Origin of the sequence: Streptomyces sp. NPDC002057, assembly GCF_040296665.1 — a bacterium.
Classification (GTDB): domain Bacteria; phylum Actinomycetota; class Actinomycetes; order Streptomycetales; family Streptomycetaceae; genus Streptomyces.
This window is the reverse complement of sequence record NZ_JBEOXR010000016.1, coordinates 56,379-111,104: the sequence shown is the minus strand read 5'-3', so window position 1 is coordinate 111,104 and position 54,726 is coordinate 56,379. Positions and strand designations below refer to the sequence as shown.

Below are 54,726 nucleotides of genomic sequence, written 5' to 3'. Positions count from 1 at the left end.
CTCGACCTGACCGAGGCTTCCGTGAAGACCCGGAGCGGACCGCCGGACGACGGCGACTCCGAGGACGCGGCGCTCGGGCTCTGGGCGGGAGTCCTGCCGGTGGTGACCACCTTCGGTGCGCCGGTGACCGATCCGCTGCTGCCGGCCGGCTCCGTGCCGCCCGTCCACGTGGCCTCCCGCGCGGGGCGTGTCCTGGGGGAGTGAGCCGGGGCGCGCTCAGAGCCTGAGGTTCAGGTGGTCGAGGCGCTTCTGGTCCGCCAGGGCGTGGACGGCGGTGATCCGGCCCTCCAGGACCGTGAAGGTGAAGACGATCTTCGGGTCCCGCTTCGGCGGCCACGCCAGGCCGGCCGCCCCGTCCACCACGGCCTTCCCCGCCGTGCTCGTCCAGGCGACGAGCGCCTCCGCGACCGCCGCCGGGCCGTGCGCGCCCGGTACGCCGTCGCGTACGGCCGTCTCGTCGGCGCGCAGCACCACCTCGGGGTCCAGGAGGGCCCGCAGGGCGTCGGTGTCGCCGCTCCGCGAGGCCGCCAGGAAGGCGGCCACCACCTCGCGCTGGCGGGCGAGGTCGGGCTCCGGCATCTCCTCGGCCTCCCGCAGCCGGTATCGGGCCCGGCCGGCCAGCTGCCGGGTCGCCGCCGGAGTGCGCTCCACGACCTCGGCGATCTCCTCGTACGGCACGGAGAACTCGTCGTGCAGCACGAAGGCCAGCCGCTCCGGGGGTGTCAGGGCGTCCAGTGCCGCCGACACCGGCCGGTCCTCCGGGGCCGCGGTCGAGGTCGGGGCCGCCGTCCCGGCGGTGGTCGAGGTCGGGGTCATCCAGGGGTTCCAGGGGTCCCAGGGGTGGTCGCGGTGCGTCTCGTGGGCGCGGAGCCGGGTCAGGCAGGCGCGGGCCACGGCCTTCGTCGGTTCGTCCGCGGTGGTCCGGCCGGCCTCCCGGCGCCGCCAGGTCCTCCGCGCGTCCTCCACCGCGTCGTCCGCCTCCTCCGAGGTGCCGAGGAGGCGGTAGGCGATCGCCCTCAGCCGGGGGCGGTGTTCCTCGAAGAGGGTCGTGGTCAGGGTGTCCACGTCATCCACCGCAGCCTCGTCGTCCAGGTCATCCACCGGGCTCGACCTCCGTGTTCCGCGCCGGGCAGGGCGCGACCTCGTCGGGGTACCCGGGACGGGTACCCCGACGGGATGCGACAGGCATCGCCGTACCCGGTCAGTCGCCGTGTCCCGTGCCGCCGCTGCCGAAGCCGCCGCTGGAGATGCCGCCCCACTTGCGCTTCTCCTCGGTCGGCGGGTCGGGTGACGTCTCCGTGCCGCCCGATTCCCTGAGCTGGTACGGCATGAGGCGGTGCGCGCCGTCGGTGTGCGGCATCTCGCTCGGCCTGCGGTACTCGGACATCTCGCCGGGCAGCTGGTCCGTCTCGGGCCGGTGCGGCTGCTCATCGGCCCTGGGTGCCGCGGATTCGCGGTTGCGGACCCGGAAGCCCAGCCAGAAGGCCGCGATCAGGACGGCGACGAGAACGAGGCCGCCGAGAAGCTGTCCGAGGCCTGACTGCCAGACTCCCGCAGCCAGCGTGGGTGCTGCGCTGAGAGTGTTCATACTCCAGAGTTACCCGTTTTCAGCCCTTTTGGACGCATTGCGCGGAACAACCCTCGGATTTCCCTGAAACATTTGCGCGCCCCCGTCGCGTCAATGAGGTGTACGGCGACCACGCCACGTGACCGCGAGGGAAAGGAGGGGCATGAGAAAGTCCCGCGCGGACGAGTTCCTGGAGTTCGCCTCCGCACGCACGGGCCACCTGTTCCGCTCGGCGTGCCTGCTGACCAGCGGTGACACCCATCTGGCCGAGGACCTCACCCAGGAGACGCTGGGCCGGATGTACGCCCTCTGGGGCCGCATGGCACGGATCGGGAATCCGGCCGCGTACGCCCAGACCGTGCTCGTCCGCACGTTCCTCAGCCACCAGCGGCGCCGCTCGGCGACCGAGCGCCCCCTCGGCGAGCTCCCCGACCGGGCCCCCGACACCGGCGAGGACCCGGCCCTGCGCATCGCCCTGCTCGACGCCCTGGCCGGGCTCGCGCCCAAGGACCGTGCGGTCGTGGTGCTGCGGTACTGGGAGGACCGCAGCGTCGAGGAGACCGCCGACGCCCTGCACGTCAGCTCCGCCGCCGTCCGCACCCGTTCCGTACGGGCGCTCGCCAAGCTGCGGCAGCGGCTCGGGGGCACCATCACCGAGTTCGCCGCCCGCTGACCACGTTTCCCGCTTCTGCGGCGCGACCCGTCCCGTCGGTCGTCGCGCCGGCCGCTCCCACCCCCACCCCCGCACACCCACCAACCGGAGACGGTGAATTCGACATGCCCCAGAACGAAGCCCCCCAGCCCGACGGATTCGAGGAGGAGCTCGGTGCCGTCCTGCGCAGCACCGGCGACGGCTTCGCCGCCCACGACCGGCGCGAGCTGGTCTCGGGCGGACTCCAGCGCGGCCGCCGCCGGCTGCTCCGCCGCCGTCTCGCCGTGACCGGTGGCGCCCTCACGCTCGCCGCCGTCGGCATCGGCGGTGTCTACGGCGGCTCCCTGCTCTCGCCCGCCGGGAGCCCCGAGCGGGTCTCCGTGGCGGCGAGCCCCAAGAAGACCGCCGAGCCCGGCAGCGACGCGAGCGGGCAGGCCGAGGCCGCCGGGAAGCCGGGCGAGGCCCGGATCCCGGTCAAGGACCTCGCGGCCGTCCTCAGGGCCAACACCCCGGCCGGCTCATGGGAGATCGACAACCCGGACGGCAGGGGCCAGTCCGTCCTCGGCGTCTACGACGACGGTAAGGGCAGGGCCGCCGTCTCCGTCGGCCTCTACCGGAGCGGCACCGGTGAGGCGGGCGAGGACCAGGTGGCATGCCCGTCGAGGGTTCACGTCCCCTACGACGACTGCACCAGCAAGCGGCTGCCGGGCGGCGACCGGCTCATGGTCCTCCAGGGGTACGTGTACCCCGACAAGCGCGAGGAGACCAAGAACTGGCGGGCGGTCCTGCTCACCAAGGACGGCTTCCTGATCGACGCGAGCGAGTACAACGCCGCCGGGGAGAAGGGCGCCGCGATCACCCGCGAGAACCCGCCCTTCAGCGCCGCCCAGCTGAAGGCCCTCGTCACGGCCGACGGCTGGCGTCCGCTGCTCAAGCAGCTGCCCCGCAACCCGCACAACCCGGGTGGCCAGGTCGAGCCGGAGGCGTCCTCGGAGCCGAGCGGTCCCGCCGTCCAGGCCACCCTGCGCTCCCTCCTGCCCAAGGGCCTCACGGTCACCGACAAGGGCGGGGACGCCGGCTACGGCTTCCTCGTCGTCGACGACGGCAAGGGCAGGAGCCTCGTCCAGATCAACGTCCAGCCCGGCATGTCCGGTGCGGCCGGCGACCTCTTCGGCAGCGGGGACGTCACCGTCCTGCCCGACGGCCGCAGGGTGAAGCTCACCCAGCAGCCCGGCGAGAAGGGCGGCTCGGGCGTGGTGTGGTGGACCGCGGACACCATGACGCCCGAGGGGTTCCGGGTGGTCGTGTCCGCCTTCAACACCGGTGCGCAGCACCAGGACGCCACGCGTGCCGAGCCCGCGCTGACGATGGAGCAGCTGAGGACGATCGCGCTGAGCCTGAGGTGGCAGAAGCTGAACTAGCGAGGAGACGCGGGGGGATGCCGCCGGCGGGGGAGGGGCGGGGAGGGGGTGGTGGGTCCGTCGGGTCGGCGGGGCCGCCGCCCCCTTCCCCGTGCCTGCCCTTCCCCGTGCCCGCCCGTCTCCGCGTCCGCCCGTCTCCGCGCCTACTTGGCGTCCGCGTACCGCTCGACCGTGGCCGTCGTGAACGGGAACCGCACCGGCGTCTCCCCGAACGCGATCCGTCCCGCCTCGTCCCCCGCCGCCCGGATCGCCGCCGTGACCGCCTCCGCCTCCTCCGCCGGACAGTGCACGATCACCTCGTCGTGCTGGAAGAACACCAGCTCCGCCCGCAGACCGGCCAGCGCCCGGCGCAACGACGCCAGCATCAGCAGCGCCCAGTCGGCGGCGCTGCCCTGCACCACGAAGTTGCGGGTGAACCGGCCCCGCGCCCGCGCGTTGCCCGAGGCGTACCCGGGGACGAACTCGCCCTCGGACGCGACCGGTTCGCCGCCCTCCTGCGGAAGGCCCGCCTCCTCGGCCTCGCCCGCTCCCACCGCCCGGGGGCTCGTCCTGCCCAGCCACGTCCGCACGAGCCGGCCCTCCTCGCCCGCCTTCGCCGCGTCGTCGACATACGCCACCGCGCGCGGGAAGCGGCGCCGCAGCGCCGCCAGGTTCTTCAGGCCGTCGCCGCTGGTCTGCCCGTAGATCGCGCCCAGGAGGGCGATCTTGGCGTGGTCGCGGTCGCCGGAGAAGGCCCGGTCCGAGAGCCGGGTGTACAGGTCGTCGGGGTGCCCCGCGACCTCCATCAGACCCGGGTCCCGGGAGATCGCGGCGAGCACCCTCGGCTCCATCTGGTCGGCGTCGGCCACCACCAGACGCCAGCCCGCGTCCGCGACCACCGCCCGCCGGATCACCTTCGGGATCTGCAGGGCCCCGCCGCCGTTGGTCGTCCACCGCCCGCTGACCGTGCCCCCCGGCAGGTACTCCGGCCGGAAGCGGCCGTCCCGCACCCAGTCCTGCAGCCACGACCAGCCGTGCGCCGTCCAGATCCGGTACAGCTTCTTGTACGCGATCAAGGGCTTCACCGCCGGATGGTCCAGCTCCTCCAGCTCCCAGCGGCGGGTCGACTTCACCCGCACCCCGGCCTGCGCGAAGGCCTTCACCACATCGGCGGGCAGGTCCGGCCGGACCCGGCGCCCGAAGGCGGCCGACACCTCGTCCGTGAGCTCGGCGAGACGGCGCGGCTCGCCCCCGCCCGCGTACCGCTCGCCCAGCAGTTCGTTCAGCAGGTCCCGGTGCACGTCCGCCCGCCACGGCAGCCCCGCCCGGTGCATCTCCGCCGCCACCAGCATCCCCGCCGACTCGGCGGCCGTGAGCAGCCGCATCCGGCCCGGGTGCTCCGCCCGCTCGTGGCGCCGCAGCTGCTCCGCGTAGACCGCGAGGAGGGCGTCGAAGGGGACGGAGACCACGGGGCGCGGCTCGAAGAGGAAGTCCTGCGAGCCCGGCTCGGCGCCCCGCTGCGGGGGGTCGGGCGGCACCGGAGCGTTCCGCAGGCGCGCCCAGGCCGCCGCCGCCGATCGGGGCTCGCCGAGCCGCCCCTCGTGCCCCAGGAGCAGCTGCTCGGCGTCCTCCATGTCGTAGCACCGCTCGACGCGGACCCCGGCGGCGAGCAGCCGGGGGTACACCTCGGCCGTCGACCGCCACACCCAGCGGGTGACCTCGGGCCTGGCCCGCACGGCCGCCACCAGGTCCGGCTCGCGCCGCACGTCCCCGGCGGGCAGCCCGTCGGGGCCGAGGGGTACGAGCAGGGCTCCGTCCCCCTCCGCCTCGGCGGCGAGGGCCCACCTGTCGGTCATGGGTGCGAGTCTGGCAGGCGGCACTGACAGCGGGCGGTGAGGCGGGGTGGCGGCGCGGCGGCGTGACGGCCTCGCGCCCCCGGCTCTACGCCGCCGCGTGGAACAGCGCCGCCGCCTCGCCCCGGGAGGCGACGTGCAGTTTGTTCAGGATGTTGGCCACGTGGAACTTCACCGTCGACTCGCTGATGTGCAGTTCCTCGGCGATCCGGCGGTTGCGGTGGCCGAGGGCGAGGTGGCGCAGGACCTCGACCTCCCGCTCGCCGAGGCCGGTCAGCGGGTGGGCCGCCTCGACCGGGGCGGCGGGGGCCGCCAGGGGGAGTACCGCCGTGATCGTCGTGCCCCAGCCCGGGACGGCGTCCAGCTCCAGCCGCCCGCCGAGCACGTCGAGCCGGTCCCGGATCGTGCCCGCCCCCAGGTCGCAGGGGGCGAGCGCGCCCGCGCCGTCGTCCCGTACGGAGGCCCGCAGCTCGTGCTCGGTCAGCTGCCAGCCGACGTGGATCCGGCGCACCGCGTCCTGTTCGAGCACGATCAGGAGCAGGGAGCGGACGATCGCCCGCGCGCTGTGCGCCACGTCCGCCGCGAGCGAGCGCTCCGAGTCCGGCGCGCCCAGGTCGAGCCGGACCTGGCTGTGCCGCAGCATCGGCCGCAGCTCGGCGGCGAGCCGTTCGAAGGCGTCCTGGGCTGGCTCCTCCGCGACCGCCCGGTCCCGTCGCTGGGCGGCCCGCATCTCGATGAGCGCCGAAGCGGCCAGGTCGGTCGCGGTCGTCCGGGCCGTCGTGTCGTCGAGGGCGCGGCTGCGCAGGACCCCGAGGACCCCGGAGAGCGCCGCCGTGTGCGAGGCCGTCAGTTCCGCGATCACCCGGGCCCGGGTGTCGGCGGCCGCCCGCGACCGGGCGAGCGCCCCGGGCATGGCCTCCGTCGCGAACCGGTCGAAGTGGCCGGACACCAGGTCCCACAGGGCCTGCGCCACGGCGAGTCCGGCCGCGTCCGCCGGGGCGGCGCCGTCCTCCCGTACGAGCACGAGGACCGCCCCGCGCCGGGTCGCGTGGCTGGTGACCGCGACGGCCTCGCGCTCCCGGCCCCCGAGCGTCGCCCGGCCCTGCCAGGGGCTCCCGGGGACGCCGGCCGCGAGCAGCGGGGCGAGTTCGGCGGCGGTGAGCAGCTCCGTACCGCCGAGCGTCTTGAAGGGGGAGTGGGCGCAGTGGGTGGAGAGTTCGGCCGCGTCCACGTGCGGGACGAGCGGGGCGAGGGCGGCCGAGACCGCGGGGAGGATCTCCCCGAGGGGCTGCCGGATGATCTCGTACGCGGTGGTCAGCGTGAGCGCGTCCATGCGGTCGAGCGTACGCGGGGAGGGCCGGGTCCCGGCTGGTCTTTCGGGTGGGTGGGACTGGCCGTTGGGAGGGCGGGGCGCGGGTCGCCGCGGGCGCAGGCTGGGTCTCGTCGGAGAGCGGGAACCGTGAACAGGCGGCTGTGGAGGCTGAGATGGAAGCGATCGTGTACGAGGAGTTCGGCGGCGCGGAGGTGCTGCGCCACGCGACCGGCGTCACCGTGCCGGAGCCCGGCCCCGGCGAGGTCCGTGTGAAGGTGGCGGCCGTCGGCCTCAACCCGGTGGACTGGAAGCGCCGTCACGGCTGGGTCGAGGCGTTCTACCCGACGACGTTCCCGGCCGTCCCGGGCCTGGAGTTCGCCGGCACCGTCGACAAGCTCGGCGAGGGCGTCACCGGCCTCGCCGTCGGCGACGAGGTCCTCGGCTGGACCCGTACCGGCTCCTACGCCGAGTACGCCATCGCCGGCATCGTCGCGCCCAAGCCCGCCGGGCTCTCCTGGGAGGCCGCCGCGAGCCTCCCGGTGGCCGGCGAGACCGCGCAGCGCGTCCTGGACCTGATCGGCGTACGGGAGGGCGAGACGCTCTTCCTGCACGGCGCGGCGGGTGTCGTCGGCTCGGTGGCCGTCCAGCTCGCCGTCGCGGCCGGGGTGCGGGTGATCGGCAGCGCCTCGGAGTCCAACCACGCGTACCTGCGGGAACTCGGCGCGATCCCGGTGGCCTACGGGGAGGGTCTGGCCGACCGGGTCCGGGCCGCCGCCCCCGACGGTGTCGACGCGGTCTTCGACGCTGCGGGCCACGGCGTGCTGCCGGTCGCGATCGAGCTCCTGGGCGGGGCCGACGCGCCGAAGGAGCGGATCGCGACGATCGCGGACGCGGACGCCGAGCGGTACGGGATCGTCTTCTCGGGGGTCGTCGGCGACCCGGACGCCGTACGGGCCGGACTCACGGCCCACGCCCGTGCGGCGGTGGAGGGGACCCTCGCGGTCCGGCTCGCCGAGACGTTTCCCCTCAAGGAGGCTGCGCGCGCCCAGGAGTTGAGCGAGTCGGGGCACGTCCGGGGGAAGCTGGTCCTGCTTCCGTGAGACCCCCGGGGGCGTGGGACCCGCACGGGGACCGGTGCCCCGGACCCGGGAGAGAACCCCACCGGGCACGCGCCTCGGGAGTGAGAGGATCCCTCCGCCGTGAGAGCTGGTTCCGACCGTGGAGGGCGACGACGATGTACGCGATACCGCTGGGAGACGACGGCGCGGAGCTGCGCCCGCTCGAACCGTGGCAGGCCGACGAGTTCCTGGCGCACATGGACCGGGGACGCGAGTTCATCGGCGCGCGCAACGGACTCCCCGACGTCGTCACGGACCTGGAGTCGAGCCGCGCCTTCCTCCGGCTGTACGCGGAGAAGGTGGCCGCCGACACGGGGCGCATCCACGGCATCTGGTCCGACGGGACCCTCGTCGGCGCGGTGATCCTCCGGAAGCTGGACGTCGCGGGCGGCACCGCGGAGGCGGGCTGCTGGCTGGAGCCCGCCGGCGTCGGCAGGGGTCTGGTGACCCGGGCGGCGCGGACGCTCGTCGACTGGGCGATCGAGGTGCGCGGGGTCCACCGCGTGGAGTGGGTGGTGTCCTCCGGCAACGCGCCCAGCATCGCCGTGGCCCGCCGCCTCGGGATGTCCAGGGACGGCGTCCTGAGGGAGAGCTACTCCTACCGGGGCGAGCGCCACGACGAGGAGGTCTGGTCGGTCCTCGCACGGGAGTGGAGGGCGGCGAAGGCCGCGAAGGCGGCGTCGGGGGGCGGGGGCGTGCCCTCGTAGGACGGGCTTGCCGTCCGGGGCCGGGTCGGACGCGGGTCGGGGGGCGCGTCCGGGGCCGGATCGGGCGCGGGTCGGGGGGCATGTCGGAGGGTGGGGCCGGCCGGGCGGCCGTGCGGGTGGACGGGGCGGTGACCCGGCTCCGACCCCGGTCACCGCCCCGTCCGTCCCACCATCGCCGCTCAGCGCGTCAGGCGCCACGCGGGGAGGGCCGACGCGGCGACCGCCACCGTCGCGCACACGCCCGCCGCCGTGCCGACCATGCCCCACGGGAGGGCCAGGACCACCGGTGCCGAGAGGGCGGCGAGCCCCGCTCCCAGGGTGCCCAGGACGAGCGCGGTCACCGCGAGGCCGAGCACGGTGCCGATCGCCACGGCGAGCGTCGCCTCGCCCGTCACGACCCGCAGGACCTGGGCCCGGGTCGCCCCGGCCAGCCGGAGCGAGGCCAGTTCCCCACCGCGCACGGACGTCGCCATGAGCAGGGTGTTGGCGAGGCCGATCACCGTGTAGACCAGCGCGATGCCGAGGACGAGGAGCAGGCCGAGCCGGGTCTGCGGGCTGCCGGCCGGGGGGCGTTCGGCCTCGGCCCACGCGTCGGCGGTCCTGACGGTGCCGCCGCTCGCCGCGAGCGCCTCCACCGTGGCCGTACCGCCGCCCCGTGCCTCGATCCGGTCGGGGGCGGAGCCGGGGGCGTTCGCCCGGGTGACGTACGGCCCGTTGTCGCCGGTCCCGAGGGCGAGGACGGCCGCGATCCGGAGCCGTACCGGACCGGTCCCGTCCGCGCGCCAGACCTCGACGGTCTCGCCCACCCGGCGCCGCTCGAACTCCTCGTTCACGACGATCGACCGGTCGTCGAGGTCCCGCAGGTCCCCCGCGACCACGGGCAGCCGGGCGAGCTCGGCGAAGGCCGCCGGGTCGGTGACCGCCCGCGCCCCGTACTTGACGACGGCCGCGTCCCCGTCCCGTACGAAGACGGAGGTCGGCCCGGTGGGGGAGACGACCGCCCCGGGCGGCGGCGTCACCGGCCTGAGACCCCCCGCGCCGCCGTTCGCCGCCGCCGCGCCGGTCACGACGTACCGCGCGGCCGTCTGCTCCCGCGCCTCCACGCCCTTCGCGTGGGTGACGCTCGTCGCCGAGCCGAACAGCGTCCCGGCGAGCGCCACGGTCACGAGGACGGGGGCGGCGACGGCGGCGGTACGGCGTACGGAGGCCGCGCTGTTCTCCCGTACCAGCGTCCCCACGGCACCCCGCAGCCGCAGCAGTCGGGCCACCGGCCGGACGAGCAGCGGGGAGAGCAGGGCGATCCCGGTGATCAGGAGCATCGGCAGGGTCGTGTACGTCTTCCGCTTGAGCAGCGCCGACGGGTCCGTGACGCACGTCCAGACGAGGAGCCCGAGACCGGTCGCGACCAGTCCCGCGCCGAGCAGGGCCCGGCCGAGGGGCAGGGCGTCGGCGTCGACGTCCGCCTCCCGGAGCGCGGCCGTGGGGCCGACCCTCCCGGCACGCCGGGAGGCGGCGACCGCCCCGGCGAGGGCGACGGTCACACCTGTCCAGAAGGACGCGTGGAAGGGCCAGGCCGGCCCGCCGACCGAGAACCACTCCGGGGCCAGACCGCTGTCGACGAGGGTCCCGGCGAGCAGGGGCGCGCCCAGGGCGCCGAGGGCGCATCCGGCGGCCGAGGCGAGCACGCCGAGCACCGCGGCCTCGGCGAGGAGGAGCCGCCGGATCTGCCCGGGGGTGGCCCCCGCGGTCCGGAGGAGCCCGAACTCGCGGCGGCGCAGCGCCACGGCGAACGCGAAGGTGGAGGCGACGACGAAGACGGAGACGAAGGCGGTGACGCCGCCGGAGGTGCCGAGGAGGGCGTTGAGGGCGAGGAGCGCTTCGGCGTCCCGCTCGGGGTCGGGGTCGGCGCGCCGCCGGTCGTCGCCGGTGAGGACCTGGGCGCGGTCGCCGACGAGCGCCCGGACCTCGGCGGCGGGGGCGTCCACGCCCACCGCGTCGGGTCCGGTGGGTTCGGGTGTCCCGGATCCGGGCCCGCCGGAGGCGGAGGGGCCGGCGGCGAGGGTGCCGGAGGTGGTGACGGTCCAGCGGGCGCGGAGCTCGCGGAGCAGCTCACTGTCCACAGGCTGTGGACGGTCGAGCCGCTGCGCCACGGACACCGTCTCGGGCCCGCGCCGCACGTCGAGCGTCAGCCGGTCCTGACCCTGCACCACGACGGGCGAGGACGCGAACCGCTGGGGAGAACGCTCGGGCGCGTGAAAGGTGGCGGAGAGGCCGAGCCCCATGGTGGTGAGCAGCCCCACGCCGAGCGCGAGGGCGACGAATCCGCCGAGGAAGGAGGCCCAGCGGGCACGCAGGCCGGAGAGGACGACGGTCAGCACGAGGGGCTCCCGGCGGCGGTACGGGGGGTGAGGGCGGGGGCGGTGGGGCGGGCCGGGCCCACCGGCCGGGCCGGGCCCTCGGGGTGCGCAGGTCTTGTGAGTCCTGTGGGTCCCGTGGGTCGCGGCGGCTCCGGCAGGCCCGCCGGGACCGTCTCCAAGGTCGTCATGCGGGCCGCGACCGCCTCCACCGTCGGGGCGGGCAGTTCGTCCGCCACGCGGCCGTCGACCAGGAAGACCACCCGGTCCGCGCGGGCCGCCGCCACCGGGTCGTGGGTGACCATGACGATCGTCTGCCCGTCCCGGTCGACCAGCTCCCGCAGCATGTCGAGCACCTCGCGGCTCGTCGTCGAGTCGAGCGCCCCGGTCGGCTCGTCGCCGAAGAGGACGGCCGGGCGGGTGATCAACGCGCGGGCGATCGCCACCCGTTGCTGCTGTCCGCCGGAGAGCTCGCCGGGCCGGTGCCGCTCCCGCCCCGCGAGTCCGACCCGGGCCAGCGCCTCGCGCACCTCCGTACGGGAGGGGCGGCGGCCGGCGAGACGGAGGGGCAGGGCCACGTTCTGGGCGGCCGTCAGGGCGGGCAGCAGATTGAAGGACTGGAAGACGAAGCCGATCCGGTCCCGCCGGAGCAGGGTCAGACGCCGCTCGCTCAGCCCCTCCAGGGCGACCCCGCCGACCTCCACCTGTCCGGAGGTGGGCCGGTCGAGCCCGGCGGCGCACTGCAACAGCGTGGATTTGCCGGAGCCCGAGGGGCCCATGACGGCGGTGAAGGTCCCGGCGCGGAAGTCGAGGTCGACGCCGTCGAGAGAGCGGACGTCCCGGTGGTGACGGGTCAGTCGGCGGAGCCGTACGGCGGCGGTGGGGGCGGGCGGAGAGGGCTGTGCGGCGGCGGTCCGGGCTGTCGAGGTCATGCCCCAAGCGAACCGTCTTCCCCGCCGCCGATCACGACCACTGCCGGGTGTCCGGGGGGTAGGGCCAGGCCTACCCCGGGACGGCCCGGAGGGCTGCGCCGGACGCTCGCCGATCCTGCGCGGGAAGCCCGTCCGATCCTGCGCGGGAAGCCCGTCGGGCCCGCGCCGCGACGGTCACCCGCGCCTACGCCGCGGCGTCGCCGGAGGCTTGCCCCGCCCGTACCGCCTTCACGAACACGTCCAGCGCGTCCAGTGGTTCGCGGCCGTCGAGCAGGGTGCGCAGGTCGCTCTCGACCCCCGTACCGTCCAGGAAGCCGTGGGCGATCGCCGAGTACGTGCTCGCCAGCATCGGCACCTGGAAGGGCACCGCACCGGAGGCGGCGACGGCGGCGCGGGCGTCGGCGAGCGTGCCGGGGGCGTACGTGGCACCCAGGGCCGCCGCCAGGTCGGCGCCGCCCAGGGCGCGTTCGCCGACCAGTTCGTACACCCGGTTCCGGTGGGCGGCCGGGGCCGTCGCCACCGAGACGGCGACGTCGGCGAGGTCCTCGCGGGCGACGGCGGCGAGACGCCCCTCGCCGAGGGGGCCGGTGATCCGGCCGTCGGCGTCGGGCGCCGCGATCCAGGTGAGGAACTCGGCGTAGAGACCGTTGCGGAGGATCGTCCAGTCGAGCGTGGCCGAACTCCGCAGCCGCCGCTCGGTCCAGCGGTGCGCGAGCGCGTACGTGAGGTGGTCGCCGTCGCCGGACAGGCTCGTGTAGACCACGTGCCGGACGCCCGCCCGCTCGGCGGCCGAGAGCGCGGCGCCGTGGCGGGCGACGACCGTGTCGTCCTCCCCGTACCCGGCGGATATCAGCAGCAGCGTGTCCACCCCGGCGAAGGCCGCCGGCAGTGTCCCGGGGGCGTCGAAGTCGAGCCGGCGGGTGCCGGGCAGCCCCGCGCGCGTACCGAGGACGACGTCCTCGCGGCCGGCGAGCCGGTCGGCGACGAGTGAGCCGAGAGCGCCGGAGACACCGGTGACCAGCAGCATGTTTTCCCCCAGGGGTCGAGATGGCTGAGACCATCGTGGGGGGACGGAGAAGATCGCGTAAGGAGGCACATCCATGTCCGAGGGGCACACGGAGGTAACCACCGAGCCCTTGGTGAGCTGTGCGGAGGACTGTGGGGTGCGGGACGTCCAGGACCGGCTCGGCGACAAGTGGACCGTGCACGTGGTCGTCGAACTCGCTCCCGGGCCACGGCGGTTCAGGGAACTCCAGCGGCTGGTCACCGGGGTCTCGCAGCGGATGCTGACCCTGACCCTGCGCCGACTCGAACGGGACGGCCTCGTCTCGCGGACGGTCTACCCCACGACGCCGCCGCAGGTCGAGTACGCCCTGACGGAGACCGGCCACAGCATGACCCACCTGATCAAGCAGCTCGTCGACTGGTCGCTCGATCACCGCGCGGTGATCGCCCGGTCGCGCGAGGCATGGGACACGAGGACGGCGTGAGCACCACGGACGGCGTGAACACCACGATCGACAAGGCCTTCGAGGCGCTGTACGCGAGCGACGACGGGTCGCTCGACACGGCGGCGTCGCTGCTGGCCGCCGACCGGAGCGCGGACGCCGCGCTGACGCGTCGCGGCGAGGAGTTCGTGCGGACCCTGTGGGGGCGGGGGTGGCAGCCCGCGGACGTCGTGCGCATGGCGCGCCGCGACCTGGCGGACGAGCACCTCAGGGTCCTCACCGGCCTGATCCGCGGCGAGACCGCCCGCTACGAGCGGCTGCCGCACCGCTGGCAGGCGCAGCTCGACGAGCTGGACGCCGCCCCCGGACGGCCGACGGACCGCTTCTCGTACGCGACGACCGTCCTGGAGCTGTACCGGCTCCTGGTCCGGCTGCCGCGGCTCGACGCGGTCGGCCCGGTCCCCGGACAGGCGCTGCCGCCGGCGGTCGCGGGAGAGCCCCGGACGCTGAGCCGGATCAGGGCGCTGCTCGCGAAGGCGGAGGCGACGGGGTATCCGGAGGAGGCGGAGGCCCTCACGGCCAAGGCGCAGGAGCTGATGGCGCGCCACAGCCTGGACGAGGCGACGCTCGCGGCGGGCGCGCCGTCCCCGGAGACACCGGGGGCGATCCGGATCGGGGTGGAGCCGCCGTACGAGCAGGCGAAGGCGATCCTGCTGGACGCGGTGGCGACGGCGAACCACTGCCGGGCGGTGTGGAACGAGGCGTACGGCTTCTCGACGGTGGTCGGCTTCGAGGCGGACCTCGACCCGGTGGAGCTGCTCCACACCTCGCTGCTCGTCCAGGGGCAGGCGGCGATGACGCGGGCCGAGGCGGAGCAGCGGGCGGGCGGCCGCAAGCGCACCAAGTCCTTCCGGCAGTCCTTCCTCCTGGCGTACGCGAACCGGCTCGGCACCCGGCTGTCGGCGACGTCCCGCCGGGTCGCCGCCGAGGCCCCGAGCCTCCTCCCGGCCCTCGCCTCCCGCGACCTGGCGGTCACCTCCCGCACGGACGAACTCTTCCCGGAGACCCGCTCCACGCGGGTGCGTGCGGCCTGGGACGAGGAGGGCTGGACCCACGGGGCGTCGGCGGCGGACCGGGCGGGCCTGCACCCGGGGCGGCGGGGCATCGGGGAGCGGGGAGGGGACGGGCGCTGAGGCGGGGCGTCAGCGCCGCCCGTGCCGAGTCCCGCCCTCGGGCGGCAGCGCCCGTGCCGGTCCCCCGAGAGTCAGCGGCCGCGTCGCGTTCCGCCCTCGGGCGGCAGCGCCCGGTGGACCAGTCGGAGGGTGAGGGATTCCGGGGGCTGCCAGACGTGCCGGTCGTCGAACGGCCAGGCGTAGACCAGGGCCCCGTCGCGGACGCAGTCGAGCAGGCCCGGCGCCGCGAGTTCGTGGGCCGACCACTCGTAGAGCTGCCGCAGGCGCGGGACGATCACGCCGAAGTCGACGAGGCGGCCGAATCCGATCTCGCCGCGCAGGTAGGTCCGCACGCTGTCGCGGAGCGGGTACTCGTCGGGGAGCACCCGGGACAGCTGGAGGAAGACCCCCGCCATTCCCAGTCGCGGGTCACCGAGGAGCGGCGCGAGCGGGCGCAGCCGGCCGAGGGCGAGGCGGGGCGCGGCGACGAGGGCGTGGGAGTAGAGCACGCGGCAGAGGACGACGTTCATGAAGAACCGTTCGGCCTCGTTCTCCGCCTCCGCCAGGTCGCGGTGTTCGAGGTAGGCGGCGACCACGCTCCCGTTGTGCGCCCGGTACCAGGCGCGGGCGGTGGGGTAGTGGACGAAGGACAGCCAGTGGTGGACCGAGGGGGACGAGGCCCGGCCCGGAAGTCCCCCGCTCAGGCCCACCGCCTCGCAGCCGTCCCGCAGGACGCGCTCGTTCACCGCCCGCCACCACGGGCTGCCGGGCCGGTCGGCGAAGCCCGGCTGGAGCACGCCCCGCCGCAGCTGCCAGCGCATGAACGACATCGCCGCCCGGCGGTACGGCAGGTGCTGGGGCGCCTTGCCGAACGGGCCGTAGTAGCAGCGTTCCATCAGGGCCATCCGCCCGGCGGGGTCGTCGCGGACCGAGGCCGCCTGCCGCCGGGCCCAGACCGCGGCCGTGCCCTCGGGGGCCGTGCCCTCAGGGGGCGCGCCCTCGGACGCCGTGCCCCCATCGGAAGCCGTGCCCTCGGACGCCGTACCCCCATCGGATGCCGCGCCCCCCTCGGAAGCCGCGCCCTCGGAAGCCGTGCCCCCCTCGGCCGGGCCCTCAGTGGTCATGCCCACAGAATCCCACGCGTGGGTGAAATCGGCGGTTTCGTCCCCGTCCCGGATACGCTCGGGCCATGAGCTGGCTCCGGGCCCTGAAGGAGACCGCCCGCTCCGGGCTCACCGTCGAGCGGCAGCGGCTCTCCCCCGCCATCGCCGCCCGCGCCGCGCTCGGCCTCGCCCTGGTCATCGGCTTCTCCCTCGCCGTCTTCGGCCCCGCCGTCGCCGCCTCCTCGGCGTTCGGCGCCTTCCAGGCGGCCATCGCCACCTTCCAGCGCTCCTGGCGCCCCCGCCCCACCCTCGCCCTCGCCTCCGGCGCCAGCCTCGCCGTGTCGACCTTCGTCGGCTACCTCGTCGGCGCCCACGAGGTCCTCTTCCTCGCCCTGCTGCTCCTGTGGACGTTCCTCTCGGGCCTCGCCTGGGCCGCCGGCCCCACCGCCGGCATGATCGCCTCCTCCAACGTGGCGATCATGCTGGTGACCGTCACCCTCCCCACCTCCGTCGCCACCGCCGCCGGGCACGCCGTCATGATCTTCGCGGGCGGTGTCGTCCAGGCCGCCCTGGTCGTCGTCCTCCCGGTCCGCCGCTGGGGCGCCCAGCGCGACGCCCTCGCCGACGCGCTCGCCGCCGAGGCGGACTACGCCCGCCGCCTCCGCCACGACCCGGTGGCCCCGTTCGACCCCCTGCCGCTCATGCACGCCCGCAACGCGGCCGCCGTGACCCCCGGCCAGGCCCGCCGCCGCCCGGCGGAGCTCCACGGGGCCCGGGGCCTCGCCGAACGCATCCGGCCCGTCCTCGCCTCCCTCGCCGACCCGGCCGTCGGCGTGCCGGAGGAGGGACCCGCACGCGCGCGCGTGCGGGAGCTGCTCGGCGCGGCGGGCACCGTCCTGGACTCCGCCGCGCACGCGATCCGGCACGGCGAACCCGTCACCCTCCCCGCAGCCGCCGTCGACGCCCTCCACGCCCCGGACACCCTGTCGATCCTGCACGGCCCGCCGCGCCGCGCCGCCATCCGTCTCGCCGCGCTGCTCGGCGACGTCGTCGACACGGCCGAGCCGCGCACGGAGACGTCGGGACACGGCGCCACGGCCCGCGCCCGCCCCACCCTGGTCCGCCTCGCGCCGATCATCGTGGTGAAGGTCCGTGCCGAGCTGCGCCGGGACTCCCCGATCCTGCGCCACGCCGTCCGCGTCTCGGCGGTCGCGGCCGCCGGCTACCTGCTGGGCGGCGCGCTCCCCTTCGGGCACGGCTACTGGGCGCCGATGGCCTCGGTGATGGTGATGCGCCCGGACTTCTCGCAGACGTACGCGCGCTCGGTGGCGCGGTTCGGCGGCACTCTCGTCGGGGTGGGCGTGGCGACGGCGGTCGTGCAGTCGGCCCACCCGGACACGTACCTGTCGGCGGCCCTCGCGGTGGTGTGCGCCTTCGGGATGTACCTGTTCATCCGGACGGGGTACGCGGCCAGCCAGGTCTTCGTCGCCGCCTACGTCGTCTTCCTGCTCGGGATGGAGGGCGGGGGCATCAGCCAGACCGTACGGGACCGGGTGACGCTGACCCTGCTCGGCGGAGTGCTCGCGATGCTGGCGTACGCCGTCTACCCGGCCTGGGAGACGCCCCGGCTGCGCGGCCGGCTCGCGGACTGGCTGGCGTCGGTCGGCGGGTACGCGGCGGTCGTCACCGCGCGGTACGCCGATCCGGTGGGTCCGGGCAGCCCCGACGTACGGGAGGCGCTCCTGAACACCCGCGCGGCCCGGGTCGCCTGGCAGGAGGCGGTGGAGCGCGCGACGCACGAACCGGTGCGGCACCGGGGGCTCTCGCACGCGGCGGTCGAACAGGCCGACCACGCGCTCGCGGAGTTCGGGCGGGTGGCGATGCTCATGGAGGCCCACCTGCCGGAACACGGCGCCCCGCCCGTACCGGCCGCCGCGACCCTCGCGGAGTCCCTGCGCCGGGCGACGGAACGCGGCGCCAAGGAGGTGCGGGAGCGCAAGGTGCCGCAGTGGGACGACCTGCGGGAGACGCTCGACGCCTGGTCCGCGGACCCGCCGGACCACTTCCTGCTGCACAAGGGGGCCGTCCTGCTCCTGGAGGCCCTGGACGAGGTCACGACGGCCCTGACGGAGTCCACGCGCGCGCGGTGAGGAGTCCGGGGGCCGTGGCGGATCGGCCGGGCCCTTCCGTGGATTTTCGCGAGCATGTCATCCGTCCCCGGGCCGGGCGGAGTTGGTAGGGGGTGAGGGCCGAGGAGGTGCGCGGTCCGCAGCGACCCCGATCGATCCCAGGAGCAGTCGGATGAAGAAGTACCTGCTGGCCGCGGCCGGCGTCGTGGCCGCCGCCGTGATCGCGGCGCCGGTGGCCGTGGGAGCGTCCGCCGGGACCTCCGCGGCGACCGGTTCCGCCACCCGGGCCCCGGCCGGGCAGACCGCCCCGAAGGCCGCCCCCGTGAAGGCCGACCCCGCGAAGGTCACCCCGGTCAAGGCCGCCGCTCCCGCCGCGGACCCGGTCCGTACCGTCCGCCCCGGGGAGCGCGTGGACGCCGGGCAGGGCTACACCGTGTGGCTGACCAGGGACGGCAAGCACTGGTCGGACCCGGAAGGGTTCGAGAACTTCCGCAGCGTCGTCGACGGCAACATCGACCGCTCCGCGCCCGGCGTGAGCCACCAGAGCGAGGGGAACGCGACGGGCGTCTTCCACTCGGGCGTCTACTACGGGACCCGCAAGGCGGGCCGCGTCGAACTGACCGACGCCGCGGGCCGCAGGACCGTCGCGACCCTCCTCGCGCTGCCCGGCCGGCCCGACTGGGGCGTCTGGTACACCCGCACCGGGCCGGTGACCGGCAACCACGGCGGCTCCTTCGACGTCGCCCTGTACGACCGCAGGGGGAAGCTGCTCGCCGAACTGCCGGGCTTCGACTTCCCGGCCGGCCGCGGCTGACCGCGACCGCCGGGGCGGAAACGTGGCGGGGCCCGGCACGGGGCGGGCCCCGCCGCCACCCTTCCCCCTTCCACCGACGCTCCACCGACGACGACCGCCCACCGATCGCGAGGTCCGACACAGTGCCGCACGAGTCCGTCACCGAGGACACGGAGGCCACCGCGGCCGGCAGGGGCACCGGGGTCACCGGGCCCGACCGGATCACCGGGATCAGCGGGAACGCCGGGATCAGCGGGGTCACCGCGGACGACGACGGGTTCGCCGCCTTCGCCGTCGCGGCCTGGCCGCGACTGGTGCGCACCGCCCAGCTCCTGACCGGGGACTTCCACGAGGCCGAGGACCTGGTGCAGACGACCCTGGCCAAGGTGTACGGACGGTGGCGGCGGGTGCCCCGTGGGGAGATCGACCTCTACGTACGCCGGGCGCTGATCAACAACAACCTCAGTCGGCTCCGCCGGAAACGGGTCGTCCATCTGCTGACACCGGTCCTGCCGGAGTCGCTGCGCCACACCTCCGCCGGTCATGCCGAGGCGGTCGAACAGCGCACCGCGCTCCTGACGGCCCTGGCGGACCTGACCGCCCGCCAGCGCGCCGTCATGGTGCTCCGCTACTGGGAGGACCTGACCGAGCTGGAGATCGCCGGCGTGCTCAACTGCTCGATCGGCACGGTCAAGACCCACGCCCGGCGCGGCCTGGCGGCGCTGCGCGCCCACCCGGGGCTCGTCACCGTCCCCGTCCCGCCCCTCCCCGCCGCCCCTTCCGGAGCCCGACGATGACCCCCGCACGGCCGACCACACCCCCGGACCCCGAGCCCGACCCGGGCCGCGCGCCCGGGACCGACCGCGATGCAGCCGCCGGCCGCGATGTCGGCCCGGGCCGCGACCCCGCCCCGGGCCGCGATGCAGGCCCCGGCTCCGGCCGCGCCGCCGCGCCCGGCCAGGGCCTCCGCCCCACCCCCGACCTCGGTGAGACCGACGTGCGCGCGGCGTTCGCGAGGGCCGCGCTCGACGTGACCCCGGGCCCGTTGCCGCTGGAGGCCGTCCGGCGGGAGGGCCGGCGCCGCCGGAGGCGCCGTACGGCCTCCTTCTCGGCCCTCTCGGTGCTCACGGTCGCGACGGCCGTGGCGGCGGTCGTCGCCCTGACCCCCGTACGTCCGTCCCCGTCGGGTACGAGCCCGGTGGCGGCCCCGCCGACCGTCGTCCCGACCTCGGCTCCGGCCGTGCGTCCGTCCCCGCCGCGGCCGACCCCGATCCGGGTGGTGGCCCCGGGGGAGCGGGTGGACGCGGGGAAGGGCTGGAGGATCTGGCTCACGGAGGAGGGCAAGCACTGGGCGGGGTCGGACGGGTTCGAGAACTCCCGGAGCGTCACCGACGGCAACATCGACCTGGACAGCCCGGGGGTGAGCCACCAGGGCGAGGGGAACCCGGCGGGGGCCTTCCACTCGGGGCTCTACTACGGGACCCGTGACGCGGGCCGCGTCGAGCTGGAGACCGCCGACGGGCGCACGATCCCCACCACCCTGCTCGAACTGCCGGGCAGCCCCGGCTGGGGCGTCTGGTTCGCGCACACCGGGCGGGGGGAGGGGGACGTCGGCGTGGCACTGTACGACCGCGCGGGCAGGCTCCTCTCCGACCTGCCCCTCGTCCCCCGCGCCCCGACCTCCTGAGCGGCGAGCGCCCTCACCACGAGGCCTTCCGTACCCCCGGCAGGAACCCCGCGTGCGCCTGCGACCTGAGGCGTACCCGGGACAGGCCGAACCTGCGCAGGTGGCCGCGGGGGCGGCCGTCCACGGAGTCCCTGTTGCGGACCCGGGTGGCGCTCGCGTCCCGGGGCTGACGGCGCAGCTCCCGTGCCGCCGCCTCGCGCTCGCCGACCGGGGTTCCGGGGCGCCGGAGGAGCTCCTTCAGTTCGGCCCGCCGCTCGGCGTACCGGGCGACGACGGTCCTGCGGTGCGCGTCGCGTGCGATCTTGCCGCGCCGGGCCATCAGACCTTCGCCCCGCGCGCCCTGACGCGGGCCACCGCGGCCTCGACGCCGATCGCGTCGACGGTCCTGATCGCGCGGGCGCTGAGGGTGAGCCGTACGTACCGGCCCTCGCTCGGCAGCCAGTACCGCTTGCGCTGGATGTTGGGGTCGAAGCGGCGCGGGGTGCGCCGGTGGGAGTGCGAGATCCGGTTGCCGAATCCGGGCCGTGCTCCGGTGAGCTGGCAGTGGGCGGACAAGGGTGACCTACCTCTCCGTGGGGACGTCGGAAGAACATTGGAAATGGGAACCATTTTCATTTACTCTACACACCATGGCACGCAACGAACTCCGACCCGTCGTCAAGCTCCGGTCCACCGCCGGCACCGGATTCACCTACGTCACCCGCAAGAACCGCCGCAACGACCCCGACCGCCTCACCCTGCGCAAGTTCGACCCGGTCGCCCGCCGGCACGTCGACTTCCGAGAGGAGCGCTGAACCACCTCATGAAGCCCGCCATCCATCCCCCGTACGAGCCCGTCGTCTTCCGCGACAAGGCCGGCGGCTTCGCCTTCCTCACCCGCTCCACGCGCACCGGCGACCCCGGGAAGACCGTGGAGTGGGAGGACGGCCGCACCTACCCCGTCATCGACGTCGAGATCTCCTCGGCGAGCCACCCCTTCTACACCGGCACCGCGCGCGTCCTGGACACCGCGGGCCGCGTGGAGCGCTTCGAGAAGCGGTACGGACGCCGCGACGACCGCGGCGAGGGAACCCCCGGGGCAGCCCCCTGATGTTCTCCGTCGCCCTCGTCGGAGGGCTCCACTCCGACGCCCGCCGCGCTGCCGTGGACCGGCTCCTGGCCGTCGTCCCCGGCAGCGTGGCGCTCCACCACGACCTCGCGACGGCCCCGGAGACCGGGACCGTCGCCCGTACCGTCCGCGACGCCACCGGTGTCCTCGCCGCCGGCGAGACCCCGCTCGTCGACGACTGCGCCTGCTGCGCCCTGCGCGAGGACCTCGTCCCCGAGCTCGTACGACTCCGTGACGCCGGGCTCACCCGGCTCGCCGTCGTCGAGCTCTGGGACTCCGTCGAACCCCGGGCGATGGCCGAGGTCGTCGCGGGAGCCGGGTTCCGCATCGGCGCCGTCGTCACCGCCGTCGACCCGGCCCTCCTCCTGCCGTACCTGGCCGACGGCGACGACCTCGCGGACGTCGGCCTCGCCGCGGCCGCCACCGACCGGCGTACCGTCGCGGACACCTGGGCGCGCCAGCTGGAGTACGCGCCCGTGCTCGCCGTCGTCGACAGTCCCGCGGCCGACGCGGAGGACCGGGCGCTGCTCGACCAGCTCCACCCCACCGCGCTCAGGGTCCCCGTCGAGGGCGACGGACTGGCTCCTGCCGCGTTCGCGGGCTTCGACGTGGAGGCGGCGGCCGCCGCCCAGCACCCGGCCTGCGCGCTGCTGCCGCAGGAGGCCGAGGGGCATGGCGTCGCCACCTACGTCTGGCGCCACCACCGGCCCTTCCACCCGGAGCGGCTCTACGCCGCCCTGGAGGACCTGACCTGCGCGGCGACCCGCAGTCGCGGCCGGTTCTACCTGGCCGACCGGCCGGACACCCTGCTCGCCTGGGAGGCGGCGGGCGGCGCCCTCAGCGTGGAGAGCGCGGGCCCCTGGCTGGCCTCGCTGCCCGACGCCGCCTGGGAGCTGGTCCCGCCGGTACGGAGGGCGGCCGCGGCGCTCGACTGGCACCCGGAGCACGGCGACCGCTGCCAGCACCTGGTCTTCACCTCGCCCGGCCTGGACCGCGAGCACCTGGCCTGCGTCCTGGGGTCCTGCCTGCTCACGGACGCGGAGTACGCGGCGGGCCGCGACTCCTGGCGGGGGCTCGGTTCGGCCTTCGACGCCTTCCTGGAGGTCTGACCGAGGATCAGGCCCCGTAGGGTGAGGGGGAGTAGCGCGCACCGCCGCGGCTTTACTCGCCGGTAGCACGCTGAGTCGCGTAGCCGCTACGCCACCCCCCGTGCACGTGCATCTGCTCATGCAGCCGCATATGAACACAGCTATGATCCGAGGAAGTTGACACGTGCACCAAGCAACTCGGGGAGCTACCAGTGCATCATGCGCATCACGCGTACAACGGCATGGCGGCCACGGAGCTGCGCGGTGTCGTGTGGCAGAAGAGTCGGCACAGCAACTCCCAGGGATCCTGCGTGGAGTTCGCCAAACTCCCGGGGGGAAACGTTGCCGTACGCAACTCGCGCCACCCCGAGGGTCCCGCGCTCGTCTACACGCCCGCCGAGATAGAGGCACTCCTCCTCGGCGTCAAGGACGGGGAGTTCGACCACCTGGTCTGAGCCCGGCGCGAGCCCCCGCCGTCCGTACGCGGACGGCGCCGGGCGCACGCGAGAGGGGCCGGTGCGCAGGGAGGGGTCAGAGGTACGCGAGAGGGGCCCGGGCAGTGTGTGCCCGGGCCCCTCTTCCCGTACGTACGGGTGTCGCGCCTACTCCGGACCGATCCGGAACAGCGCCCACACCACCTTGCCCCGCAGCGTTCCGGCGAGCGGGTGCCACCCCCAGCTGTCGCTGAACGAGTCCACCAGGAACAGCCCGCGTCCCGACTCCGCGGCGAAGTCCTCCTCGCCGCCGCGCGCCTCCGGGCTCTCCTGGCTGGGGTCGCGCACGGCGCACACCAGGCGTGAGGACCAGCGCATCAGGTGCAGCCGAACCGGTGGGTTCTGGCCTTCTTCCTGGGGCGCGTCGGAGGGCACCGCGTGGCGCAGCGCGTTGGTGACGAGTTCGGAGACGACCAGGGCGACGTCGTCGAAGCGCTCGGTCAGTTCCCAGCGGTCCAGCGTCGCGCTGGTGAACTTCCGGGCCCCGCGCACCGCTTCGTACCGCGCGGGCAGCGCGCAGGAGGCGGAGGTGGAGACGGCGCCGGGATCGATCGGCGGAAGGCCCTGCCGTAACGGCTCGAGCACGGTCGATCCATTCGTCCCCATGCGAGGCACTCCCGGGAATCGCGACTGTGGTGCTACAACACGACAACACGAACGAGTACGCGGCTGCGCGGGCTCCATGGTTCCGAATGCGCCCACTGGATGCAAGGGCAGATGCACGTGCACGCGCCGGACCTGTCCGCCCCCGTGCCGAATCTGTGCATAAGTCGTGCACTCGTTGAGGGGAACTTTCCGCGAAGTGTGTGCCGCGTGCCCCCGCATGCCCGGATCTCGCCGCCTTTCCGTAATCGAATGTGTACGCGCTGAAGCGTTTGGTGGCAGAATCCGGGGCTCGACGGGGGCTCGACACCGTAAAGGGGAGGCTGGAGCCGTGACCGCAGGCGAATCGAGCGGAGCGAGCGGGAGTGTGGTGCGGCGCATCCTGCTGGGCTCCCAGCTGAGGCGGCTGCGCGAGTCGCGCGGGATCACCCGCGAGGCGGCCGGATATTCGATCCGCGCGTCCGAATCCAAGATCAGTCGCATGGAGTTGGGACGGGTGAGCTTCAAGGCCAGGGACGTCGAGGATCTGCTGACGCTGTACGGAGTCGGGGACGAGGCCGAGCGCGGCTCGCTCCTCGGGCTCGCCCGCGAGGCCAACGTCGCCGGCTGGTGGCACAGCTTCGGGGACGTCCTGCCCGGCTGGTTCCAGACGTACATCGGCCTGGAGGGCGCCGCCTCCCTCATCCGCGTCTACGAAGTGCAGTTCGTCCACGGCCTGTTGCAGACCGAGGCGTACGCCCAGGCCGTCGTCACCCGGGGCATGCCCGGCGCCCCCGCCGCCGAGATCGACCGCCGCGTCGCCCTGCGCCTCGAACGGCAGAAGGTCCTCGTCTCCGAGCGCGCCCCGCAGTTCCACGCCGTCCTCGACGAGGCCGCGCTGCGCCGCCCGTACGGCGACCGCTCCGTCATGCAGGGCCAGTTGAGGCACCTCATCGAGATCTCCGAGCACCCGGGCGTCACGCTCCAGGTCATGCCCTTCAGCTTCGGCGGCCACGCCGGGGAGAGCGGCGCCTTCACGATGCTGAGCTTCCCCGAGTCCGACCTCTCCGACATCGTCTACCTGGAGCAGCTCACCAGCGCCCTCTACCTCGACAAGCGCGAGGAGGTCGCCCAGTACCAGCGCGTGATGGAGCGACTGCAGAAGGACGGGCCCGATCCGGCCGAAACCCGGGATCTTCTCCGGGGACTCCTTCAACTCTCCTGACACATCAGTACGATGACGTGACATCAGTTCCGACGTCACTTCTGTCATCCGTACAGAGGTAGAGCGGGTAGAGGGGTCTCGATCCATGTCGCACTTCACCGACCTGGCCCACCAGTACATCGACGGCGAGTGGAAGCCCGGCAGCGGCTCGTGGGACATCATCGACTTCAACCCGTACACCGGGGAGAAGCTCGCGTCGATCACCGTCGCCACCGCCGGCGAGGTCGACCGCGCCTACCGCGCGGCCGAGCGCGCCCAGGCCGAGTGGGCCGAGACCAACCCGTACACGCGCCGTCTCGTCTTCGAGCGCGCGCTGCGGATCGTCGAGGACCGCGAGGAGGAGATCGCCGAGACGATCGTCGCCGAGCTCGGCGGCACCCGTCTCAAGGCGGCCTTCGAGCTGCACCTCGCCAAGGAGTTCCTGCGCGAGGCGGTGCAGCTCGCGCTCCGCCCCGAGGGCCGCATCCTGCCGTCCCCCGTCGACGGCAAGGAGAACCGCGTCTACCGCGTCCCGGTCGGCGTCGTCGGTGTCATCTCCCCCTTCAACTTCCCCTTCCTCCTCTCGATCAAGTCGGTCGCGCCCGCGCTGGCGCTCGGCAACGCGGTCGTCCTCAAGCCGCACCAGAACACCCCGATCTGCGGCGGCACCCTCGTCGCCAAGGTCCTGGAGGAGGCCGGCCTCCCGGCCGGACTGCTGAACGTCGTCGTCACCGACATCGCCGAGATCGGCGACGCGCTCCTCACCCACCCGATCCCGAAGGTCATCTCCTTCACCGGCTCCGACAAGGTCGGCCGCCACGTCGCCACGGTCTGCGCGCAGAACTTCAAGCACGCCGTCCTCGAACTCGGCGGCAACAGCGCCCTGATCGTCCTCGACGACGCCGACGTCGACTACGCGGTGGACGCGGCCGTCTTCAGCCGCTTCGTGCACCAGGGGCAGGTCTGCATGGCCGCCAACCGCATCCTGGTGGACCGGACGGTGGAGGAGGAGTTCACCGAGAAGTTCGTGGCGAAGGTGAAGACCCTGCGGGTCGGCGACCCGGCCGACCCCGCCACCCACATCGGTCCCCTCATCAACTCCCAGCAGGCGGAGGCCGTCTCCTCGCTCGTCGACCAGACGGTGGCGGCGGGCGCGACGGCGCTGCTGCACGGCACCGTGGACGGCAACCTCGTCTCCCCCTCGGTCCTCACCGGGTTCGCCCCGGACGCCCCGGTCCTGGGCCAGGAGATCTTCGGTCCCGTCGCCCTGATCGTCCCGTTCGACGGCGAGGAGGAGGCCGTACGGATCGCCAACGACACGCCGTACGGGCTCAGCGGCGCCGTCCACACGGGGGACATCGAGCGGGGTGTGCGGATCGCCAAGCGCATCCACACCGGCATGATCCACATCAACGACGGCACCGTCCACGACGAGCCGATCGTGCCCTTCGGCGGCGAGAAGCACTCGGGCATCGGGCGGCTCAACGGCGAGGCGATGGTGGAGAGCTTCACCACCCAGAAGTGGATCTCGATCCAGCACGGCCGGAGCCGGTTCCCCTTCTGAGCCCCTCCTCCCGCCTTCGGGAGGACCGCCCTCCCCGGGGGCCGCTCTCCCCTGGGACCGCCCTCCCCGGGGACCGCTTTTCCGCAGGATCGCTTCCGTGAGGACTTGCGGACCGTAGTTGTCCGCAAGCCTCCGTAGCGTGAGGGGTGTCGAGAAGGTCCACGGAATCCACGGGGATCTCGCGGCAGGCGGATCGGCTACGGAAGGCGGACATCATGGTGGCTCTTGTTCCCACGGAGACCCACGGCGACGAGCGCGGCGCGCTCCTCAACTTCATCGAGGCGCAGCGCGCCGCGATCCGCCGCTCGCTCCACGGGCTCACCGAGGAGCAGGCGGCGAGCCGCCCCAGTGCCAGCGAACTCAGCCTCTCCGGCCTGGTCAAGCACGTCGCCGAGGTCGAGCTCAACTGGCTCCGGCTGGCCCAGCAGCGGCCGAACGAGCGCCAGCGAACCGGTGAGACCTGGGGCGACGGCTTCCGGCTCGTGGGCGAGGAGACGATCCCGGAGGTCGTCGCCTTCTGGGCGGACGTGGCGAAGGAGACCGAGGAGTTCGTCCGCTCCGTGCCGAGCCTCGACGACACCTTCCCGCTGCCCGAGGCGCCCTGGTTCCCGAAGGACGGGCAGGTGTCGATCCGCTGGATGCTGCTCCACCTGGTCCAGGAGGCGGCCCGGCACGCCGGGCACGCGGACATCGTGCGGGAGTCCCTGGACGGCAAGGGCTCCTTCGAACTGATCGCGGCGGAGCAGGGCCAGGGCTGAGTCCCCGCCCGCCCCGCCCGCGTACCCTGGTCAAAATTGACTAGGGGAGGTACGGCGATGTCGGCGATCCGGCTGCTGGTCCTGGGCGCGGTGAAGCAGCACGGCCGCGCCCACGGCTACCAGGTGCGCAACGACCTGGAGTACTGGGGCGCCCACGAGTGGTCCCACGCCAAGCCCGGCTCGATCTACCACGCGCTGAAGCAGATGGCGAAGCAGGGGCTGCTGCGCGCGCACGAGGTGGCGCCGAGCGCCGTGGGCGGGCCGCCGCGCGTCGAGTACGAGCTGACGGAGCGCGGCACGGAGGAGTACTTCGCGCTGCTGCGCGAGGCGCTGACCACGTACGGCCAGAAGATGGACGTCCTGTCGGCGGGCATCGGCTTCATCGTGGACCTGCCCCGGGAGGAGGCGGCGGAGCTGCTGCGCCGCCGGGTGAGGGCGCTCGACGAGTGGCGGGCGGCGGTCACGGAGTACTACACGCCGGAGGGCGGGCCCGGTCAGCTCGGGCACATCGGCGAGATCATGCACATGTGGGTCCACTCGGCGGACGCCGGCAAGGAGTGGACCCTCGGTCTGATCGAGCGGATCGAGGGCGGGGCGTACGTGTTCGCGGGGGAGGGCGATCCCTTCGTGGGCGTGCTGGCGGAGGGCGAGGAGAACCCCTTCGCGACCTGAGCGGTCCGGTCGTCGGTCCCGTCGTCGGCCCCGTCGTCGGTCCCGTTCGACCGGTTCGGCCATTAATCAAGTTTGACCAATGGCTCCACGAGGGCATACCTTCCTTCGTCGGCGGTGAGTGGTCAAATTTGACTACACTGTTTTCTGGAGGAAATCGACATGGCAGCGACAGCGGACGCGATCGTCGTGGAGGGCGCGCGCAAGCGGTACGGGGAGAAGGACGCGCTGGCCGGCCTGGACCTGACCGTCGGCCGAGGCACCGTCCACGGCCTGCTCGGACCCAACGGCGCGGGCAAGACCACGACGGTACGGATCCTGGCCACCCTCCTGCGCCACGACGAAGGCCTGGTGCGGGTGGCGGGGCACGACGTACGGACCGAGGCGCGGAAGGTGCGGCAGCGGATCGGGCTGCTCGGACAGCACGCCGCCCTCGACGAGGAGCTGGGCGGACGGCAGAACCTGGAGATGTTCGGCCGGCTCCACCACCTGGGGGCCCGGCGCGCCGGGACGCGGGCCGACGAGCTCCTGGAGCGCTTCGGCCTCACCGACACGGGCCGCAAGCCCGTCAAGCAGTTCAGCGGCGGCATGCGACGGCGGCTCGACCTGGCGGCCTCCCTGATCACCGACCCCGAGGTCCTCTTCCTCGACGAGCCGACGACCGGACTCGACCCGCGCGGCCGCGGCGAGGTCTGGGAGTCGGTGCGCTCCCTGGTCGGCGGGGGCACCACGGTCCTCCTCACCACGCAGTACCTGGAGGAGGCCGACCGGCTCGCCGACCGGATCTCGGTCGTGGACCGGGGGCGGGTCGTGGCGGACGGCACGGCCGACGAACTCAAGGCGCGGGTCGGCGTCGACCGCATCGACGTCGTCGTACGGGACGCGGCACGGCTCGACGAGGCGGCCGGACTGCTGCCGGCGGCTCGGGCACAGGTGAGCGTGGACGCCGACCGGCGGTGGCTCAGCGCGCCGGTGACGGACCGGATGGCCTCGCTCGCCGAGACCGTGCGGGCGCTCGGTGAGGCCGGGATCGAGGCGGAGGACGTCGCCCTGCGGCGGCCGACGCTGGACGAGGTCTTCCTGCACCTCACGTCGCACGAGACGGCCCCCGGGGCGGGCCGCGAGAAGGAGGTGGCGGCATGAGCGCCGCGTACGTGATGAGCGACTGCTGGACGATGACCCGCCGGGAACTGGCCCACTGGGCCCGACAGCCCGTCCAGGTCCTGGTGGGACTCGTATTCCCGGTGATGATGCTGCTGATGTTCGGCTATCTGGTCGGCGGCGGGCGGAGCGTCGACGGCGACTACGTCGACTTCCTGGTGCCCGGGATGCTCACCCTGACCATGGTGTTCGGGCTCGAAGGCACCATGACGGCGGTGACCCGGGACCTGAACAAGGGCGTGATCGACCGGTTCCGGTCGATGCCGATGACCGACGGCGCGGTGCTCGTGGGGCGGGCGGCCGCCGACATGCTCCAGTCGACGGTGGGCCTCCTCGTGATGGTCGGCGTCGGGTACGCGATCGGCTGGCGGGCGAACGGCGGGCTCGGCAGCACCCTGGGGGCCCTGGGACTGCTGCTCCTGCTGCGCTTCGCGATGCTGTGGATCGGGATCTTCCTCGCCCTCGTCGCGGGGCGGGCCGAGCTGGTGCAGGCGGTGCAGATCCTGGTCTGGCCCCTCGGCTTCCTCTCCAACGCCTTCGCCTCGCCGGACTCGATGCCGGGCTGGCTCGGCACGTTCGTCGAGTGGAACCCGATGTCGGCGACGGCCACGGCGGTCCGCGAACTCTTCGGCAACCCGGGCGGCGAGCCGGGTCACATCGGGGCCGCGGTGGTGTGGCCGCTGGTGCTGCTGGCGGTCTTCTTCCCGCTGGCGGTACGGAAGTTCGGGCGGCTCGGGAAGTAGCGGCGCGGAGGTGGGAACCCGGAGGCGGCGAGCGGTGTATTGAAAGCAGCGGTTCACCGCGGACCGCTCCGGGGAGGACAGGGGGACGTGCGATGCGCAGGCCGACGGGAGTGGCCGGCGCCGTCGTGGCGCCGGTGTTGGTGATGTTGGTGGTGCTCAGCGGGTGTACGGGGCTGGGTGAGGGGTCGGGTTCGGGGGCGCGGGAGTCGGGGCCGGGGGCTTCGAGCGGTTCGGGCCGGGGGGTGGATGCCTCGGGTCCGGGTGCGGGGGCGCATGGGGGTGCGGGGGTGGATCTGCTGCCGGTTCCGGATCCGCTTCCCGGGCCGGTTCCGGGGGCGTTCGGGGCGCCGCCCCGGGTGCCGTCCGCGCCGGGGCTGCCCGGCTGGGCGCACGGTCTGGGCTTCGCGCGGGACGGCAGCGGGTTCGCGCTGCTCGTCGAGTGCGAGGGCGATCCGGCGGTGCCGGGGAGCGGCTTCTGCCGGCAGCACGTGGCCGTGCGGGGCGCCGGGGCGCGGGAGTGGGTGCTGCGGCGGTCCCCACTGCCCCGCATACCGGTGGCGGAGGGCGTCTCGGCCAACCTGCTCGCGCTGGGCCCCGGCCGGGCGCTCGTCGAGGAGGGCGGCGCCGGGCCGGAGGCGAGGACCTGGTTCACCCGGGACGGCGGCCGCAGCTGGCGCGAGGGCGACGGGCGTACGGTCGGGACGACCCCGGAGATACCCGTGGGGGCGGTGCTCACCACCGACTGCGCCGCGCCGGCCGGAGCCCTGCCCGACGACTGCGTGCGTCACCGTCTCGTGGTGGTCTCGCCGGAGGACGGGCGGCGCAGGGCGCTGGCCCGGACGCCCCTGCTGGGGGCGCACCCGCGGCCCCAGGAGCAGCAGGAGCCCGACGGCTCCTGGTGGGTCTCGGGCACGGACCCGCTGTCGGGCCGGGCGGCGGTCGCCGTCTCGCGGGACGGCGGCCGGCGCTGGACGGTCCGCCGGCTGCCGAGTCCCGTGACGGCCCCCGGGTGGTACACGGCGGTCGCGGTGGGCCGGGACGCGGTGTACGCGGCGGAGATGGGGGAGTTGACGGGCGGGGAGCCCGTCAAGAACCCGATGCGGGCACTGCACCGCTCCGTGGACGGCGGCAGGAGCTGGCAGCGGATGTGGACCACGGGCCCGTCGGAGCAGCCCCGCACGCTCCTGGGGCTGCCGGTGCCGGGGCCCGGCGGCCGGGTCGAGCTCGGCGGGGAGCTGTCGGGGTACGCGAGCGGGGACGGCGGACGGACCTTCGTCCGGCTCGGCGACGGCAGCCACCACGCCCGCCGCACCCCGCTCGGCCTGCTGCGCGAGGAGTCGCCCTGTCGGTTCGCGCTGACCGCGGACGGGGTGCGGTGGTCGGAGTTCCGGCTGGGCTGCGAGGGCGACGCGACCTGAGCCCGGAGCGTGCGCGGCACCGCCGGGAGTGTGGGTCCGCTCAGTGGTGGAAGGCGGTGGCCGCGCTCTTGTCGTCGGTGAACGGGCGCGACTGGCGCCGCAGTTCCGGCATCAGCCGGTTCAGGTCCTCGACGAAGAGGTCGGCCAGGTCGGCGGAGAATCCGTTGCGGCAGACCACGCGGAGGACGGACAGGTCCTCCCGGTTGGCGGGGAAGGTGTAGGCGGGCACCAGCCAGCCCTGTTCGCGCAGCCGCCGGGACACGTCGAAGACGTTGAAGGAGGTGACGTCGGGAGCGGTGGTGAAGGCGAAGACGGGCAGTTGGTCGCCGCGGGTGAGGAGCCGGAAGTCGCCCATGGCCTCGATCCGTTCGGCGAGGCCGCGGGCGATGTCCCGGGAGGTCTGCTGCACGGCCCGGTAGCCCTCCCGGCCGAGCCTGAGGAAGGTGTAGTACTGCGCGACGACCTGGGCGCCCGGCCGGGAGAAGTTGAGGGCGAAGGTGGGCATGTCGCCGCCCAGGTAGTTGACGCGGAAGACCAGCTCCTCGGGGAGTTCCTCGGGCGAGCGCCAGAGGGCCCAGCCGACGCCCGGGTAGACCAGTCCGTACTTGTGACCGGAGGTGTTGATCGAGGAGACCCGGGGGAGCCGGAAGTCCCAGACCAGGTCCTCGTCGAGGAAGGGGGCGACCATGGCGCCGGAGGCGCCGTCGACGTGGACGGGGATGTCGAGGCCGGTGCGCTCCTGGAGGGCGTCCAGGGCGGCGCAGATCTCGGCGACGGGTTCGTAGGAGCCGTCGAAGGTCGAGCCGAGGACGGCGACGACCCCGATGGTGTTCTCGTCGCAGAGCGCGGCGGCGGACTCGGCGTCGAGGTGGAAGCGGTCGCCCTCCATGGGCACGAGCCGGGCCTCGACCTCCCAGAAGTTGCAGAACTTCTCCCAGCAGACCTGGACGTTGACGCCCATCACCAGGTTGGGGCGGGCGGAGCCCGGATAGCGGTCGGCGTTCCGTGTGGTCCAGCGGCGCTTGAGGGCCATTCCGGCCAGCATGCAGGCCTCGCTGGAGCCGGTGGTGGAGCAGCCGACGGCCGTGGTCGGGTCCGGGGCGTTCCACAGCTGGGCGAGCATGGACACGCAGCGGCGCTCCAGCTCGGCGGTGCGCGGGTACTCGTCCTTGTCGATCATGTTCTTGTCGCGGCACTCGGCCATCAGGACGCCGGCCTGGGGTTCCATCCAGGTGGTCACGAAGGTGGCGAGGTTGAGACGGGAGTTGCCGTCGAGCATCAGCTCGTCGTGGACGAGCTGGTAGGCGCTCGCCGGGGGGATCGGGCCGTCGGGCAGCCGGTGGTGGGGTGGTGCCTCGGTCATGCCGCCGACCGGGTTGGCCTCCCCGAAGAAGGGGTTGAGCGCGAGCCTGCGCTCGGGTCCGGAGGGGGAGGCGGCGGGCCCCTGGTGCAGCGGCATGGGAACTCCTTCTGTCCGGTGAGGGGGAGCGGGTCAGTGCAGGGAGCGGCCCTGCTCGTCGAGTTCGAGCTGGGGACGGCCGGTGACGATCAGCCAGGCGGGGAGGGAGGCCAGGCAGAGCAGGGCGAGCATCGCGGGGGAGGCCGCGAGGACCGCGCCGGTGAAGAGGCTGATCCAGCCCTGCCGGGTGGTGGCGAGCAGGACGCCGAGGACGGCGGAGGAGACGGCGACCGACGGATGGACCTCGGGGACGAGGGCCTGGGCGAACATCCCGAAGGCGGCGCCGATGAAGACCGCGGGGAAGATCCGGCCGCCGCGGAAGCCGCAGGAGGCGGCGACGACGAGGGCGAGGAGTTTGACCGCGGCCATCTTGGCGAGTTCGCCCGAGGACCAGCCGCCGATGGAGGAGGTGAGCTCCTTGACCTGCTCCAGGCCCTTGAAGAGGGTCAGGGGCCCGCCCAGGGCTCCCAGGAGGCCGAGGACGAGGCCGCCGAGCGGCAGCATCAGCATGGGGTGGCGCAGGCGCCCGAAGGCGGCGTGGACGTAGGGGAAGAGGTGGCAGGAGGCGAGCCCGAAGAGGGCCGCGGCGGAGGCGATCACCAGGGCGGCGAGGAGGTCGCCCCAGCCGGGGTCGGTGAGCGGCGGGAGCCCCATGTCGAAGCTGGGTTCGGCGAGCAGCTGGGTGGTCATCGACCCGGCGCCGGCGGCGACCAGCGGGGCGAAGAGCCGGTCCCAGAGCGAGCCGCGTCCCGGCTGGCCCGCGAGGGCCTCGGAGATGACGAGGGCGGCGGCCACCGGGGTGCCGAAGAGGGCGCCGATGGTGCCGGCCGAGGCGAGGGCGACCCAGGCGGCGCCCGGCACCGCGGGCGCGGCCTTGCGGCCGAGCCAGTAGGCGAGGGCGATGTTGCTCGCGATGATCGGGTTCTCGGGGCCGAGGCTGACTCCGCCGGCGAGTGCGAGGGTGCTCGCCAGGAGGAGTCCGGGGACGACGCCTGGGGCGAGCGGCGCTCCGCCGAGGCCGGTGGAGGCCGGGTCGGGGCCCGCGTGTCCGGGCACCTTCCAGACGACGAGGCCCACGGCGATGCCGGTCGCCGTGAGCATGATGATGATCCAGAGCGAGGAGTGACCGCCGATCCCGAGGGCGTCCGGCAGGTCGTCCCAGAGGACGTCCTCGAACTTCTCGGCGAGGGCGCTGATCCCCAGGAACAGCAGGCTGGTCACCGCCCCGACCACGAGTGCGGGCAGCACCTGCGGCAGCAGGGTCCGCAGAGGGGTCGGGTCGGCGGGGGATGACGGAGGGGGCGGAGCGTGATCGGTGGTCACCGCCCCACCATAAGTGAGCAAATGCCGCAGAACATCCCGAGATTGGGGCCGAACGGACGTACACCTCATGGCGGGTCAGGTCGGCGCGACGACCTCCTCGCAGAGCCGCGGGAGGGCCCCCGGCCGGCAGGGACCCCGCCGACCGGAGGCCCTCCCGGGCGCCTCCGTACCACCGTCCGCGCACCCGCCGGCCCGCGCCGGGCCGGGCGCCCGAGAACCGGGGACCGGTCCGCCGGGCCCGGGCGCCGGCGGACCGGGGTCCGGTGGGCCTGATCCCCCGGGTGCCGGGGGATCGGGCGCCGGGCGGGCGACGGTCAGGTGCGCGGGGCGATCACCACGGCCGTGCCGTACGCGCACACCTCCGTGCCCACGTCCGCCGCCTCCGTCACGTCGAAGCGGAACATCAGGACGGCGTTCGCGCCGCGCGCCTGAGCCTGTTCCACCAGGCGTTCCATCGCCTGGTTGCGGGTCTGCACCAGGGTCTTCGTCAGACCCTTCAGCTCCCCGCCGATCATCGACTTCAGTCCCGCGCCGATCTGGCTGCCCAGATGGCGTGAGCGGACGGTGAGTCCGAAGACCTCACCGATCACCTGCCGGACCTCGAAGCCCGGCACGTCGTTCGTCGTCACGACCAGCACGTCGGGTTGCGGCCCCTGGCCGCCCCCGTACTCGTCGATGCCCATCGGCATGCACCTCCTGACCCCCCAGCCTCATGGGCTCAGCTCCTCTCCGCATCCTGTGGGGGACGGGGAACCGGGCGCGTTCAGCTCGCGTTGATAGCTTGGGGCCAGCCGTCCCCCATGCCCCCACCGACCGCAGGAGCCCGGAAACCCGTGAACACGCTTGCCCTCGGACCGAGCTGGCTGGACCCGGACTATCTGATTCAGACCTTTGGTCCGATCGGTGTCCTGGCCATCGTCTTCGCCGAGTCCGGCCTCCTCATCGGGTTCTTCCTGCCCGGCGACTCGCTGCTCTTCACCACCGGCCTGCTGATCACCACCGGCAAGCTGGACATGCCGCTGTGGCTGATGTGCACGCTGATCGTGGCCGCGGCGGTCATCGGCGACCAGGTCGGATACCTCTTCGGGCGGAAGGTCGGCCCGGCCCTCTTCAAGCGCCCCGACTCGAAGCTCTTCAAGCAGGAGAACGTCGAGAAGGCCCATGAGTTCTTCGAGAAGCACGGCCCGAAGTCGCTGATCCTGGCCCGCTTCGTCCCCATCGTGCGGACGTTCACGCCGATCATCGCCGGCGTCAGCCGCATGAACTACCGCCTGTTCATCACGTACAACATCATCGGCGGCGTCCTGTGGGGCGCGGGTGTGACCATCCTCGGCGCCCTCCTCGGCAAGATCGACTTCGTGCACAAGCACATCGAGATGATCCTCGTCGGCATCGTCCTGATCTCTGTCGTGCCGATCGTGATCGAGGTCCTGAGGTCCCGCTCCCAGTCGAAGAAGGCACAGGCCAGGGGCGACCAGGGCGTCCCCAGTGACCACGACGCCCCCGGCACCCCCAACCCGCCCCGCGGCCGGCACGCGAAGCGCTGATCCGCGAGACCGATACGCCACAGGGGCCCCGCACACCGTGCGGGGCCCTGCGCGTTCCCACCGAGAAGCCCGGAGCCCGAAGCCCTGAGCCCGGAGCTAGAAGCCCGGAGCCCGGAGCCCGAATCCCGAATCCCGGAGCTAGAAGCCCCTGGTCCGCTTGGCCGCCCGGCGGGCCGCGGCGGCGCCCGGGGCCTGCATGAAGAGGCGGGCCAGCTCGCCTCCCAGGTTCACGCCGATCGCGATCGCCAGGGCGAGCGCCGAGGCCTTCGCCAGCGAGGCGAAACCCTGGTCCAGGTTGTTCTGGGCGATCGCGAGCACCCCGAAGTAGGTCGCCGAACCGGGCAGCAGCGGGCCGATCGCCGCCGTCACGTACGGCAGCGAGGAGGTGTGCTCGTAGCGGGCGATCAGCTGCCCGAAGAGCCCCACGAGACCGGCCGCCACCGCCGTCGCCATGACCGTCGAGCCGTCCGCCGTCACCGCGATCGACGCGTAGATCACCCACGCCACCCCGCCGTTCAGCGTCGCGAAGAGCACCGTCGCCCGCGACTGCTGCAACAGGATCGCGAAGGTCGCGCACAGCACCATCGACGCCAGGATCTGCGTCACCGGCCGCTCCACGGCCTGCAGTGCCCCCTCCGGGTTCAGCTGGGCGTCGAACTGCACCGCGATGTACAGCACCGACAGCACGCCCACCACGATCGCGACGAAGAAGTACGCGACCTCCAGGAGCCGCGCCGAGGCCGTGATGTAGAAGCCGGTCAGACCGTCCTGCACGGCCGCCACGAGCGCCCGCCCCGGAATCAGCGCGAACAGACCACCGGTGATCACCGCCGACGGCCGCAGATCCGCGTGCAGCATGGTCAGGAGCACGCCCATCGCCGCCGGCGGCATCGCCGCCACCAGGAACTGGTAGAACTCCGGCAGCCCGCGCCCCGCGCACAGCCACGCGAGCCGGTCGCCGAGCACCGCGCCGAGCGCGGCGACGAGGAAGACCGTCAGACCGCCGCCGAGCAGCACCGAGGCCGCGCCGGCCAGCACTCCCGCCGCGGCCGTGAGCACCCAGCCGGGGTAGGGGTGCCGGTTGCGCCGTATCTCGGCCAGCCGCCGGTACGCCTCCTCGGGCGTCACCTCGTGGGCGCTGGCGTTGATGTCGGCGAGCAGCGTGTAGACGGCCGCCAGCCGGGTGTAGTCCGTGCCCCGGCGCCGTACCGTCCGGTTCGCCGTGATCGGGTCGTCCACCAGCGAGGGCTGGTACGTGACGGACAGCAGGGTGAAGGTGACCGTCGGCTCGACCCGGTCGAGCCCGTACGAGCGGCAGATCGCGAACATCGCCGCCTCGACGTCCTCCGCGCCCTCCCCGCCCGCGAGCAGCAGCTCGCCGATGCGCAGCGTCAGGTCGAGCACGCGCGGTACCGAGGGGCCGGTCTCGTCCTCCTTGCGCAGCGCCTCCGGAACGGGCCGCTCACCCACCGGCAGCCGCAGCATGGTTCGCATCCGGTCCTGCCACGGCGCGTCCTGCGAGAGCCGCACCAGGGGCACCCCGTACGCCGGGGTGAAGGCGGGCGGCGAGTTCTTGGCCGAGTAGGTGGCCGGCGTCGCGAACGCCGAACCCTCCTGCTCGGGCGGCGGTTCGGGCGTGAGACCCGGCGGAAGCGAGAACTCGGAGGTCGGATGCTCCTCCTCCGGTGGCGCGGGCTGCTCCACACCGGCGGGTGGCACGAACGCGCTCCGTGCCTCGTCCGACTGCGGCTTCCGGTCCTCCGGAGCCCCGCCCTTCGAGCCGTCCGGCTCCACCACCACTCTCTCCGCCTCACTCCCTAGGGAACCGTGGATTCCAGTATGGGTGTGCGACGGGTGTGCGAAAGGCGGTACACCCCGAGAGGTGCACCGCCTGTCACACGATCAGAACATCAGCCCATCGGAAGCGGGGCTCAGTGGCCGCCCTGCTCCTTGGCGCGCGCGTACGACTTCTCGATCTCTTCCTCGGCCTCGGCGCGACCGACCCAGTCGGCGCCCTCGACCGACTTGCCCGGCTCCAGGTCCTTGTAGACCTCGAAGAAGTGCTGGATCTCCAGGCGGTCGAACTCCGACACGTGGTGGATGTCCCGCAGGTGCTCCATGCGCGGGTCGGTGGCCGGGACGCACAGCAGCTTGTCGTCGCCGCCCGCCTCGTCCGTCATGCGGAACATGCCGATGACACGGCACTTGATGAGGCAGCCCGGGAAGGTGGGCTCGTCGAGGATGACGAGCGCGTCCAGCGGGTCGCCGTCCTCACCCAGGGTGTTCTCGACGTAGCCGTAGTCGGTCGGGTAGGCCGTCGACGTGAAGAGGCGGCGGTCCAGGCGGATGCGACCCGTCTCGTGGTCGACCTCGTACTTGTTACGCGATCCCTTGGGGATCTCGATGAGAACGTCGAACTCCACGGGTGGCTCCTCCTGAATCAACACAAGTGAATGCTCGCGACGACGCGCGGTGATTAAGTGTCCCTCACGCACGTGTGTGATCGCGAAAGGGGCTGGTCAGCAATGCTCGAGCCGAGGATGTGGCAGCTCACGGCGGGCTCCGCCGCCCTCGGACTGGCCCTGGCCGCCGCGGCGGTGACCGCGGCAGGCCCGTGGGACTCGGGTCAGCGTACGGCCGAGCGGGCCCGCGCCGCCGCCCCGCAGGCGGGTGGCGCACATCACGCCCCGGCCCCCGCACCCGCCCCGCCCCGCCGCCCCGCGCCCGCCCCGAGCGCCCCCGGCGTCCTCACCGCGCTGCACGCCCCCGCCCCCGCGGGACACCCCGCGAACCTCTCCGCCGTCCTCGGCCCCCTCCTCGCCGACCCCGGACTCGGCCCGCTGCGCACCGCCTCCGTCGTCGACACCGCCACCGGCACACAGCTCTACGGCGCGGGCGCCACCGCCCCCATGACCCCCGCGTCCACGGTCAAGATCGCCACCGCCGCGGCCGCGCTCTCCGCCCTCGGCCCCGACCACCGCATCGCCACCACCGTCACCGCGGCCCCCGACGGCCGGACCGTCACCCTCATCGGCGGCGGCGACCCCACACTCGACCCGGCCCGCCTCAAGGCCCTCGCCGCCGACACCGCCCGCGCCCTCACGGCCCGCGGCCACACCTCCGTACGGCTCACCTACGACACGAGCCTCTACCCGGGCCCCACGCTCCACCCCATCGGCCCCAACGAGAACATCGCCCCCGTCGTCGCCCTCATGACCCGCGAAGGACGCCTCGACGACAGCACGAGCGGCCCCGCACCCCGTACCGCCGACCCCGCCGGCGACACCGCCAGGGCCTTCGCGGAGCTCCTCACCCGGGCCGGGGTCGAGATCACCGGCGACCCCGCCCCCGGCCGCGCCCCCAAGGCCGCCCCCCTCGCCCGCACCCACTCCGCCCCCCTCGCCGACCTCGTCGAGCGCACCCTCACCCACAGCGACAACGACCTCGCCGAAGCCCTCGCCCGGCAGACCGCCCTCGCCCGGAAGCAGCCCGCGAGCTTCGACGGCGCCGCCAGGGCCGTACGCGACGAACTCGCCCGCCTCGGCCTCCCCGTCACCGGAGCCCGCTTCGCCGACGGCAGCGGACTCGACCGCCGCGACCGCGTCTCCGCCGCCCTCCTCACCGGGCTCCTCACCCGAGCGGCAGACCCCGCCCGCCCCACCCTGCGCCCGCTCCTCACCGGACTCCCCGTCGGCGGCTTCACCGGCACCCTCACCGACCGCTTCGACACCGCACCCGCCACCGCGGGCGCCGGACTCGTCCGCGCCAAGACCGGCACCCTCACCGGCGTCAACACCCTCGCCGGCACCGTCGTCACCCCCGACGGACGCCTCCTCGCCTTCGCGTTCCTCGCCGGACGCACCCTCTCCCCGTACGAGGCGCAACCCGCCCTCGACCGGCTCTCCGCGGCCCTCGCCGGCCAGGACTGACCACCCCGCGGCCCGGCCCCCACCCCGCCCCGACCCGCCCGGAAGCCGTCCCGAACCCGCACCGAACGCGCTCCGAGACCGTACGGTTGACGCATGACGAGCATCGGTGGCGCAGGCACATCCGGGATGGTCGACTGGAACCTCGCGGTCGCGACCGCGACCCGCCTCGTACGGCCCGGACCCGAAGTCGGCCGCGACGAGGCCCGCGAGATCGTCGCCGAACTCCGCAGGCACGCCAAGGCCTCCGAGGAACACGTCCGCGCCTACACGCGGATGATCCCCGAGGGCATGGAGCCGCACGACACCCCCGTCCTGATCGTCGACCGGACGGGCTGGATCAGGGCCAACGTCGCAGGCTTCCGCGAACTCCTCACCCCGCTCCTCGGCAAGATGCAGGACCGCCGCTCCACCAACCCCGGCAGCGCCGTCCTCGGCGCCGTCGGCGGCAAGGTCACCGGCGTCGAACTCGGCATGCTGCTGTCCTTCCTGGCCTCCCGCATCCTCGGCCAGTACGAGACCTTCGCCCCCGCCACCCGCGCACTCCCCGCCGGACCCGACGGCGGCGGACGCCTCCTCCTCGTCGCGCCCAACATCGTCCACGTCGAACGCGAACTCGAGGTCTCCCCGCACGACTTCCGGCTCTGGGTCTGCCTCCACGAGGAGACCCACCGCACCCAGTTCACCGCCGTCCCCTGGCTACGTGACCATCTCCAGGGCGAAATCCAGTCGTTCCTCGCCGCCACCGACGTCGACCCCGGCACCGTCGTCGAACGCCTCCGCGACGCCGCCCAGACCCTCGCCGGCGGCCGCCCCGAGGCCGAGGAGGGCGAGCCCGCGCCCTCCCTCGTCGAACTCGTCCAGACCCCCGAACAACGCGAGATCCTCGGCCGCCTCACCGCCGTCATGTCCCTCCTCGAAGGCCACGCCGACTACGTCATGGACGGCGTGGGACCCCAGGTCGTGCCCTCCGTCGCCGAGATCCGCGAGAAGTTCCAGCAGCGCCGCGCACGGGGCGCCTCCCGCCTCGACCTGGCCCTGCGCAAGCTCCTCGGCCTCGACGCCAAGCTCCGCCAGTACCGCGACGGAGAGCGCTTCGTCCGCGCCGTCGTCGACCAGGTCGGCATGGACGGCTTCAACCGCGTATGGACCTCCCCCAACACGCTCCCCACCAAGACCGAGATCGCCGCCCCCGCCGACTGGATCGCGAGGGTGCACCGTAAGGCAGACTCCTGAGACAGGTGCGGCAGACGGCACAGGAACACGTCAGAACACCTCGCCAATCACCCATCCGAGGGACCCTGGGCATGGGGTGAGGCGTGCAATGCTCGGGTAACGGCCGGGTTTCTGTCACCATCGACGCACTCTGAGTGACCGAACCCCCCATTCCGACCGTTAAGACTCCGACCGAGGCACCCCACCCCATCACGAAGGGCACCGGACATGGGTCCCCATCCTGCGGTCGCGGCGATACGCCTGGCGGTCCGCCGCGTACTCCACGACGTTCTCACCGAGCACCAGACCGACACCGCCCCCACACGCGACGCACGCCCCCCTCTCGTGCTCGTCGCATGCTCCGGAGGCGCCGACTCGATGGCGCTCGCCTCCGCCCTCGCCTTCGAGGCCCGCAAGCTTCCCGTGCGCGCCGGCGGCATCACCGTCGACCACGGACTCCAGGACGGCTCCGACACCCGCGCCGACGAGGTCGCCGGACGCATGACCGCACTCGGCCTCACCCCCGTCGAGACGGTCGCCGTCACCGTCGGCCGCGAAGGAGGACCCGAGGCCGCCGCCCGCGACGCGCGGTACGCGGCGCTCGACGCCGCCGCCGAGCGCCACGGCGCCACCGCGATCCTCCTCGGCCACACCCGCGACGACCAGGCCGAGACCGTCCTCCTCGGCCTCGCCCGCGGCTCCGGCATCCGCTCGCTCTCCGGCATGGCCGCCATCTCCGGCGCCGCCGGACGCTACCGGCGCCCCTTCCTCACACTCGACCGCCAGACCATCCGCAGGGCCTGCATCGCACAGGAACTCGCCGTCTGGGACGACCCCCACAACAGCGACCCCGCCTACACCCGCTCCCGCCTCCGCCACGAAGGCCTCCCCGCCCTGGAGAAGGCCCTCGGCAAGGGCGTCGTCGAAGCCCTCGCCCGAACGGCCCAGCTCTCCCGCGACGACGCCGACGCCCTCGACACCTGGGCCGCCGACGCCGAGACCTCCGTACGCGACGAGGCCGGCGCCCTGGAGTGCGCCAAGCTCCACGGGCTGCCCCCCGCCGTACGCCGCCGCGTCCTGCGCCGCGCCGTCATCGCCGAGGGCGCACCCGCCGGCTCGCTCTTCGCCCGGCACATCGAGGAAGTCGACCGGCTCATCACCGGATGGCGCGGCCAAGGGGCCATCAACCTGCCCGGACGCGTCGAAGCCCGCCGCCAGGGTGGCAGACTGGTCATCCGGCAAGGCTGACGCACGCTGCAACGAAAGTGACCCGGGTGAACGAGAAGGACATGGGCACCGACCTCCAGTCGGTGCTCATCACCAAGGAAGAGATCGACGCCAAGCTGGCAGAGCTGGCCGCGAAGATCGACGCGGAATACGCGGGCAAGGACCTGCTCATCGTCGGCGTCCTCAAGGGCGCCGTGATGGTGATGGCGGATCTGGCTCGCGCCCTTTCCACCCCCGTCACCATGGACTGGATGGCCGTCTCCTCCTACGGCGCCGGCACCCAGTCCTCGGGCGTCGTCAGAATCCTCAAGGACCTCGACACCGACATCAAGGGCAAGCACGTCCTGATCGTCGAGGACATCATCGACTCCGGCCTGACGCTGTCCTGGCTGCTGTCGAACCTCGGCTCGCGCGAGCCCGCCTCCCTGGAGGTCTGCACGCTCCTGCGCAAGCCCGAGGCCGCCAAGGTCGCGATCGACGTCAAGTGGATCGGCTTCGACATTCCCAACGAGTTCGTCGTCGGCTACGGCCTCGACTACGCCGAGAAGTACCGGAACCTTCCGTTCGTCGGCACGCTCGCCCCGCACGTCTACGGCGGCTGACAGCCCGAGGCTGACAGTCCCGGCATACGGGGAACCCGCACCGCCTTCCCCCCGTTGAACCACGGGAAGGCGGTCGCGGGCGACGATGCTGAGGTACCGTCCGAAGAACAGCTTTTTCACACAGCAGCTCTCACAGCAGCATTTTCCTACGGGCAGGAGGGACGGGGCGTTCTCGCTCCGTATGGATGGACGTGAAGCGATACTTCCGTGGGCCGGTCATGTGGATCGTGCTGGCCGTCCTCGCCGTGGTCGTGCTGATGCAGGTCGTCGGCTCGTCCGAGGGCTACAAGACGGTGGACACCGGCAAGGTCGTCCAGGCGATCGACAAGAACCAGGTCAAGCAGGCAAAGATCACCACCGGTGACGAGCAGATCATCAAGATCGAGCTCGTCGACGGCCAGAAGATCGACAAGAGCAGCAAGGTCCAGGCCAGCTACATCGGCAGCCAGGGCGTGGACCTCGCCGACAAGCTCCAGGAGAAGTTCGAGGCCGGGCAGATCGAGAAGGGCTACACCGTCTCGCCGACGAAGCAGTCGCCCTTCGTCTCGATCCTGCTCTCCCTCCTGCCCTTCGTCCTCATCGTGGTCGTCTTCCTCTTCCTGATGAACCAGATGCAGGGCGGCGGCTCCCGCGTCATGCAGTTCGGCAAGTCCAAGGCCAAGCTCATCACCAAGGACACGCCGAAGACCACCTTCGCCGACGTCGCGGGCTCGGACGAGGCCGTCGAGGAACTCCACGAGATCAAGGAATTCCTCCAGGAGCCGGCGAAGTTCCAGGCCGTCGGAGCCAAGATCCCCAAGGGCGTCCTGCTCTACGGCCCGCCCGGAACCGGCAAGACGCTCCTCGCGCGCGCCGTCGCCGGCGAGGCCGGGGTGCCCTTCTACTCGATCTCCGGCTCCGACTTCGTCGAGATGTTCGTCGGCGTCGGCGCCTCCCGGGTCCGCGACCTCTTCGAGCAGGCCAAGGCCAACGCGCCCGCCATCGTCTTCGTCGACGAGATCGACGCCGTCGGACGCCACCGCGGCGCCGGCCTCGGCGGCGGTCACGACGAGCGCGAGCAGACGCTCAACCAGCTCCTCGTCGAGATGGACGGCTTCGACGTGAAGGGCGGCGTCATCCTGATCGCCGCCACGAACCGGCCCGACATCCTCGACCCCGCCCTCCTGCGCCCCGGACGGTTCGACCGGCAGATCGCCGTCGACCGACCGGACATGCTGGGCCGTCTGGAGATCCTCAAGGTCCACCAGAAGGGCAAGCCGGTCGCTCCGGACGTCGACCTCGGCGCCGTCGCCCGACGCACCCCCGGCTTCACCGGCGCGGACCTCTCCAACGTCCTCAACGAGGCGGCACTCCTCACCGCTCGCGGCGACCAGAAGCTGATCGACAACAACGCTCTGGACGAGGCGATCGACCGAGTGGTCGCGGGCCCGCAGAAGCGGACCCGGATCATGTCGGACAAGGAGAAGAAGATCACCGCGTACCACGAGGGCGGACACGCCCTGGTCGCGGCGGCCCTGCCGAACTCCGACCCGGTCCACAAGATCACCATCCTGTCCCGCGGCCGCGCCCTGGGCTACACGATGGTGCTGCCGGAAGAGGACAAGTACTCCACCACCCGCAACGAGATGCTCGACCAGCTGGCGTACATGCTGGGCGGGCGCGCGGCGGAGGAGCTCGTCTTCCACGACCCGACCACGGGCGCGGCGAACGACATCGAGAAGGCCACGGCCACCGCTCGCGCGATGGTCACGCAGTACGGCATGACCGAGCGTCTCGGCGCGATCAAGTTCGGTGGCGACAACACCGAGCCCTTCCTCGGCCGTGAGATGGCGCACCAGCGCGACTACTCGGAAGAGGTCGCCGCGCTGGTCGACGAAGAGGTCAAGAAGCTCATCGAGACCGCTCACAACGAGGCCTGGGAGATCCTCGTCGAGAACCGCGACGTCCTCGACAACCTGGTCCTCGCCCTGCTGGAGAAGGAGACGCTGGGCAAGGAGGAGATCGCCGAGATCTTCACCCCCCTCGTCAAGCGCCCGGCCCGCCCGGCCTGGACCGGCTCCTCCCGCCGTACCCCGTCCACGCGTCCGCCGGTGCTCTCCCCCCGGGAGCTCGCCCTGACGAACAGCGCGAACGGCTCGGCGACCCCGGCGGTCGACACCACGAAGGGCATCGAGATCGCCCCGGTGGACACCCCGGAGGACTGACCGTCCCACCCCGGAATGGCTGCCGCGCCCCCACAGGTTTTAGCCTGTGGGGGCGCGGCATTTCGCGCACATCAGTCAGACGGAACGAGGCACAGAGATGACCGACCCGGTGACGCTGGACGGCGAGGGCACGATAGGCGAGTTCGACGAGAAGCGCGCCGAGGCCGCCGTGCGAGAGCTCCTCATCGCGGTCGGCGAGGACCCGGACCGCGAGGGCCTGCGAGAGACGCCGGCGCGGGTGGCGCGGGCGTACAAGGAGTTGTTCGCGGGGTTGTGGCAGAAGCCCGAGGACGTGCTGACGACGACGTTCGACCTTGGGCACGACGAAATGGTCCTGGTCAAGGACATCGAGTTGACGAGCCAGTGTGAGCATCATTTGCTCCCATTTCATGGTGTAGCTCACATTGGTTACATTCCTGCTGAATCGGGCAAGATCACCGGGCTGTCCAAGCTGGCCCGCCTTGTTGACGTCTTCGCGAGGCGTCCGCAGGTGCAGGAGCGTCTGACGACGCAGATCGCCGACTCGTTGATGCGCATCCTGGACGCCCGCGGCGCGATCGTCGTCATCGAGGCCGAGCACATGTGCATGGCTCTGCGTGGGGTCCGTAAGCCGGGGGCCAAGACGACCACCTCGGCGGTGCGTGGACAACTTCGCGACGCTACCACCCGTGCCGAGGCCATGTCCCTGATATTGGCCCGTTAGTAGCGGACTGTCCGGCTTGCTTCATAACGTCCTTGATCAGTGGAATCGATCGCTGATCAAGGGGGCGGTATGGGGTACGGGCCGACCAGCAAGATGCTGGTGAACCTGGTGGGCGGCTGCGTTCAGGCGAAGAACGTAGCTCCGGGGAGCACGATGTGGACGCTGGACGGGAACCGGACGGTGCCGACCACGGTCGTGGACGTGACGGCGGCGAAAGCCCGTGTAGCCGTGGATGTGGTCACGGACCACATGACGTTCTCCGTCAGTCCGGATCTGCTGCTTGCCACGCCGGAGGGCTGGCAGCACGCGGCTGACGTGGCGGGGAGGACTGTCGCCTGGACGCGGGCACGGAAGCTGTGCCGAGAACGGCTGACGATCAGGCCCGGGTACGAGTTCGGGTACTGCGTAGGCGCCACCTGCGCGGACGGGACGGTCTACAAGAACTACGTGTCCTTGATCGTCAACGATGAGACGTTCGCCTCCCGCTATGCGTCTGCTCTGACGGCCTGCACCGGGCTGCCTGCCCGCCTGGAGGCCGTGACCCGGCCGTCCGGCTATCTCAAGCGGGACCTGCCGGGCTTTCGTGTGCGAGTGGTGTCCTCGTACCTCTCCGACGCGATGCGGCATTACGTGGGAGGAGACGCGCACCACATGCGGCAGGGCTTTCCGCGCGTGGTCCTGCGGGACATCGACACGATCAGCGGATTCCTCGACGGCTACATCGCTGGGGACGGCTTCAGCCTCAAGCATGGCGGCGGACGCATGATCATCAGCGCGAACGTGCCCTTCCTGACGGAGTTGGCGGAGATCATCGGGGCGCGGTTCACCCCCTCGAAACGGGGGCTCGCTTCTCAGCTCTATGTGTCGAACCGCTGGATGAGCCGCAACACCTTCGCCCCCGAGGTCCACCCCCTCGACCCGCCCGAGTCCTCCTGGATCAAGGTCCAGGAAGTCCGCCCCCGCCCCGCCCTGGGCACCAAGCCCTTCACCTTCTACAGCTACCGGCTGGAACCCCACCCCACCTTCCTGGTGAACGGGCACCTCGCGCGTCAGGAAGGTTGAGAGGTCAGGCCGCCGGGGCGCGGTTCTCGTCGTCGTCCTCCGGCAGGCGGCAGACGCGTTCCAGGAAGAGGGCGGCGGCGATGACGGCGATGCCCGCCGCGACCGAGAAGGCCGCGTAGAGGGCCTGGTCGCGGCGGGCGGGGACGTCGAGGAAGCCGAGGAGGAAGACGCCCGTGCCGCCGTACATGCCGGCGACGAGGGCGGCCACCAGGGCGCTCGCCTGGCCGAAGACCACCGCGCGGGCCGCCATCAGCGGCTCGACGCCCTTGGCGCCGGGGCGGCGCTCCCGCTGGGCCTTGAGGCGGGAGCGGATCGAGAGGGCGGTCGCGGTGAGGACGACCGCGATCACGGTGAGGACGATGGGCGCGGCGATCGGCACGCTGGGGAGGGTGCCGACCGCGTCCCAGAGCCGGGCGGCACCCCAGGAGAGGATGCCGGCCACGAGGAACAGTCCGGTGAGCACCTTCAGCCGCAGTTGTTTCACCGGGTGTCCTTCGCGTGGTCGTCGGTCGTGGTCGTGGGCGGTCTGCCACGAAGCGTAACGACTACTCGGGCAGACGGAGTTCCAGGTCGGCGCGGCGGGCGACGCCTTCGCCGCCGAGGGCGGCCAGGAGCGAGGCGACGGGGCCGTGGCCGGGGAGCTGGGCCTCGGGGTCGACGTCGTTCCAGGGGGCGAGCACGAAGGCGCGCTGGTGGGCGCGGGGGTGCGGGAGGGTGAGGACGGGGTCCTCGGAGAGCACGTCCGCGTAGGCGACGATGTCGACGTCTATGGTGCGGGCGCCCCAGCGCTCCTCGCGGACGCGGTGGAAGGCCTCCTCGACGGCGTGGGCCCGCTCCAGGAGGGAGGAGGGCGGCAGCGTCGTCTTCACGAGGGCGACGGCGTTGAAGTACGAGGGCTGGGTGTCGGGCTCGACGCCCCAGGGCTCCGTCTCGTACACGGGGGAGACGGCCTTGACCCGGAGGCCCGGGGTGTCCGCGAGGGCGTCGACGGCCCCCTGGAGGGTCTCCAGGCGGTTGCCGAGGTTGGCTCCGAGGGCGACGACGGCCCAGCGGGGGTTGGACAGCGTCGTGTCGGCCGCGTCGACGGTCTCGACGACGGAGGCCGGTACGGGCTGGACGGTGGGGTCGCTCTGCGTCGGCTTCATCGTCGGCTCCGGGTGATCGTGATGGTCACGTCGTCGAAGGGCACGGTGATGGGCGCGTCCGGCTTGTGTACGACGACTTCCACCTCCTGTACCCCGGCGTGGCTGAGGCATTGCTGGGCGATGCGCTCGGCGAGGGTTTCGATGAGGTCGACGGGTTCGCCCTGGACGACGTCGACGACCTCTTCGGCGACGATCCCGTAGTGAACGGTCTTCGCCAGGTCGTCGTCGGCCGCGGCCGGGCGGGTGTCCAGGCCGAGGACCAGGTCCACGATGAAGGTCTGGCCCTCCTCGCGCTCCTTGGGGAAGACGCCGTGATGGCCCCGGGCCTTGAGGCCGCGCAGCGCGACACGATCCACGCGAATCACTCCTGCTGTCGTAGTTCGGTGGCCACGCAGCCGGGTGCGGACGGCCGGGTGTCCAGCATCGAATCTACCTGCGGGGACCGACAGGCCGTGTCCGTGGGGGCCGTGGGCGGGTCAGCCGGCGGGTCAGGAGGGGTGTTCGGTGCCGTCGACGCCGGGCTCGCCGTCCTCCGTTCCCTCGGTCTCCGCAAGGACGGGGGAGGCGTGGTGGGACCAGATCCGCCAGCCGTCGGGTGTGTGGCGGAACACATTGGTGGCGACGACGAGCTGGCCGACGAGGGGTCCGAGTTCGGCGCCGTCCTCGGCGGGGCCGCCGCTGAGGATGTTCTCGGTGCAGGTGACGACGGCGGTGCGGCCGGCGAGGGAGATCTTGAGGTCGGTGAGGAAGAACTGGATGTACTCGGTGTTCGCCATGATCAGGGCGTACGAGCGGAGGACCTCGCCGCGGCCGGTGAGGACGGGCCAGCCGGGGTGGACGCAGGTGATGGGGGTGGCGCCGTCGTCGAGCCAGAGGTCGGAGACGGCTTCGAAGTCGCCGGTCTCCATCGCTTCGTAGAAGGCGGTGTTGGCGGCTTCGACGGCCGTCTCGTCGGCGCTGCTCACGCGGCTCCCTCGACGGCGCGGGCGACGCGTACGGCGTCGGCGGTGGCCCGGACCTCGTGGACGCGGACGGCCCACGCGCCCGCGTGGGCGGCGAGGGCGGAGACGGCGGCGGTGGCGGCGTCGCGTTCGCGGGCGGGGGGTGGTGAGGCGCCCTCGCGGGCGAGGACGTGGCCGAGGAACCGCTTGCGGGAGGCGGCGACCAGGAGGGGGCGGCCGAGGGCGCGGAGTGCGGGGAGGTGGGCGACGAGGGCGAGGTCGTGGGGGGCGAGCTTGGCGAAGCCGAGGCCGGGGTCGACGACGAGGCGTTCGGGGTCGATCCCGCCGTCGACGACGGCCTCCAGGCGGGTGCGGAGTTCGCCGACGACTTCGCCGACGACGTCGTCGTACACGGCGAGGCTGTTCATGTCCTGGCTGAAGCCGCGCCAGTGCATGACGACGAAGGGGACCTCGGCGGCGGCGACGGCGGGGACCATGCCGGGGTCGGCGAGGCCGCCGCTGACGTCGTTGACGAGGACGGCGCCGGCTTCGACGGCGCGGGCGGCGACGGCGGCGCGCATGGTGTCGACGGAGACGGTGACGCCTTCGGCGGCGAGGCCGCGGACGACGGGGACGACGCGGCGGAGCTCTTCCTCCTCGTCGACGCGGCTGGCGCCGGGCCGGGTGGACTCGCCGCCGACGTCGACGAGGTCGGCGCCCTCGGCGACGAGGTCGAGGCCGTGTTTGACGGCGGCCGTGGTGTCGAACCAGCGGCCGCCGTCGGAGAAGGAGTCGGGGGTCACGTTGACCACGCCCATGACCGCGCAGCGGTCCCACTCCGGCAGGCCCCGGGCCGTGCCCCGGTCGATCGTCGTACTCATGTGACCAGCGTAGGGCCCAGGGGTGGGATCAGGCGGCGCGGATCTCGCGCTCGGCGGGTGCGGTGACGATGTGGGCGCAGGGGCGGGGGGCCGGGGCGCTGCGCCGGCGGGCGAGGGGGCGGGGCAGCGAGAGGTTCACGAAGCCTTCGGCCTGCATGGCGGCGAAGCCGATGCGGGGGAGGTCGCGGCTGGTGCGGTAGACGACGAAGCGGGGTTCCCAGCGGGGCTGGAACTTGGCGTTGAACTTGTACAGGGACTCGATCTGGAACCAGCGGGAGAGGAAGACGAGGAGTCCGCGCCAGACGCGCAGGACGGGTCCGGCGCCGATCTTCTCGCCGCGGGCGAGGGCCGAGCGGAACATGGCGAAGTTGAGGGACACGCGCGCGATGCCGAGGCCGGGGGAGGCCTGGAGGGCGGCGACGATGAGGAGCTCGTTCATGCCGGGGTCGGCGGAGCGGTCGCGGCGCATGAGTTCGAGGGACATGCCGTCGCGGCCCCAGGGGACGAAGTGGATGATCGCCTTGAGGTCGCCGTACGGGGAGTCGGGGGTGTCGTCGGGGTCGGTCTTGTGGGCGGTCGCTATCACGGCGTCGCCGTCGCCGGGGGCGCCGATGCGGCCGAGGGCCATGGAGAAGCCGCGCTCGGTGTCGGTGCCGCGCCAGTCGGCGGCGGCGCGGCGGACGTGGGCGAGTTCGGCGTCGTCGAGGTCAGCGACGCGGCGGACGCGGGTGGTGTAGCCGTTGCGCTCGATGCGCTTCACCATCTGGCGGACGTTGCGCATGGCCCGTCCGGAGAGGGAGAAATCCGCGACGTCGACGACCGCCTCGTCGCCGAGTTCGAGGGCGTCGAGGCCGGTCTCGCGGGTCCAGACCTGGCCGCCGGTCTCGGAGCAGCCCATGACGGCGGGGGTCCAGGAGTGGGCCTTGGCCTCGTCCATGAAGCGTTCGATGGCGCCGGGCCAGGCCTCGACGTCGCCGATGGGGTCGCCGCTGGCGAGCATGACGCCGGAGACCACGCGGTAGCAGACGGCGGCCTTTCCGCTGGGGGAGAAGACGACGCCCTTGTCGCGGCGGAGGGCGAAGTGGCCGAGGGAGTCGCGTCCGCCGTGCTGGTCGAGGAGGGCGCGGAGGCGGGTCTCGTCCTCGTCGGTGAGGCGGGCGGCGGGGTGTTCGGGGCGGAAGGCGAGGTAGATGGTGGTGAGGGCGGTGAGCATGCCGAGGGCGCCGAGGGAGTAGCCGACGGTCCAGTCGACGCCGTTGCTGTAGCCGACGGGGCCTTCGACGCCGAAGAGTCCGTAGAGGACGTGTTCGAGTCGGTCGGCGAGGCTGGGGCTGCCGAGGACGCGGCGCGGGTGGGCGCTGACGATGACGAGGCCGAGGGCGATGGATCCGGCGCCCATGACGACGAAGTTGGCGAGTGCGCGCCAGCGGCTGCGGGGGTCGGGCAGGGCGGCGAACTCGGTCCGGTGGCGCAGGAGGAGGGCGAGGAGTACGAGGGAGAGGAGGGCGCCGAGGACGGAGTGGCGCCAGACGAACTGGGCGGCGGCGCCGAGGGGGAGGAGGACGACGGCGGCGCGCCAGGCGCGGCGCTTGTGGCGCTTGAGGCCGTGGGCGAGGAGCAGGAGGAGGACGCCGGCGCTCAGGGAGAGGGCGGCGGAGAGGGGGCCGAGGGTGCCGGGGAGGACTTCCGCGACGGCGTGCATGCGGCTGGCGCGGAAGCGGGGGAAGACGCCTGCGGCGATGTCGATGAGGCCGATCAGGGTGCAGGCCGTACCGACGAGGGCGGGGACCTTCTCGGGGCGGGGGCCGCGGAGAATCCGGCGTACCCGAACCGGAACCAATCCTGATTTGTCCCCATCTACTGTGACAGACATGGCTTCCCGTGCTTCCCGTGGTCCTGCGAAGGGTCTTTGACTCCGGTCGGGCCCTGCGGCGCGTTCGGCGGGCCGTTCCGGTCGGTGCGCCCTCTAGGACGGAGCCGCGCGGGGTCGGGTTCATCGGTTCACAGGAAATTCTCGGAAAGAAGGCTCGGTCGTTCCATGGGTCTCACCAGCAACAAAGTCCTCGTGGTGGCGGTCGCGCTGGCCGTGGCGCTGTTCCTCGCCACGGTCTGGCTGTGGCCGCGGCTCGCGCGCCGCGGCTGGCGGGCGGTGGTGGGACGGGTGGGGCTGCTGCTGGTGACGCAGGTGGTGTTGTTCGCGGCGGTGGGTCTCGCGGCGAACCGGTCGTTCCTGTTCTACGGCTCGTGGGCCGATCTGTTCGGCCAGGAGCAGGGCATGGGTGTGGTGGTCGACCACGCGGCCGGCTCGAAGGACGTACGGGTGGTGGGGAGGCAGGCGCTCGACGTGCCGGGCGGGGGCCGTCCCGAGGTCGCCGGCCAGATACAGAAGGTCGTGGTGGCGGGGGAGCGGTCGGGGATCGTCTCGTCGGCCTATGTGTACCTGCCGCCGGAGTACTTCCAGGAGCGGTACGCGAAGCGCACGTTCCCGGCCTCGGTGGTGCTCACGGGGTATCCGGGGACGGCGGAGAACCTGATCAAGGGGCTGAAGTACCCGAAGACGGCGTACCTCCAGGCGAAGGAGGGGCGGATGCAGCCGATGATCCTGGTGATGCTGCGTCCGACGGTGGCGCCGCCCCGCGACACCGAGTGCGTGGACGTGCCCGGTGGCCCGCAGACGGAGACCTTCTTCGCCGAGGACCTGCCGAAGGCGGTCTCGGAGACGTACCGGGTGGGCACGGAGCCGCGCAACTGGGGGTTCATGGGGAACTCCACGGGCGCGTACTGCGCGCTGAAGATCGCGCTGCACCACCCGGACCGGTTCGCGGCCGGGGCGGGGTTCTCCGCGTACTACCGGGCGGCGGAGGACGTCACGACGGGCGACCTCTTCCAGGGGGACGACGGGCTGCGCAAGCGCGCCGACCTGCTGTGGAGCCTGGACCACCTGCCGCAGGGGAAGACGTCGTTCCTGGTGACGACGTCGAAGCGGGGCGAGGACAACCGGCGGGGCACGCTGGAGTTCATCAAGAAGGTGAAGAGCCCGGCGCGGGTCTCGTCGATCACGCTGGAGAGCGGCGGCCACAACTTCAACACCTGGAACCGGGAGATCCCGCCGGGGATGGTCTGGATGGGCGGCAAGCTCAGCGCGACCTGAGGGGAGTCCCGGCGGGGCCCGCGTCGTGCCGGAGGCCCGGTGGGTCCGGCGGGCGGCCCGGTGGGGCCCGGCGGGGCCCCGGGCTCACTCCGCCGCGGTCGCCCGGCGCAGGGCGCGGTGGACGCCGGCCGGGGTGAGCACGCCGAGGGGGCTGCCGTCGGCTGCCGTGACGGTGAGGCGGCCCGTGTCGTGCTGGAGGAGTACGGCGAGGGCGTCCTTGAGGGAGCTTCCGAGGGGTACGGGGTCGGGGGCGCCGGTCTCCTTCGCGGGCGTCCCTTCGGGCACGGGGTCGAGGTCGGCCTCGGTGACCGGGGTGACCGCGAGCCGCTTCAGGCCGCGGTCGTTGCCGACGAAGTCGGCGACGTACGGGGTGGCCGGGGCGCCGAGGACGGTGGCGGGGGCGTCGAACTGCTCGATGCGGCCCTGTCCGTAGACGGCCATGCGGTCGCCCATGCGGACGGCCTCCTCGATGTCGTGGGTGACGAGGAGGACGGTCTTGCGGACGGTCGCCTGGAGGGCGAGGAACTCGTTCTGGAGGCGCTCGCGGACCACCGGGTCGACCGCGCCGAAGGGCTCGTCCATGAGGAGGACGGGCGGATCGGCGGCGAGGGCGCGGGCGACGCCGACGCGCTGGCGCTGGCCGCCGGAGAGCTGGGCGGGGTAGCGGGAGCCGTAGGTGGCGGGGTCGAGGCCGACGAGGTCGAGGAGTTCGGCCGCACGCGCGCGTGCGGCGGCCTTCTTCCAGCCGAGGAGGGCGGGGACGGTCGCGGTGTTGTCGAGGACCGTGCGGTGGGGGAAGAGCCCGACCTGCTGGATGACGTAGCCGATCTTGCGGCGCAGGGCGACGGGGTCGACGCCGGAGATGTCCTCGCCGTCGACGAGGACGCGGCCCGAGGTCGGTTCGACGAGCCGGTTCACCATCATCATCGTGGTCGTCTTGCCGCAGCCGGACGGCCCGACCAGGGTGACGAGTTCGCCCTCCGCGACCTCGAAGGAGAGGTCGTCGACGGCGGTGGTGCCGTCCGCGTACCGCTTGGTCACGTGCTCGAACCGGATCATGGTTCCCCATTCTGGCCCCTGGATGCCGGGGGTGTGTGAAGGGCGTGTTGCCGCATTGTGGCGGGTCTCGGGGATTGTCGGTGACGGGGGTTAGGGTCGTCAGACATGCGTTCGGGAAGGTCGACGGGCGGGGGGAGGACGGATGAGCGCACCGAACTGTCTGGTCACGAACGACTGGATCTGCGGCGAGTACCTGCGCACGCGGGCCCAGGAGTTGACCGACGCCACGCTCCAGCATGTGGGAATCACGGTCGCCTCCGTGCTGATCGCGCTGGTCGTCGCGGTGCCGCTGGCACTGCTCGTCCGGGCCGAACCGCGGTTCGCGGGACCGGTCCTCGGACTGACCACCCTGCTCTACACGGTCCCGTCGCTCGCCATGTTCTCCCTCCTGCTGCCCTTCTTCGGGCTCTCGGCGGCGCTCGTGGTGACCGGCCTCGTGCTGTACGCGCTGACGATCCTCGTGCGGAACACCCTGGCGGGGCTCGCCGCGGTGCCCGCCGAGACGATCGAGGCCGCCCGGGGCATGGGGTACGGCTCGCTGCGGCTTCTCTGGCAGGTCGAACTCCCCCTCGCGCTGCCGGTGCTGATGGCGGGGATACGGATGGCGACGGTCTCCACCATCGCGCTCACGACGGTCGGCTCCGTCGTCGGCCGGGGTGGCCTCGGCAACCTCATCGAGGACGCGCTGCCCACCTTCTTCAAGGCGCAGATGCTCGCCGCCTCGGTGCTGTGCGTGCTGCTCGCCGTCGCCGCCGACCTGCTGCTCCTGGGGCTCCAGCGGCTGCTCACGCCGTGGACCCGCATACGGACCGCGCCGGGAGGTGAGTGAGGTGGGCATCGTGACGGACGCCTGGGGCTGGCTCACCACCGGCGCGCACTGGACGGGCGAGGAGGGCGTCGGGCAGCGGCTCGCCGAGCACGTGTACGTGAGCGGGGCGGCGCTGCTGATCGCGGCGGCGCTCGCGCTGCCGCTGGGGCTCTGGCTCGGCCACCTCGGCAAGGGCGGGACGCTCGCGATGAACGTGTCGAACGTGGGGCGGGCGATCCCCGTCTTCGCGGTGCTCGCCCTGTTCATGGTGTCGCCCCTGCGGAACGCCGGCTATGTGCCGACCGTCGTGGCCCTCGTGCTCTTCGCGATACCGCCGCTCCTCACCAACGCGTACGTGGGGATGCGGGAGGTGGACCGGGCCGCGGTCCGGGCCGCGCGGGGCATGGGGATGACCGGCGGGCAGCTCTTCCGCCAGGTCGAGCTCCCGCTCGCCCGG

Annotated in this window: 56 protein-coding genes (2 of these 56 running past the window's edge); 33 read left to right on the top strand and 23 right to left on the bottom strand. The window is 73.1% G+C overall.

The annotated features are described in order from the left end of the window. Positions 1-204: the end of a pyridoxamine 5'-phosphate oxidase family protein gene (locus ABT129_RS15730; protein ID WP_351901082.1), read on the top strand. It extends 483 nt beyond the left edge of the window; only the last 204 of its 687 coding nucleotides appear in the window; its start codon lies off the left edge, out of view; the stop codon is at positions 202-204. 12 nt (positions 205-216) lie between these two features. Here ABT129_RS15730 and ABT129_RS15725 read toward each other — a convergent pair whose 3' ends face one another. Then, positions 217-1,101 (bottom strand): sigma factor-like helix-turn-helix DNA-binding protein, encoded by an 885-nt coding sequence (locus ABT129_RS15725; protein WP_351901080.1) that lies wholly within the window; start codon positions 1,099-1,101, stop codon positions 217-219. Between the two features lie 100 nt (positions 1,102-1,201). Next, complete coding sequence (locus ABT129_RS15720; protein WP_351901078.1) at positions 1,202-1,588, bottom strand: DUF6479 family protein; 387 nt, start codon at positions 1,586-1,588, stop codon at positions 1,202-1,204. A 142-nt stretch (positions 1,589-1,730) separates the two neighbouring features. Here ABT129_RS15720 and ABT129_RS15715 point away from each other — a divergent pair, with 142 nt between their 5' ends. Both ABT129_RS15715 and ABT129_RS15710 read left to right on the top strand, forming a co-directional pair. Then, positions 1,731-2,240 carry a SigE family RNA polymerase sigma factor gene (locus tag ABT129_RS15715; RefSeq protein ID WP_351901076.1) on the top strand — a complete coding sequence of 170 codons (510 nt, stop codon included), beginning with the start codon at positions 1,731-1,733 and terminating at the stop codon, positions 2,238-2,240. 104 nt (positions 2,241-2,344) lie between these two features. Further along, complete coding sequence (locus ABT129_RS15710) at positions 2,345-3,640, top strand: hypothetical protein (protein ID WP_351901074.1); 1,296 nt, start codon at positions 2,345-2,347, stop codon at positions 3,638-3,640. Positions 3,641-3,783: 143 nt separating this feature from the next. Here the strand turns inward: ABT129_RS15710 and ABT129_RS15705 are convergent, their stop codons facing one another. Further along, positions 3,784-5,475, bottom strand: a complete 1,692-nt coding sequence (locus ABT129_RS15705) for a bifunctional 3'-5' exonuclease/DNA polymerase (RefSeq protein WP_351901073.1) — start codon at positions 5,473-5,475, stop codon at positions 3,784-3,786. An 85-nt stretch (positions 5,476-5,560) separates the two neighbouring features. Next, complete coding sequence (locus ABT129_RS15700) at positions 5,561-6,805, bottom strand: helix-turn-helix transcriptional regulator (protein ID WP_351901071.1); 1,245 nt, start codon at positions 6,803-6,805, stop codon at positions 5,561-5,563. A 152-nt stretch (positions 6,806-6,957) separates the two neighbouring features. On the opposite strand from ABT129_RS15700, the gene ABT129_RS15695 reads away from it, so the two are divergent. Together ABT129_RS15695 and ABT129_RS15690 are read left to right on the top strand one after the other, a co-directional pair. Further along, complete coding sequence (locus ABT129_RS15695) at positions 6,958-7,884, top strand: NADP-dependent oxidoreductase (RefSeq protein ID WP_351901069.1); 927 nt, start codon at positions 6,958-6,960, stop codon at positions 7,882-7,884. Between the two features lie 134 nt (positions 7,885-8,018). Next, on the top strand, positions 8,019-8,609 hold the full coding sequence (locus ABT129_RS15690) for a GNAT family N-acetyltransferase (RefSeq protein ID WP_351901067.1): 591 nt from the start codon (positions 8,019-8,021) through the stop codon (positions 8,607-8,609). A gap of 179 nt (positions 8,610-8,788) precedes the next feature. Here the strand turns inward: ABT129_RS15690 and ABT129_RS15685 are convergent, their stop codons facing one another. The 3 genes from ABT129_RS15685 to ABT129_RS15675 form a co-directional block, all read right to left on the bottom strand. Next, positions 8,789-10,987 (bottom strand): FtsX-like permease family protein, encoded by a 2,199-nt coding sequence (locus ABT129_RS15685; RefSeq protein ID WP_351901065.1) that lies wholly within the window; start codon positions 10,985-10,987, stop codon positions 8,789-8,791. After that, complete coding sequence (locus ABT129_RS15680; protein WP_351901063.1) at positions 10,981-11,895, bottom strand: ABC transporter ATP-binding protein; 915 nt, start codon at positions 11,893-11,895, stop codon at positions 10,981-10,983. Before ABT129_RS15680 ends, ABT129_RS15685 begins: the two co-directional genes overlap by 7 nt. A gap of 184 nt (positions 11,896-12,079) precedes the next feature. After that, positions 12,080-12,922 (bottom strand): NAD(P)H-binding protein, encoded by an 843-nt coding sequence (locus ABT129_RS15675; RefSeq protein ID WP_351901061.1) that lies wholly within the window; start codon positions 12,920-12,922, stop codon positions 12,080-12,082. Between the two features lie 73 nt (positions 12,923-12,995). Here ABT129_RS15675 and ABT129_RS15670 point away from each other — a divergent pair, with 73 nt between their 5' ends. Together ABT129_RS15670 and ABT129_RS15665 are read left to right on the top strand one after the other, a co-directional pair. After that, positions 12,996-13,385, top strand: a complete 390-nt coding sequence (locus tag ABT129_RS15670; RefSeq protein ID WP_351901059.1) for a winged helix-turn-helix transcriptional regulator — start codon at positions 12,996-12,998, stop codon at positions 13,383-13,385. Beyond that, on the top strand, positions 13,364-14,536 hold the full coding sequence (locus ABT129_RS15665) for a DUF2786 domain-containing protein (RefSeq protein WP_351901057.1): 1,173 nt from the start codon (positions 13,364-13,366) through the stop codon (positions 14,534-14,536). The genes ABT129_RS15670 and ABT129_RS15665 overlap by 22 nt, the downstream gene beginning before the upstream one ends. A gap of 71 nt (positions 14,537-14,607) precedes the next feature. Here ABT129_RS15665 and ABT129_RS15660 read toward each other — a convergent pair whose 3' ends face one another. Next, positions 14,608-15,639: a hypothetical protein gene (locus ABT129_RS15660; protein ID WP_351901055.1), complete on the bottom strand. Its 1,032-nt coding sequence runs from the start codon at positions 15,637-15,639 to the stop codon at positions 14,608-14,610. Between the two features lie 65 nt (positions 15,640-15,704). On the opposite strand from ABT129_RS15660, the gene ABT129_RS15655 reads away from it, so the two are divergent. The 4 genes from ABT129_RS15655 (at position 15,705) to ABT129_RS15640 (ending at position 20,227) form a co-directional block, all read left to right on the top strand. Beyond that, on the top strand, positions 15,705-17,768 hold the full coding sequence (locus ABT129_RS15655) for an FUSC family protein (RefSeq protein ID WP_351901053.1): 2,064 nt from the start codon (positions 15,705-15,707) through the stop codon (positions 17,766-17,768). Between the two features lie 151 nt (positions 17,769-17,919). Beyond that, positions 17,920-18,561, top strand: coding sequence for a hypothetical protein (locus ABT129_RS15650; RefSeq protein ID WP_351901051.1), 642 nt, complete (start codon positions 17,920-17,922; stop codon positions 18,559-18,561). A 227-nt stretch (positions 18,562-18,788) separates the two neighbouring features. Beyond that, the gene (locus ABT129_RS15645; RefSeq protein ID WP_351901123.1) at positions 18,789-19,337 is read left to right on the top strand and encodes a SigE family RNA polymerase sigma factor; all 549 of its coding nucleotides are present in this window, start codon (positions 18,789-18,791) and stop codon (positions 19,335-19,337) included. After that, positions 19,334-20,227 (top strand): hypothetical protein, encoded by an 894-nt coding sequence (locus ABT129_RS15640; RefSeq protein ID WP_351901049.1) that lies wholly within the window; start codon positions 19,334-19,336, stop codon positions 20,225-20,227. The genes ABT129_RS15645 and ABT129_RS15640 overlap by 4 nt, the downstream gene beginning before the upstream one ends. 13 nt (positions 20,228-20,240) lie before the next feature. Here the strand turns inward: ABT129_RS15640 and rpsN are convergent, their stop codons facing one another. Continuing rightward, positions 20,241-20,546: a 30S ribosomal protein S14 gene (rpsN, locus tag ABT129_RS15635; protein WP_351901047.1), complete on the bottom strand. Its 306-nt coding sequence runs from the start codon at positions 20,544-20,546 to the stop codon at positions 20,241-20,243. Next, the gene (gene rpmB, locus ABT129_RS15630; RefSeq protein ID WP_351901045.1) at positions 20,546-20,782 is read right to left on the bottom strand and encodes a 50S ribosomal protein L28; all 237 of its coding nucleotides are present in this window, start codon (positions 20,780-20,782) and stop codon (positions 20,546-20,548) included. The genes rpsN and rpmB overlap by 1 nt, the downstream gene beginning before the upstream one ends. Positions 20,783-20,856: 74 nt before the next feature. Here rpmB and rpmG point away from each other — a divergent pair, with 74 nt between their 5' ends. From rpmG to ABT129_RS15610, 4 genes are all read left to right on the top strand, one after another. Next, on the top strand, positions 20,857-21,021 hold the full coding sequence (gene rpmG, locus ABT129_RS15625) for a 50S ribosomal protein L33 (RefSeq protein ID WP_141300493.1): 165 nt from the start codon (positions 20,857-20,859) through the stop codon (positions 21,019-21,021). 8 nt (positions 21,022-21,029) lie between these two features. After that, positions 21,030-21,317 carry a type B 50S ribosomal protein L31 gene (locus tag ABT129_RS15620; protein WP_351901043.1) on the top strand — a complete coding sequence of 96 codons (288 nt, stop codon included), beginning with the start codon at positions 21,030-21,032 and terminating at the stop codon, positions 21,315-21,317. Next, positions 21,317-22,444, top strand: coding sequence for a CobW family GTP-binding protein (locus tag ABT129_RS15615; protein WP_351901041.1), 1,128 nt, complete (start codon positions 21,317-21,319; stop codon positions 22,442-22,444). The genes ABT129_RS15620 and ABT129_RS15615 overlap by 1 nt, the downstream gene beginning before the upstream one ends. A gap of 221 nt (positions 22,445-22,665) precedes the next feature. Next, positions 22,666-22,878 carry a DUF397 domain-containing protein gene (locus ABT129_RS15610; protein WP_173861569.1) on the top strand — a complete coding sequence of 71 codons (213 nt, stop codon included), beginning with the start codon at positions 22,666-22,668 and terminating at the stop codon, positions 22,876-22,878. A gap of 147 nt (positions 22,879-23,025) precedes the next feature. Here ABT129_RS15610 and ABT129_RS15605 read toward each other — a convergent pair whose 3' ends face one another. Then, positions 23,026-23,523 carry an ATP-binding protein gene (locus ABT129_RS15605; protein ID WP_351901039.1) on the bottom strand — a complete coding sequence of 166 codons (498 nt, stop codon included), beginning with the start codon at positions 23,521-23,523 and terminating at the stop codon, positions 23,026-23,028. 328 nt (positions 23,524-23,851) lie between these two features. Here ABT129_RS15605 and ABT129_RS15600 point away from each other — a divergent pair, with 328 nt between their 5' ends. The 7 genes from ABT129_RS15600 (at position 23,852) to ABT129_RS15570 (ending at position 31,016) form a co-directional block, all read left to right on the top strand. Continuing rightward, entirely contained in the window at positions 23,852-24,724 is an 873-nt protein-coding gene (locus tag ABT129_RS15600; RefSeq protein WP_351901037.1) for a Sco1979 family transcriptional regulator, read from the top strand. A gap of 85 nt (positions 24,725-24,809) precedes the next feature. Beyond that, the gene (locus tag ABT129_RS15595; protein ID WP_351901035.1) at positions 24,810-26,267 is read left to right on the top strand and encodes an aldehyde dehydrogenase family protein; all 1,458 of its coding nucleotides are present in this window, start codon (positions 24,810-24,812) and stop codon (positions 26,265-26,267) included. Positions 26,268-26,482: 215 nt separating this feature from the next. Further along, a complete protein-coding gene (locus ABT129_RS15590) occupies positions 26,483-27,025 on the top strand; it encodes a DinB family protein (RefSeq protein ID WP_351901033.1) in 543 nt (180 codons plus the stop codon). Between the two features lie 57 nt (positions 27,026-27,082). Continuing rightward, positions 27,083-27,697, top strand: a complete 615-nt coding sequence (locus ABT129_RS15585; RefSeq protein ID WP_351901031.1) for a PadR family transcriptional regulator — start codon at positions 27,083-27,085, stop codon at positions 27,695-27,697. Between the two features lie 159 nt (positions 27,698-27,856). Then, positions 27,857-28,837 (top strand): ATP-binding cassette domain-containing protein, encoded by a 981-nt coding sequence (locus tag ABT129_RS15580; protein ID WP_351901029.1) that lies wholly within the window; start codon positions 27,857-27,859, stop codon positions 28,835-28,837. Beyond that, complete coding sequence (locus ABT129_RS15575) at positions 28,834-29,598, top strand: ABC transporter permease (protein WP_351901027.1); 765 nt, start codon at positions 28,834-28,836, stop codon at positions 29,596-29,598. The genes ABT129_RS15580 and ABT129_RS15575 overlap by 4 nt, the downstream gene beginning before the upstream one ends. A gap of 287 nt (positions 29,599-29,885) precedes the next feature. Then, positions 29,886-31,016 carry a beta propeller repeat protein gene (locus tag ABT129_RS15570; protein WP_351901025.1) on the top strand — a complete coding sequence of 377 codons (1,131 nt, stop codon included), beginning with the start codon at positions 29,886-29,888 and terminating at the stop codon, positions 31,014-31,016. A 40-nt stretch (positions 31,017-31,056) separates the two neighbouring features. Here the strand turns inward: ABT129_RS15570 and gad are convergent, their stop codons facing one another. The 3 genes from gad to ABT129_RS15555 all read right to left on the bottom strand — a co-directional run bounded on the left by gad (position 31,057) and on the right by ABT129_RS15555 (position 34,481). Further along, entirely contained in the window at positions 31,057-32,475 is a 1,419-nt protein-coding gene (gad, locus tag ABT129_RS15565) for a glutamate decarboxylase (protein WP_351901023.1), read from the bottom strand. A 33-nt stretch (positions 32,476-32,508) separates the two neighbouring features. Further along, positions 32,509-33,798: an ion channel protein gene (locus ABT129_RS15560; protein ID WP_351901021.1), complete on the bottom strand. Its 1,290-nt coding sequence runs from the start codon at positions 33,796-33,798 to the stop codon at positions 32,509-32,511. Positions 33,799-34,112: 314 nt separating this feature from the next. Next, on the bottom strand, positions 34,113-34,481 hold the full coding sequence (locus tag ABT129_RS15555; protein WP_351901019.1) for a YbjQ family protein: 369 nt from the start codon (positions 34,479-34,481) through the stop codon (positions 34,113-34,115). A gap of 150 nt (positions 34,482-34,631) precedes the next feature. Between ABT129_RS15555 and ABT129_RS15550 the strand changes: the two genes are divergently transcribed. Beyond that, the gene (locus ABT129_RS15550) at positions 34,632-35,345 is read left to right on the top strand and encodes a DedA family protein (protein WP_351901017.1); all 714 of its coding nucleotides are present in this window, start codon (positions 34,632-34,634) and stop codon (positions 35,343-35,345) included. Between the two features lie 138 nt (positions 35,346-35,483). Here the strand turns inward: ABT129_RS15550 and ABT129_RS15545 are convergent, their stop codons facing one another. Both ABT129_RS15545 and ABT129_RS15540 read right to left on the bottom strand, forming a co-directional pair. Next, positions 35,484-37,145, bottom strand: coding sequence for a threonine/serine exporter family protein (locus ABT129_RS15545; RefSeq protein WP_351901015.1), 1,662 nt, complete (start codon positions 37,143-37,145; stop codon positions 35,484-35,486). Positions 37,146-37,276: 131 nt separating this feature from the next. Next, positions 37,277-37,768: an inorganic diphosphatase gene (locus ABT129_RS15540; RefSeq protein ID WP_141300520.1), complete on the bottom strand. Its 492-nt coding sequence runs from the start codon at positions 37,766-37,768 to the stop codon at positions 37,277-37,279. Between the two features lie 102 nt (positions 37,769-37,870). Between ABT129_RS15540 and dacB the strand changes: the two genes are divergently transcribed. The 7 genes from dacB to ABT129_RS15505 all read left to right on the top strand — a co-directional run bounded on the left by dacB (position 37,871) and on the right by ABT129_RS15505 (position 46,284). Beyond that, positions 37,871-39,274 (top strand): D-alanyl-D-alanine carboxypeptidase/D-alanyl-D-alanine endopeptidase, encoded by a 1,404-nt coding sequence (gene dacB / locus ABT129_RS15535; RefSeq protein ID WP_351901013.1) that lies wholly within the window; start codon positions 37,871-37,873, stop codon positions 39,272-39,274. Between the two features lie 93 nt (positions 39,275-39,367). Beyond that, complete coding sequence (locus ABT129_RS15530; protein WP_351901011.1) at positions 39,368-40,507, top strand: Rv3626c family coenzyme F420 biosynthesis-associated protein; 1,140 nt, start codon at positions 39,368-39,370, stop codon at positions 40,505-40,507. A 207-nt stretch (positions 40,508-40,714) separates the two neighbouring features. Beyond that, entirely contained in the window at positions 40,715-41,734 is a 1,020-nt protein-coding gene (tilS, locus tag ABT129_RS15525; protein WP_351901009.1) for a tRNA lysidine(34) synthetase TilS, read from the top strand. 41 nt (positions 41,735-41,775) lie between these two features. Continuing rightward, positions 41,776-42,315, top strand: coding sequence for a hypoxanthine phosphoribosyltransferase (gene hpt, locus ABT129_RS15520; RefSeq protein ID WP_030219931.1), 540 nt, complete (start codon positions 41,776-41,778; stop codon positions 42,313-42,315). Positions 42,316-42,500: 185 nt separating this feature from the next. Continuing rightward, entirely contained in the window at positions 42,501-44,519 is a 2,019-nt protein-coding gene (gene ftsH / locus ABT129_RS15515) for an ATP-dependent zinc metalloprotease FtsH (RefSeq protein ID WP_351901007.1), read from the top strand. A gap of 97 nt (positions 44,520-44,616) precedes the next feature. Continuing rightward, positions 44,617-45,222, top strand: a complete 606-nt coding sequence (folE, locus tag ABT129_RS15510; protein WP_351901005.1) for a GTP cyclohydrolase I FolE — start codon at positions 44,617-44,619, stop codon at positions 45,220-45,222. Between the two features lie 39 nt (positions 45,223-45,261). Then, a complete protein-coding gene (locus ABT129_RS15505; RefSeq protein ID WP_351901003.1) occupies positions 45,262-46,284 on the top strand; it encodes a hypothetical protein in 1,023 nt (340 codons plus the stop codon). A gap of 4 nt (positions 46,285-46,288) precedes the next feature. On the opposite strand, the gene ABT129_RS15500 is transcribed toward ABT129_RS15505, so the two are convergent. The 6 genes from ABT129_RS15500 to ABT129_RS15475 all read right to left on the bottom strand — a co-directional run bounded on the left by ABT129_RS15500 (position 46,289) and on the right by ABT129_RS15475 (position 51,124). Next, positions 46,289-46,768: a DUF3180 domain-containing protein gene (locus ABT129_RS15500; RefSeq protein WP_351901001.1), complete on the bottom strand. Its 480-nt coding sequence runs from the start codon at positions 46,766-46,768 to the stop codon at positions 46,289-46,291. A gap of 61 nt (positions 46,769-46,829) precedes the next feature. Beyond that, positions 46,830-47,429, bottom strand: coding sequence for a 2-amino-4-hydroxy-6-hydroxymethyldihydropteridine diphosphokinase (gene folK, locus ABT129_RS15495; protein ID WP_351900999.1), 600 nt, complete (start codon positions 47,427-47,429; stop codon positions 46,830-46,832). Continuing rightward, positions 47,426-47,785, bottom strand: coding sequence for a dihydroneopterin aldolase (gene folB / locus ABT129_RS15490; RefSeq protein WP_017240053.1), 360 nt, complete (start codon positions 47,783-47,785; stop codon positions 47,426-47,428). The genes folK and folB overlap by 4 nt, the downstream gene beginning before the upstream one ends. Positions 47,786-47,917: 132 nt before the next feature. Then, positions 47,918-48,394, bottom strand: coding sequence for a nuclear transport factor 2 family protein (locus ABT129_RS15485; protein WP_351900997.1), 477 nt, complete (start codon positions 48,392-48,394; stop codon positions 47,918-47,920). Next, positions 48,391-49,251: a dihydropteroate synthase gene (gene folP / locus ABT129_RS15480; RefSeq protein WP_351900995.1), complete on the bottom strand. Its 861-nt coding sequence runs from the start codon at positions 49,249-49,251 to the stop codon at positions 48,391-48,393. The genes ABT129_RS15485 and folP overlap by 4 nt, the downstream gene beginning before the upstream one ends. Before the next feature lie 28 nt (positions 49,252-49,279). Further along, positions 49,280-51,124, bottom strand: a complete 1,845-nt coding sequence (locus tag ABT129_RS15475; RefSeq protein WP_351900994.1) for a phosphatidylglycerol lysyltransferase domain-containing protein — start codon at positions 51,122-51,124, stop codon at positions 49,280-49,282. A 165-nt stretch (positions 51,125-51,289) separates the two neighbouring features. Here ABT129_RS15475 and ABT129_RS15470 point away from each other — a divergent pair, with 165 nt between their 5' ends. Next, positions 51,290-52,402 (top strand): alpha/beta hydrolase, encoded by a 1,113-nt coding sequence (locus tag ABT129_RS15470; protein WP_351900993.1) that lies wholly within the window; start codon positions 51,290-51,292, stop codon positions 52,400-52,402. 84 nt (positions 52,403-52,486) lie between these two features. Here the strand turns inward: ABT129_RS15470 and ABT129_RS15465 are convergent, their stop codons facing one another. After that, positions 52,487-53,461 carry an ABC transporter ATP-binding protein gene (locus ABT129_RS15465; protein ID WP_351900991.1) on the bottom strand — a complete coding sequence of 325 codons (975 nt, stop codon included), beginning with the start codon at positions 53,459-53,461 and terminating at the stop codon, positions 52,487-52,489. A gap of 142 nt (positions 53,462-53,603) precedes the next feature. Here ABT129_RS15465 and ABT129_RS15460 point away from each other — a divergent pair, with 142 nt between their 5' ends. After that, complete coding sequence (locus tag ABT129_RS15460) at positions 53,604-54,290, top strand: ABC transporter permease (protein WP_351900989.1); 687 nt, start codon at positions 53,604-53,606, stop codon at positions 54,288-54,290. Between the two features lies 1 nt (position 54,291). Continuing rightward, positions 54,292-54,726 carry the 5' portion of an ABC transporter permease gene (locus ABT129_RS15455; protein WP_351900988.1) on the top strand. Its footprint extends 228 nt past the window's final position, so only the first 435 of its 663 coding nucleotides appear in the window; the start codon lies at positions 54,292-54,294; its stop codon lies beyond the right edge, outside the window.

What these genes read in the sequence shown, in the direction of transcription:
- ABT129_RS15575 (WP_351901027.1), top strand. Translation starts at nt 28,834, where the DNA reads ATGAGCGCCGCGTACGTGATGAGCGACTGCTGGACGATGACCCGCCGG.
- ABT129_RS15670 (WP_351901059.1), top strand. Translation starts at nt 12,996, where the DNA reads ATGTCCGAGGGGCACACGGAGGTAACCACCGAGCCCTTGGTGAGCTGT.
- ABT129_RS15610 (WP_173861569.1), top strand. Translation starts at nt 22,666, where the DNA reads ATGGCGGCCACGGAGCTGCGCGGTGTCGTGTGGCAGAAGAGTCGGCAC.
- ABT129_RS15580 (WP_351901029.1), top strand. Translation starts at nt 27,857, where the DNA reads ATGGCAGCGACAGCGGACGCGATCGTCGTGGAGGGCGCGCGCAAGCGG.
- ABT129_RS15530 (WP_351901011.1), top strand. Translation starts at nt 39,368, where the DNA reads ATGACGAGCATCGGTGGCGCAGGCACATCCGGGATGGTCGACTGGAAC.
- ABT129_RS15710 (WP_351901074.1), top strand. Translation starts at nt 2,345, where the DNA reads ATGCCCCAGAACGAAGCCCCCCAGCCCGACGGATTCGAGGAGGAGCTC.
- ABT129_RS15665 (WP_351901057.1), top strand. Translation starts at nt 13,364, where the DNA reads ATGGGACACGAGGACGGCGTGAGCACCACGGACGGCGTGAACACCACG.
- gad (WP_351901023.1), bottom strand. Translation starts at nt 32,475, where the DNA reads ATGCCGCTGCACCAGGGGCCCGCCGCCTCCCCCTCCGGACCCGAGCGC.
- ABT129_RS15720 (WP_351901078.1), bottom strand. Translation starts at nt 1,588, where the DNA reads ATGAACACTCTCAGCGCAGCACCCACGCTGGCTGCGGGAGTCTGGCAG.
- folE (WP_351901005.1), top strand. Translation starts at nt 44,617, where the DNA reads ATGACCGACCCGGTGACGCTGGACGGCGAGGGCACGATAGGCGAGTTC.
- ABT129_RS15620 (WP_351901043.1), top strand. Translation starts at nt 21,030, where the DNA reads ATGAAGCCCGCCATCCATCCCCCGTACGAGCCCGTCGTCTTCCGCGAC.
- ABT129_RS15695 (WP_351901069.1), top strand. Translation starts at nt 6,958, where the DNA reads ATGGAAGCGATCGTGTACGAGGAGTTCGGCGGCGCGGAGGTGCTGCGC.
- ABT129_RS15615 (WP_351901041.1), top strand. Translation starts at nt 21,317, where the DNA reads ATGTTCTCCGTCGCCCTCGTCGGAGGGCTCCACTCCGACGCCCGCCGC.
- ABT129_RS15605 (WP_351901039.1), bottom strand. Translation starts at nt 23,523, where the DNA reads ATGGGGACGAATGGATCGACCGTGCTCGAGCCGTTACGGCAGGGCCTT.
- ABT129_RS15555 (WP_351901019.1), bottom strand. Translation starts at nt 34,481, where the DNA reads ATGGGCATCGACGAGTACGGGGGCGGCCAGGGGCCGCAACCCGACGTG.
- ABT129_RS15660 (WP_351901055.1), bottom strand. Translation starts at nt 15,639, where the DNA reads ATGACCACTGAGGGCCCGGCCGAGGGGGGCACGGCTTCCGAGGGCGCG.
- ABT129_RS15655 (WP_351901053.1), top strand. Translation starts at nt 15,705, where the DNA reads ATGAGCTGGCTCCGGGCCCTGAAGGAGACCGCCCGCTCCGGGCTCACC.
- folK (WP_351900999.1), bottom strand. Translation starts at nt 47,429, where the DNA reads ATGAAGCCGACGCAGAGCGACCCCACCGTCCAGCCCGTACCGGCCTCC.
- ABT129_RS15460 (WP_351900989.1), top strand. Translation starts at nt 53,604, where the DNA reads ATGAGCGCACCGAACTGTCTGGTCACGAACGACTGGATCTGCGGCGAG.
- ABT129_RS15690 (WP_351901067.1), top strand. Translation starts at nt 8,019, where the DNA reads ATGTACGCGATACCGCTGGGAGACGACGGCGCGGAGCTGCGCCCGCTC.
- ABT129_RS15680 (WP_351901063.1), bottom strand. Translation starts at nt 11,895, where the DNA reads ATGACCTCGACAGCCCGGACCGCCGCCGCACAGCCCTCTCCGCCCGCC.
- folP (WP_351900995.1), bottom strand. Translation starts at nt 49,251, where the DNA reads ATGAGTACGACGATCGACCGGGGCACGGCCCGGGGCCTGCCGGAGTGG.
- ftsH (WP_351901007.1), top strand. Translation starts at nt 42,501, where the DNA reads ATGGACGTGAAGCGATACTTCCGTGGGCCGGTCATGTGGATCGTGCTG.
- ABT129_RS15585 (WP_351901031.1), top strand. Translation starts at nt 27,083, where the DNA reads ATGTCGGCGATCCGGCTGCTGGTCCTGGGCGCGGTGAAGCAGCACGGC.
- hpt (WP_030219931.1), top strand. Translation starts at nt 41,776, where the DNA reads ATGGGCACCGACCTCCAGTCGGTGCTCATCACCAAGGAAGAGATCGAC.
- ABT129_RS15650 (WP_351901051.1), top strand. Translation starts at nt 17,920, where the DNA reads ATGAAGAAGTACCTGCTGGCCGCGGCCGGCGTCGTGGCCGCCGCCGTG.
- ABT129_RS15675 (WP_351901061.1), bottom strand. Translation starts at nt 12,922, where the DNA reads ATGCTGCTGGTCACCGGTGTCTCCGGCGCTCTCGGCTCACTCGTCGCC.
- ABT129_RS15595 (WP_351901035.1), top strand. Translation starts at nt 24,810, where the DNA reads ATGTCGCACTTCACCGACCTGGCCCACCAGTACATCGACGGCGAGTGG.
- ABT129_RS15705 (WP_351901073.1), bottom strand. Translation starts at nt 5,475, where the DNA reads ATGACCGACAGGTGGGCCCTCGCCGCCGAGGCGGAGGGGGACGGAGCC.
- tilS (WP_351901009.1), top strand. Translation starts at nt 40,715, where the DNA reads ATGGGTCCCCATCCTGCGGTCGCGGCGATACGCCTGGCGGTCCGCCGC.
- ABT129_RS15475 (WP_351900994.1), bottom strand. Translation starts at nt 51,124, where the DNA reads ATGTCTGTCACAGTAGATGGGGACAAATCAGGATTGGTTCCGGTTCGG.
- ABT129_RS15715 (WP_351901076.1), top strand. Translation starts at nt 1,731, where the DNA reads ATGAGAAAGTCCCGCGCGGACGAGTTCCTGGAGTTCGCCTCCGCACGC.
- ABT129_RS15640 (WP_351901049.1), top strand. Translation starts at nt 19,334, where the DNA reads ATGACCCCCGCACGGCCGACCACACCCCCGGACCCCGAGCCCGACCCG.
- ABT129_RS15465 (WP_351900991.1), bottom strand. Translation starts at nt 53,461, where the DNA reads ATGATCCGGTTCGAGCACGTGACCAAGCGGTACGCGGACGGCACCACC.
- rpsN (WP_351901047.1), bottom strand. Translation starts at nt 20,546, where the DNA reads ATGGCCCGGCGCGGCAAGATCGCACGCGACGCGCACCGCAGGACCGTC.
- ABT129_RS15590 (WP_351901033.1), top strand. Translation starts at nt 26,483, where the DNA reads ATGGTGGCTCTTGTTCCCACGGAGACCCACGGCGACGAGCGCGGCGCG.
- rpmG (WP_141300493.1), top strand. Translation starts at nt 20,857, where the DNA reads ATGGCACGCAACGAACTCCGACCCGTCGTCAAGCTCCGGTCCACCGCC.
- dacB (WP_351901013.1), top strand. Translation starts at nt 37,871, where the DNA reads ATGCTCGAGCCGAGGATGTGGCAGCTCACGGCGGGCTCCGCCGCCCTC.
- ABT129_RS15470 (WP_351900993.1), top strand. Translation starts at nt 51,290, where the DNA reads ATGGGTCTCACCAGCAACAAAGTCCTCGTGGTGGCGGTCGCGCTGGCC.
- ABT129_RS15700 (WP_351901071.1), bottom strand. Translation starts at nt 6,805, where the DNA reads ATGGACGCGCTCACGCTGACCACCGCGTACGAGATCATCCGGCAGCCC.